Source organism: Synechococcus sp. HIMB2401 (assembly GCF_042883245.1).
GTDB lineage: Bacteria > Cyanobacteriota > Cyanobacteriia > PCC-6307 > Cyanobiaceae > Parasynechococcus.
Map to the genome: position 1 here is coordinate 105288 of NZ_JBDJKK010000001.1, position 53079 is coordinate 158366.

Genomic DNA, 53079 nt, shown 5'->3' on the forward strand with positions numbered 1-53079 from the left:
ATCGGCAGCTGGGCGCTCTTGGCGATGAAGCGCAGTTTTTCGATGGTCATTTCCATCGATTCCGCGATTTCCTCTTCCGTTGGCTTGCGGCCGAATTCCTGGGAGAGAACCTTGGTGGTCTTCTTGATCCTGGAGATCGTTTCGTAGAGGTGCACCGGCAGGCGGATGGTGCGGCTCTGGTCGGCGATGGCGCGTGTGATGGCCTGGCGAATCCACCAGGTGGCGTAGGTGGAGAACTTGTAGCCCTTTTCGTGGTCGAACTTCTCGGCTGCACGAATCAGGCCAAGGCTTCCTTCCTGAATCAGGTCTTGGAAGCTCAGGCCCCGATTCATGTACTTCTTGGCAATCGAGACCACCAGGCGCAAGTTGGATTGCACCATCTTTTCCTTGGCCCGTCGGCCCAGCATCAAGCGCCGGCGGAAGCGGATGAGCGGCATTTCCACCAAGGCCGCCCACTCTTTGTTGTCAGGTTCCCGGCCGTTGTCGCTTTCAAATTGAGCGGCCAGATCCTCGAGATAGAGAAGATCGGCGATTTTGCGGGCCAGTTCGATCTCTTCGTCGGGACGCAGCAGGCGGATCCGACCGATTTCCTGCAGATAAACCCGGATGGAGTCTTCGGTGTAAACGCCTTTGGGGCCGATCTTGATGCTGGCCAGGGCTTTGGCCTTGGCTTCCTTCTCAGCAGCTGCGGTTTTGGCTTTCTCCTCTGCGGTTGGCTTCGCTGCCGCTGCTTTGGTTTTTGATGCCTTGGCTGTTGAAGATTTAGTCGCGGTCTTCTCGGTGGTGGCTGCCTTCTTGGTTGTGGTGGCCTTTTTCGTTGTGGTTTTGGCTTTGGTGGTTTTCGCTGCAGCCTTTTTGGTGGTTCCCGAGGCCTTGGCTTGATCTGCAGCGGCGAGCAGTTCGTCGGCTGCGGCGCTCAGGTCCTTGGCGCTCGCCTTGCTGGTTCGTCGGCGTGCAGGGGTTTTCTTGGCCTCTTTTTCGTCGGAACTCTTGGCGACTTCCTTCACCTTGCCGTCAGCATTGGCCAGAAGAACGATGTCCGGCTTGGCAGCTTTGGTGGCAGCAGGGGTCATGGTGTTAGTCGAAGTCGGATAGAGGGGAGATGCAACAGCGGCAACAACGCACCAACGGCAATGGCCGGAACATGGAACTTCCGTTCAAGCGAAAGAAAACAACACAGCTGACGCTGAGATGGAGTTCATGGGCTGATGGTGGTGTCCGCGAGTCGACGAAACGCTTGGACTGATTGTGTCTGTGCTGTCCGGGGTGGTCTCAGACCGGTCAAAGTGGCAAGGAACAAGGCCTTGACTTCAGACTCTGTGTCTTCCCTCTGGATCGAGCGCAGGGTTGGCAGAAACTCTCCAACCTGTCCACGTTAATGAAGTCTTCCGAAGTTTGCAAGGTCCTGTCGCATTCGCGGCGATGCGTTGAGGTCTGGCTGGAGGCTGGGCGGGAAGGACGCTCCTTCAGTTACGCCGCAGATCCCAGCATGGGATTGATGCCGGGAGATCTGGTGCGGGTGCGCCTCCGGGGTCGAGCCATGCATGGACTGGTGGTGGCGGAGCGGGAGTGGGCTGAGCAGGATCCTCTGGAGCTGCAACCGGTGGAATCGCTCCTGCAGCGAGCTGCTGTCGATTCGGATTGGTACAGCTGGCTGGAGCGGGTGGCGGACCGTTGCCATCTCAGTGTCTTCCGCACCTTGAAGGCGGCTTTGCCATCGGGCTGGATTGGTCAGGCCGGCCAGCGTTCCCTGGCCGGCGGGCGTCAGATGTGGTGGATCCAGGCCCAGGTCCCCCCTGTTGCAGCGAACCCACCCACCCCTCGCCAGCGGGAGCTTCTGGGCTGGTTGGAGGGCCAGGGCGAAGGTGCTTGGCAACGGGACCTGGTGGCCAGTGGGTTTGGGGCGCAATTGCTGCCGCCGCTGATCCAGCAGGGCTACCTGGTGCGTGAGCAGCGTCGTTGTGAGGACAAGGGTTCCTCAGCTGGTTCTGGCCCCCAGGAGCTTCCCCAGGCCTTGACGGCTGAGCAGCAGGACGTGGTGAAGGCCTACCAACAGCTATCCCTGGGGAGAGGACTGCTGCTCTGGGGAATCACCGGCTCCGGCAAAACCGAGGTGTACCTCCAACTGGCTGCCCAGGAGCTGGAGCGGGGCCGGCACGTGCTGCTGCTCACACCCGAGATCGGATTGATCCCCCAACTCGTTGACCGTTGCCGCAAACGCTTCGGCTCGCGCGTCGTGGAGTACCACAGCGGTTGTGGTGACGCCGAACGGGTTCGAACCTGGCGCCGCTGTCTTGCTGCCGAACAGCCGTTGGTGGTGGTGGGAACCCGCTCCGCGGTGTTCGTGCCGTTGAAGCCGCTGGGGCTGGTCGTTCTGGATGAGGAGCACGACAGCTCTTACAAGCAAGACGCACCCATGCCCTGCTATCACGCCAGGGACCTGGCTTTGGACCGGGTTGTGATGCAACAGGCACGGCTTGTGCTGGGCAGCGCCACGCCGTCGCTCGAGAGCTGGATTCAAACGGGGCCCGAAGGTGCCTTGACCCTTGTGCGCCTGACCCAGCGAATTTCCCGGCAGTCCCTACCGCCTGTGCATGTGATCGACATGCGCCATGAGCTGGCCGAAGGACACAAGCGTCTGGTCAGTCGCGCCTTGATGGCTCGTCTTGCGGCGCTGCCGGAGCAGGGCGAACAGGCTGTGGTTTTGGTGCCTCGTCGGGGATATAGCCCCTTTTTGAGCTGCCGCAGTTGCGGCGAGGTGGTGATGTGCCCCCACTGCGATGTGGCGCTCACCGTTCACCGCAGCAAGGCCGGACGTCAGTGGCTGCGTTGCCACTGGTGTGACCATCGTGAAGACCTGGAGAACCGTTGCAGTCACTGTGGTTCCACGGCCTTCAAGCCATTTGGGGCCGGGACGCAGAAGGTGTTGGAACTGCTCTCTCAGGAGCTCGAAGGCCTTCGTTTGCTCCGCTTTGACCGCGATTCCACCGGGGGGCGGGATGGCCATCGACGCCTGTTGGACCGTTTCGCTGCCGGAGAGGCCGACGTCTTGATCGGCACGCAGATGCTGGCCAAGGGCATGGATCTGCCGCGGGTCACCCTGGCGGCAGTGCTCGCGGCGGATGGGCTTCTGCACCGCCCCGATCTCCGCGCAGGAGAGCAGGCCCTGCAGTTGCTGTTGCAGTTGGCGGGCCGTGCCGGGAGAGGTGAGCGACCGGGGCAGGTGTTGGTGCAGACCTACACCCCAGAGCATCCGGTGATTCAACACCTGGTGGATGGTCGCTATGAAGCGTTCCTCTCCCAGGAGGTGGCGCTCCGTAAGGAAGCGGGTCTGGTGCCCTTCAGTCGCGCTTGTCTGCTACGACTGTCTGGAGATTCCCCCAGCAAAACAGCAACGGCGGCAGCGGTGCTGGCGGAGCGGATCCGGCCGATTTGTCAGCTCCAGAGCTGGTGGTTGTTGGGTCCGGCCCCGGCGCCTGTGGCCCGGGTTGCTGGCCGAAGCCGATGGCAGCTGTTGCTTCACGGTCCGGCGGGCTCCCCGCTTCCGCTGCCTCCGGGACAGGCCCTCTGGGATGGCTTGCCCAAGGGTGTGGCGCTCACTGTGGATCCCGACCCGCAGCAGCTTTGATCAGGAGGGCAGTTCAGGGAAGCCAAAGCCCAGCTTCCGACGCACCACCTGCAGCACCATGCTGCTGATCAGCAGCATCAGGATCACCACTCCCCCCAGGCCAAGCGGATTCCAGCGCCAGCCCTGCCAGCTGACTTCGGTGGTGGTGCCGGAAAGAGCCGTGCGCTCCACCTGCCCTTGGTTCAGGCTCAGATGAACGTCGAGCCCGGGGATCTCGGGCAGATCGCTGAGATCCACCATCAGCTGCACGTGCTGCTGCACCCCTAGCAGCCAGTTGCGTTCTTCGAGCTTGAGCGTCGGTGGCGGGAGTGAGACTCCAGCCGCGCGACCAGCCACGGCAACCACGGCCGCCATCTGTTGCGCCAGCTCGTGCGATGAGGCAACACGGCTGCTGATCTGTTGACGTCCTGGGCTTGTTTGTTCGATCTTCAGCCAGGGCACTTCCTGTTGCAGGTCTCGCTCGAATTGCTCTTGCCAGGGCAGCGGGCGTTGCTGGGTGCTCCGCACGTCCCAGGTGAGGGCCAGTCGATCCGGGCCGCGAAGGTCGAGATCAGCCTCGATGCGGACGCAACCACTCAGCAACAGCGTGATCCCCAGCAGAACCGCCATCACCAGCACGGCGAAACCAGCCGCCGGTGAACGCGTCGGCCCCGTGGGTGGTGGTGGCGGGGGTTCGGGACGCCGCGACCGCCGCCGCCGCATGGTGGAGGTCTGCCCGCTGCCAGAGCCATTCAGCTCCAGTTGCGGCATGCGCATCGACCAGCGTTCTGGACGATCCAGGCTTGGGGCTTCAAGAACCCCGAGCAGTTGTTTGGCCTGCTGGCGCAACTTGGCATCGCGGCAGCGACTCAGCAGCCTGCAGGTGGCGATGGCTTGCTCGTCCTGCCCCTGGCCCATCCAGGCGGTGATCATCAGGAGCCGAATGCCCGGCCCCTCCGGGCTGTTGAGCGGGTGTTGCTCCGCCAGGGGAAGAAGCAGCTCCAGGCCCTGGCCGTAGTCCCCTCGCTCCAGGGCTGCCTCCGCTTCAGAGAGGTCCAGTGCTGCGTCCTGCTCGCTCACCCTCTAGCCGCGTCCCACCACCATGGTGCCGATGCCGGCGTCGGTGAAGACTTCGAGCAGGAGGGCATGGGGAACCCGGCCATCAATGATGTGGGCGGCTGACACGCCCTGGGCCAGGGCGCGGATGCAACATTCCGTTTTGGGCGTCATGCCCCCTGCGACCACGCCGTCCTCGATCAGCTGTCGCGCCTCTGAGAGGCGCAGTTTGCGGATCAGCGAGTCGGGGTCATCGCGATCTTCAAGGATGCCGGGGGTGTCGGTCAGCAGGATCAGTTTTTCGGCTTCCAGGGCCGCCGCCAGCTCTCCCGCCACCGTGTCGGCATTGATGTTGTGGGCTCGCCCGTCATCGGGGGTTGCGGCAACGCTGGAAATGACGGGTACATAACCCTTCTCCAGCAGCGGTTCGAGCACATCGGGATTGACGCGGGCAACATCCCCCACCAGCCCATGGCTGCCATTCCCCCAGGGGCGTGCCTCCACAAGACTTCCGTCACTTCCGCTCAAACCAACCGCACGGGTGCCGAGCTGATTGAGGCCATTCACGATCTGCTTGTTGACGCGGCCCACCAGCACCATCTCCACCACGTCCATGGTGTCGGCGTCGGTGACACGCAATCCGTCGCGGAATTCGGCGGGGATTTCCAGACGTTGAAGCCACTGGTTGATTTCGGGCCCGCCGCCGTGAACCACCACGGGTTGGACGCCGACGCAGGCCAGCAGAGCCAGGTCGCGAAATACAGCCGCCCGCAGCTCGGCATGGGCCATGGCGGCCCCGCCGTACTTGATCACGATGCGCCGACCGGCGAAGCGCTGGATGTAGGGGAGGGCTTCGCTGAGCACCGACACCCTGAGGGCGTCATCGTTGTTCTGGGTGGATTGGGCCATGGCTTAGGCCTCACCCGCTGGCAGCAGAACAACGTCCAGCCGTTGTTCATCCAGTTCCTTGAGTTCCGCTCGCATCCCCTTGGCGAAGAAACGCCCCAGCCGCTCCTGCCGCTCTTGCCAGCGTTCGAGGGGAACGGCTCCCAGCAGGAAACGCATCCGTAGGCCATAGCCGCTGTCGGAATGCAGCTCTTCGATCTCTTCCAACTGCGGTGGGGTGTCTTCATCCCAGAGTTTGAGCGCTTCCAGCGACGACTCCAGGTGGGCCTTCTGGCCGTAGCGCCAGCGCGTCACATCGCCGAGCAATTTGCCCAGTTCTGGGGCTGCAGCTTCACGTTCCTTTTGAAACGTCTTGACCGGTGTCACCCGGATGGCGGGTGGGAGCTCCGACGATTTCAGGGCCAGCCCCCCCAACAAGATCGGGATTCCGTAGAAAATCGTGGGCAGGCTGAGGTTGGCGCTTCCGGTGGCGTAAGCGGTGGCACCGACCACGGTCAGCACGCCTCCGGCGATGGTTACGAGGCTGCCGGGGGAGAAGAAATCCTTCATGAAGGCCTTGGCTTGATCGTCATTTTGACCTCTAGGCCATCAGGATGGAGATCCACTACCCCGAGCCAGATGCCAGATCCATCGTCGACCGGGATCGATGATCTGCTCCAGCAGCTCGACCGTGATCGCAGCTGGTTGCTGCAGCAGATCGATGGGGGCCGCTGGCCCGAGCTGCGGCTGGATCTTGCCGCCCTTGAACGGGAGCTCGGGCAACTGATCACCCGAGCTTCAGAGCTGCAGGACGAAGAGGGCCGTTAAGCGGCGACGACCCGCGATTGTCCTCTGATTCAGAAGGGGATGTCGTCGGTGTCGGGAACCAGGGGCGCCGCATTCCAGCTGGCCGGTTCGGGCTCTTTTGCCACCTTGGTCGGTGCAGCAGCGGCGGCCTGGCGGCTGGGGGCCGGGGCTGAGGGGTTGCCGGAAGGAGCTGCACCCGTGGCTGCCGCGCCGATCGGATGAAGCCGAGCCAGGGTGAATTCAGCCCGTTTTTCCTTCATGCCATCGCCCCGGGGCATGGTGTTCATCCGCAGCCGGCCTTCTATCAGCAGCCGCTGCCCGGTCTGCACACGGTTCTGCAGCTCCTGGGCCAGGTTGCCCCAGCCCACCACTTTCAATTCACCTGGCGGATCACCCTCCCGAAGGGGGTCAAAGCGCACGGCCATCTCCGCAATGGGAGTCTGGTTGTCCTGGGTGTATCGAACCGTCGGTGCGTCGATCACCTCAACTTCGAGCACGCAATGGTTCATGGCTTGAGCTGGTGTCGGCGCACATCCTGATGCAAGGCCCCGCGAATGACCAGCGTCGTGTCCTGCTGCTGGCTGGAACCGGTGATGGGCCGCGCTTGGTGAAGGAGCTCTCCCGCCGCCATTGGCGTGTGAGCGTGAGTGTGGTGACGGCAACTGCAGCGAAGGCCTACGCGGGATTGCCGGTGGAGCGCATCTCAATTGGTGCTCTGCAGGGCGTTGGTGTGATCAAGGCAGCCCTGCATCAGGCCGGCCCTTTCCGTTGGGTGGTGGATGCCACGCATCCCTTTGCGGCTCGAATCAGCCATGACCTGGTCACGGCCTGTGCAGATCTCGGCCAACCGCTGCTGCGTTATGAGCGTCGCCTTGAACCGCTGGGAGCGGCCTCTCTCCTGGCTAATGCCGATGCATTGGCGGCCCAACGGCTCCAGGGCCAACGCCTGCTGCTGGCCATTGGAGGCCGTCATCTTCCGGCCTTAACTGCTGCTGTGTGCCGCGCCGGCGCCATCCCCTATGGCCGTGCGCTTCCATCCCCCGATGGAGTGCGCGCCGCCTTGCGGGCAGGTCTGCCCCCGGATCACCTGGCCGTGGTGCGCCCTCTGCAAGGGGAGGTGCCGGGGGCGATCGAGCGGTCTCTTTGCCGTCGCTGGGGCATTGGCGTGGTGCTCTGCCGCCAGTCCGGTGGTGTGACGGAACAGCTCTGGCATCAACTCACCACAGATCTGGGGCTGAGATTGCTGCTGTTGCGGCGTCCCTTCCCCCCCGACGGGATGGAATGCGTCGAGGATGTCAGCAGCCTGATGGATCGGCTTAAGCGTGATTGAAGCGAGTGGGCTCGTGCTGGCCCTCACCACGGAAGCGAACGCTGAGCGCGCCCAACAGCTGGCAGAGGCCTTGCTGGAGCGCCATCTCGTGGCCTGTGTGTCCATCCACCCCGTTCAGTCGTTCTATCGCTGGGAGGGGTCGCTGCAGACGTCCCATGAGGTCCAGCTGCTGATGAAGACCTCCGCTCAGCATGTGGACGCGCTGCGCTTGGCCGTCTTCGAGCTGCACAGCTACGACACGCCCGAGTGGTTGTGCTGGCCGGTGACGGCATCACCGGCCTATGGGGCCTGGGCCATCGCTGAGCTCAGTTCAGATGCGTCTCCGCCAGCTGCTTGAGGGAGACCTGGGAGCGAGCCCCCAGTTGGGTCACAATCTGGCCGGCGCAGAGGGCTCCGAGCTCACCACAGCGCTCCAGTGACTCGCCCTGGGTGAAGCCATGCAGAAATCCCCCGGCATAGAGGTCGCCTGCTCCTGTGGTGTCCACTAGATCTCCCAGGCCGAAGATGCCCATATCCCAGCGCTGGTCTCCACTCAGCACGACGGACCCCTGGGCACCACGGGTGATCGCAATCACTGAGCAGCAGCCGCGCACCCGCTCGAGGGCCTGGTCGAAATCGTCGGTCTCGTAGAGCGACTGAATTTCAACGTCATTGGCGAACAGCACATCGACGTGGCCATTCACCAGCTCGAGAAAACTCGCTCTGTGCCGATCCACACAGAAGCCGTCTGAGAGAGAAAGAGCCACCTTTCCGCCTGCTTCACGGCAGGCTTCGGCTGCGGCGATGAAGGCCCGTTTGGCGGCTGGACTGTCCCAGAGGTAGCCCTCCAGGTAAAGCACCTTGGCCTGTTTGACCATGGAGAGGTCGAGATCCTCGGGCTCCAGTTGGGTGGACGCCCCCAGGAAGGTGCACATGGTGCGCTCGGCATCGGGCGTGACGTAAATCAGGCAGCGCGCCGTTGTGGCTCCACTGGTGGCTGCTGGGGTCTCAAAGCGTGCCCCAACGGCCCTGATGTCATGGCTGAAAATGCTGCCGAGCTGGTCATCCCGGACGCGGCCGATGAAACCAGCGCGTCCGCCGAGCTGCGCGATGCCCACCATCGTGTTGGCGACCGATCCACCGGAGGTCTCGAGGCCCGTTCCACTGGCCTTGTAGAGAGCTTCGGCCTGTTGTTCATCGATCAGCGCCATGCCCCCTTTCTGGAGGCCGTGTTCAGCGATGAAACCGTCGTCCGTCTGCACCAGAACGTCAACGATGGCGTTGCCGATGCCAACGACATCGAGACTGCAGTCGCTGGGGAAACGGGTCTCTGATGACATCGGGGCGTGGAAAGCAGCCCCGAAGTATGAACGTCAGCGGCTCAGGCGCTCAACAGGGCTCGTTTGGGGCCATGGATCGGATCTTCGACAACGATGGTCTGATCACGGCTGGCCCCCAGGGAGACAATGGCGATCGGCACTTCCATCAGATCAGCGAGGAAGCGCAGGTAATCCATGGCTGGCTTGGGGAGATCCTCAAGGCTGCGGCATTCTTCGGTGGAGCACTGCCAGCCAGGCAGTGTTTCGAAGATGGGTTTGCACTGGGCGAAGTCATCGGCGCTGCTGGGGAAGTGCTCGATTCGCTCGCCGTTGAGTTCATAGGCCACGCAGACCTGAATTTCGTCCAGTTCGTCCAGTACATCCAGCTTGGTCACGGCCAGACAGTCCAAGCCGTTGACCTGCACGGCGTAGCGACCGATCACGCCGTCAAACCAGCCACAGCGCCTCTGGCGGCCCGTGGTGGTACCGAATTCGCCACCCCGCTCCGTGAGCTGGTCATTCAGGCTTCCGCTCAGCTCGGTGGGGAAGGGGCCTTCACCCACGCGGGTGGTGTAGGCCTTGGCAACGCCGATGACGCGGTCAATCAGGGTTGGGCCCACGCCTGCACCGATGCAGGCCCCGCCGGAAACGGGGTTGGAGGATGTGACGTAGGGGTAGGTGCCGTGGTCGAGGTCCAGCAGCGTGCCCTGGGCACCTTCGAACAGGATGTTCTTGCGATCTCGCGCTGCCTGATGAATCGTCTGGGTGCACTCCACCACGTGGGGGGCGAGGCGCTTGCCGTATCCCAGATATTCCTGGATGACGTCTTCGGCGTTCAGGGGTTCAACGCCGTAAATGGTCCGAAGAAGTTCATTCTTCTCCTGCAGTGGGCCTTCAAGGCGATCCCTCAGCCGCTGTTCGTCCAGCAGGTCGATCACACGGATGCCACTGCGCTGCGACTTGTCGGCGTAGGTGGGACCGATTCCACGGCCTGTGGTTCCGATCCGTCGTGCTCCCCGCTGCTTCTCCATGGCCTGGTCGAGCAGGCGGTGGTAGGGCATCGTCACGTGGGCTGTGGATGCCAGGCGAAGCCCTGAAATATCAATGTCGTTGGCGATGAGCATGTCCAGCTCACCGAGCATCACCTTGGGATCCACCACCGTGCCGGATCCGATCAGACAGATCGTGTCGGGATAGAGGATTCCAGAGGGAATCAGGTGCAGCTTGAGCACACGATCGTCAACAACGATCGTGTGGCCTGCATTCACACCACCCTGATAGCGAACCACCACATCGGCGGAGCGGCTCAGGAGATCGGTGATCTTTCCTTTTCCCTCGTCACCCCACTGCGCTCCGATGACGACAACGTTGGCCAAGAACACGGCGGCCCGAAGCCGCAGATCTGCACAATCCGCGAGTATCTCAGATCTCGGGTGGCCTCGTCAAAACCCAGCTGGTTTCGGGGGGCTCAGCTGCCCCGGACCACTGATTTCTCAGCCTTGTTGAGTTCCTTGGCGATGCGGTCATGCAGCGCTTCCGGCAGGGGGCGATTGGCGTAGGAGGCGTAATGACCAGCCAGCGAATTCAGCGCGGTCTGCATCGTGGTGAAAGAGCTGAGTCCGTTCACACGGGGCTGAGGCCGATAACGGGACATGTAGTCGTTGATCAGGGCCCGGGCGTCGGCCTCAGCTTCGGCGTGGGTGGGATCGTCCTGAGGCAGGTCGATCACCGTCAGCAGAGTGCGGGAGACCGCCACGGTGTCCTCCACGTAGTCGCCGCTCAGACGAGCTTCAGCGTCCCCACTGCAGGCCGTCAGGAGGAGGCACAACCCGAGGCCAAGGGCTACGGCGGCCCGGCTTAGGGGGCGAAGCAGGCGTGTCAGTGCGGAGAGCATGAAACCCTTCAGTGTGATTCGACTTTAGGGGTGGAGTGCCTTGATCAGGCAGTTCACAGCCTCAGCGTGGGGAAGCTTTTGCACACCGCGGCTGCTGCGGCACACCAGTTCAACGGTGCCTTCGCTGGCGTCGCGTCCCACCACGATCCGCCAAGGTATGCCGATCAAATCGGCGTCTTTGAACTTGACGCCGGCGCGTTCTTTGCGGTCGTCGATCAGCACATCCACCCCAGCGTTCTGAAGTTCCGAGTACAGCGCTTCCCCCAGCTGGGCCTGGGTCTCGTCCTGGATGTTGGCCACGACCACGATCGCCTCGAAGGGGGCGATGGCCGTCGGCCAGCAGATGCCGCTGTCATCGTGATGCTGCTCGACGGCAGCCTGCGCCAATCGCGAAACGCCGATGCCGTAGCAACCCATCCAGAACGGTTCGGTCTTGCCGTTTTCGTTGGTGAAACGGCTCTCCATGGCCTCAGAATATTTTCGGCCCAACTGAAAAATGTGGCCGACTTCGATGCCTCTTTTTTCCGTCAGGCGTGATTCCGGGTTGTGTTGGCAGACGTCGCCGGCTCGAGCATTACGCAGATCCAGGCTGGTTGGCTTCTGACCGATGGCGGTCCAGCTGGTGTTGAAACGGTGCAGATCGGGCGTGTTGGCACCACAGATGAAGCTGCTGAGTTCGCTCGCGGTTTCATCCGCCAGGCGCAGAAATGTTGGCTCCCAGGTCTTGGCTCCCTTCAGAACGTCATCGGAGAGGTCGGGCCCGATCGATCCAAAGGGGAGCGGATCAATCTGCTGACGGTTGTTGTCCTCTGGTGTGATCGGGCGGCAATCGAGAACACCCTTGTTGAGGGTTCGGCTGACCGCGTTCACGACCTTGGTGGGATTGAGCTCCTGGTCACCACGGAGGCTCACCAACAGCGGTTGGAGGGTCTCATCGTCCAGGGTCGCCACCAACAGCAGCACCTTCACCACCTGGCTCGGATCCCAGCCTTTGGCGTCGCAGAGGCTTTCGATGCTGCCCAAGCCAGGGGTTGGAATCGATTCCTCCGGGCCGTCGGGAAGAGGAGTTGCGGCGGATGGGATCGAAACAGCCTTTTCTTGGTTGGCGGCGTATTGGCCGTCATCGCTGATCAGGATCAGGTCTTCCCCGGCATCCGCCGTCACCATGAACTCCTGGGAGGCGGCGCCGCCGATCGCGCCGCTATCGGCATCGACAGGGACGGCATCCAGGCCACAACGTTCAAAGATGCGGCGGTAGGCCTGATCCATCACGCCATAGGTCTCGCGAAGATCCGCTTCGCTGGCATGGAAGGAGTACGCGTCCTTCATGATGAATTCGCGGCCTCGCATCAGTCCAAAGCGAGGACGGATCTCGTCGCGAAATTTGGTCTGGATTTGATAGAGGTTGACCGGGAGCTGCCGGTAGGACCTCAGCAGCTCCCCTGCCAGGCTGGTGATCACCTCTTCATGGGTAGGACCAAGTCCCAGTTCTCTGCCCTGGCGGTCTTCGAGGTGGAACATGATCCCCTCGCCAGCGGTGTAGCCCTGCCAACGCCCGCTCTTCTGCCAGAGCTCAGCAGGGTGCAGCTGCGGCAGCAGGGTTTCCTGGGCGCCGGCGCGGTTCATCTCCTCGCGCACCACGGTGGTGATCTTTTGCAGCACCCTCCACATCAAGGGGAGGTAGGCGTAGATCCCTGATCCCACGCGACGGATATACCCGGCCCTGAGAAGCAACTGATGCGAGGTGATCTCCGCTTCGGCGGGAACATCCCGAAGCGTCACCAGCAGCAGGCGGGAGACGCGCATCAATCGCAACAAAATGGGATTTGGAAGTTATCACCGCTTCGGAGGCATGCCGATCGCGGAAGTGTCTGTTTTGCTGGAATTCCCCTGGGCGCCCTGAGTCTCGACTGCTACCGTCCAGCTCAATCCAGCCTGTCCTAGGCCCGTCTCATGTTTCCTCGGTCCGTTGAATCTGTGGCGACAAGCGTTCAACAAGCGACCGAACTTTCCATGGATCCGGCCCATGCGTCAGCTCAAGCCGAGGCCCTGGTGGGGATCGACGATGTTCAGAAATCCCTGAACCGCTCCCGCGCTTCGGTGTATCGCTACACCAACACAGACCCACGCAACCTCAACCCTCCGTTCAACCCCCGCAAGCTGAACCCGGAGTACCGCAGCGATCAGAAAGATCCGCTGATGTTCCACCCCAATGAGGTGGCGCGCTTCGCCAAAGATGTTCTTCGCATCAAAGAAGTAACTGTTGAGGTGCTGAACTCTCCATCAACGGCGACGCAGCAAATCCTGGGATCGATCCTTGAGGAGCTTCGGCTGATCCGTACCCATCTCGAGGCGAGTGGGGCATCCCCTTCTGATCTGAGCGCACTACGCGACCAGCAGGACCGGCCCGCTGCTTAATGAACGGTGCGTCCTGCTTTTTGCAGTGACAGAATGAGTTCAACAATGTTGTGATCGGAAGAGGGAGCTTTTCAAGCCCCCCGTTTTATGGCCTCAGATGTTCCCCACCCGTCTCACGACGACGCCATCGCGTCTTCGGAGGCGGATGAGCCGTTCAGTCGTCGCGCCTCGTTGACGGCCATCAAAGGACTGCTGATTGCTGTTGTCAGTTTCAGTGCTCCCCTTGTGGCTGTGATCACGGACCGAACCTTTCCTTCTCCGCGACTGATCCCCACCGCCTCGGATCGGCATGGATCTCCATCAGCTTCCCCCGTCACCTTCGCCAGGCTTGGTGAATCTCATCGTTGAGATTCCGGCAGGAAGCAGAAACAAATACGAGTACTCCGCCGAAGCCGGCGTGATGGTTCTGGATCGGGTGATGCACTCCTCGGTGCGTTACCCCTTTGATTACGGCTTCATCCCCAACACGCTGGCGGAGGATGGATCTCCACTCGACGCCATGGTGATCATGGCTGAACCCACGTTCGCTGGTTGCCTGATTAAGGCTCGCCCCATCGGCGTTTTGGACCTCCTCGACAAGGATGTTTATGACGGGAAGATTCTCTGTGTCCCGGACGCAGACCCCCGTCAGGACGAGATCCGTAGCATTCGTCAGATCGCTGCCTCCCAGCTTGAGGATGTCGCGGAATTCTTCAGGACTTACCGCACGTTGCAGGGCAGCGTCGTATCGATTGATGGATGGCGCGACCTCGATGCGGTTCAGCCATTGCTTGATTCCTGCATCAATGCAGCCGATTGATCTCAGGCAAGAGCCCCTTGATCAGGCCGGATGCTTGTAAGTTGGTTCGCACTGAGATTTGCGGAAACCGTGCCCACCATCCGATTCGAGCAGGAAGGCCAGCAGGTTGGCTGCATCGAGGGCGCAAATCTGCGTAAGGCTGCACTTGATGCGGGCGTCAATCCCTATAAGAGCCTCAATAACCTCAACAACTGCAGTGGCGTTGGTCAGTGCGGCACCTGCGTGATGGAGGTGGTTGAAGGGCAAGCCAACCTGTCCCCCCGCAGCGATGTTGAAGAGGTCTATCTGGCCGATCGTCCTGCCAACTTCCGCTTGAGCTGCCGTACCACAGTGTTTGGTGATGTCACCGTTCGCACCCGCCCCGCTGAAGGTGTGGGCCGCGGCTCCAACAGCCTCGTTGGTGCGATCAAATCCCTGTTCGGCCGCTGAGCCTTGGCCGGAACCCTTCAGGTTTACAGCTACAACCGCTGCAGCACCTGTCGAAAGGCATTGGCCTGGCTCACTGAGCGAGGCATTGCCCATGAGGTGCACGACATCACCCTGACTCCACCGTCGAAGGAGATGTTGGTGGCCGCTCACCAATCCCTCGGTGACAGGAAACTGCTTTTCAATACCAGCGGCCAGAGCTATCGCGCCATGGGCGCGGCAGCAGTGAAGGCTCTGTCGGATGACGAGGCTCTCGAGGCTTTGGCTGCTGATGGAAAGTTGATTAAACGACCGTTCGTGGAGGTGAATTCCTCCACTTACCTCACCGGCTTCAAGCCTGATCTTTGGAAGTCGGCCTTCCAGGGTTGAAGTTCAAGCCATCCAATTCGCTGATCAGGGCGTCCACATCGCCTTGGTCGCGGATCTGACGGAAGCTTGAGCGTTTGATCTCTTCCAGGAGGGCGACCAGCAGATCCTGGCTGCGGCTGAGCACAGGCCCCTGTTCCAGGGTGTGGGCCAGCTCCTCCCAGAGCCGATCCAAGGCTTCGGATCCAAGCGATTCCAGAACAGGGTCCCGCTGACCGATGCGGTTTCCGGCTCCCTTGGACAGGTCGAGCACGGAGGTCACCATGCTTTCTGCCAGCTGGCGGCTGAATTCCGATTCGGCGTTTTGCAGTCCAGGCAGTCGCCGCAGGGCATCCGGCACCACGTTTCGGTCCAAGCTCTGCTGCACCAGATGGCTGATCACGGCTTGCAGTTGCGGTCGCATGGCCGGGCCAATGCGGGTGAGCAGAAGGGGAAGCCACAACCGCAGCAGCTCGATCACCTCCCACTCATCGTTCAGATCACTGCTCTGGTAGCTGCAGAGTCCGCGAACCCTCTCCGGCAGCTGTGGTGATCGAATCAGTTGCTGCAGAGCATCGACCACCCTGACGGCGATCACTTCAAACAGCTCCACAGCCAACAGGGCCACCACGCCGCGGCTGATAACGGCACGCAGCGGTTCGAGTTGCAGGAGGCCCGCTCCGCAAAGCCGTTCTGTGACCGGAACCACCCGGAGCCAGCGCGCAAACGGCAGCAGCAGGGGCAGGTCGATCCAGCGGCGTAATAGGGCATCGCGCCAGCGGATCGCTGGATAGCGCTGTTTCAGGCGCCAGGCACGCAGAAGAATGTCGAGCAGAAACAGCAGTTGAAATGGCGTGTCGATGCGCCAGCTCAAATCGCTGGGGCGCCCGTTTTCATCGATGCTTCGCCAGTAGTTGCTCTCCACCAGCGGCAGGATCTGCTGGCTCCAGAACTGACGCTCCTGGCTCCAGGGGGAGCGTTCCAGATGTTCGGGGCTCAGGAGAAGGTTGGCGGAGTCACGGGCTGATTCCAGGCCGGTGCGAGCGCGCAGTCGGTTCTTGAATTTTTCAAGGGCGCCGGCTTGGCCTGAACTGATGAACGGATTGCTGTCCATCAGCGCTGTGGTGAGCACCACCTGGTGCTGCAGCAGATCGTTGCTTTCCGCCGTGCGCGGGCCGTTTTGCTGCAGGGCCCGGTCCAGGGCGGTGAAGGCCTTGAGGTAAGCCTCGGTGTCGCGATGGGGTTCGATGCCCTTGAGGGGATCCAGCCACGGAGTGATGTCCGGCAGCCAGGGCAGGGGAACCACCAGGGGAAGCGATGGCACCGGATAAAGATTGCGTTGCAGCCAGAAGTTGCGCAGGGGGATGTAGGTGAGGTCGATGGCGACCCAGGTGAGATTGACTGCGGCAATGACAGCAATGGCCTGGTCCCACCGGCGCCAGCTGAACAGGCCGTGTTGGGGCTTGAGGGCTTGCCAGCGTGGACGGATCATGGGGCCTGCAGGCTCCCCCTATCGTGGGTCGAAAGATTGAGCCTGCCCACATTGAACGCGGAGAGAGAACCTTCCGATGTGAAGGGCAGAGTCAGCGCGATCTGGGAGTTCTGGGCCCCTTTTCTGTTCACGGTTTCGCTTTATCTCCTGCTCCGGCAGTTCGCCTTTGAAGCCCGCTACATCCCTTCGGGGTCGATGCTGCCAGGGCTTCAGGTTGGCGACAAGTTGATCGTCGAGAAGCTGTCCTACCGCTCCCGACCTCCTCAGCGGGGGGAGATCGTTGTGTTCAATTCCCCCAGTGCCTTTGATTCCGTTTGGAAATTGGAGGGGGGGCAACCCAATCCACTGAAGTGCGGCTTCGTCACCTTCCCGGGCATCAGCTGGGTTGTGGATCGTGTGCTGTTGCAGCGTTATCCCGAATGTGAGGCCTGGATCAAGCGGGTGGTGGGTGTTCCTGGTGATGTCGTGGAGGTGAACAGCCGTGGTGCCGTGAGCATCAACGGCACGGCCTTCAACGAGCCCTACGTCACCAACTTCTGCTCCGATCGCGACAGAATGATTGGCTGCAAGGGCCTCTATGCCGTGGTCCCCGAAGGCAACGTTGTTGTTCTGGGCGACAACCGCCGCAACAGCCAGGACGCCCGTCGTTGGCCAGGCGGCCCATTTTTGCCAGACGATCAGATCATTGGCCGTGCCGTCTTCCGCTTCTGGCCCCCTTCGCGCATCGGTTCGCTCAGCAATTGAGGCCACAGGCCACAACGCGTCCCTGAAGCTCGCGGCCCAGCCAGGGAATGTTGGCGGCACGCGGTGCGCCGGGAGTGTTGCTGCTGATGCTCCAGCGTTGATCGGGATCGAACAGCAGCCAGCGCCGGCTGCCCTGCTCAAGCTGTTCAGGCGGCTGGTCGATCAGAGCCGAAGGCCCAAAGCTGAGGGCCTGCCAAAGATCTTCCGTGGTCCAGCGGCCCGGTCGCACCAGGGCATTCCACAGGGCAGCAAGCACCACATGGTGGCCGCTGAGGCCTGCGGGGCGCTGGTCGCCCGGCAACAGCATGTCCTCAGCATCCAGAGGAACAGCATGCACAGAAACGGCAGTGATCGTTCGCTGCTGAACGGCCTGGATCAACTGCTCGCGATCGTCCGGGCCACCGAGGGAGGGGCAGACGCGCCAGCCCGGATCGCTGCTGGCCAGCATGCTGCGGTCGGTGAGGAGATGCCACCAGCTCACGCTGCTCAGGGGCGGGAACTCGCAGCCTGAAAGCTGCTGCACCGCTGCTGCTGTGGAGAGGTTCATCAGCCGCAGCTGTCGTTCCGGATGGCGTTGATGCAGCAGCAGCAACTGGCTGAGGGGAACGGTCTCGCTGGTGATTGGATCCGCTGGCCACCCGGCTCGCAGCGTCTCCACGCCTTCCCGCACCAGCCCCTCCCCCTGCAGCGCGGGATCCCGGGGTGCCACGAGCACTGGGCATCCCCCCATCTCTCCGAGCAGCAGTCCCCGTTCCAGCAACGGGGTTGGAACCACGGCGTCATCATCCGCCAGTCCGATGGCACCGTGTTCGAGAAGATCGCCGTGGGGGGCGAGTTCATCCGCTTTGCCGCCGCGGCTGAAGCCTCCCCAAAGGTGCAGACGAACCGTTGCTGTTTGATCCTGCTCGAGGCTGAATCCCTGGAGCCGCTCCGGACAATCGCGCCAGCTGCTGCTGCGGGGAAGCAGGCCAATCTGGCCATAGCCCCCTGCGGCGGCACAGTGGCGCAGGCTCACGGCTGTTTCTTGATCCCCACTGAAGGGGGTCTCAAGGATCGAATGGGGATCCACCAGGCAGGGGGCGACCAGTTGATCCGGTGCTGGGCTGGCCTTGATGCCCAGGCCCAGGGCCTGCTGCCGGGCCTCGTTGTCAAAGCCGACGAGCACCCCCTGGTGGATCAGGACTGCACCGAGCTGCACTGAATGTCCGGGGCCACGCAGGACGCGCACCGGATCCAGCAGCAAGGTGTCGTTCATGACGTCAGAGAGCGCCTGCTGCCGTGCGGTCAATCACGCTTCCGAAGTGGGAGGTGAGGTTGAGGCAGGTCACCACTGCAGGCTGGCCTGGATCGGCGGCGATGTCGACCACCGTGACACCACCGTTGCCTTGTTTGACGGCCCAGATGTCGGCCGGGGTAAGCCCCAACAGGTCGCAGAGGATCGTTTTGTTGACGGCGTCGTGGGCTACCACCAGCACCGTTTCCTCAGGCTTCAGCTCGCCAGCGATCTCTCCCCAGCTCCGGACGGAACGGGCCCATACGTCCTGAATGGTTTCCCCTTCAGGCATCTGAACGGTTTCCGGAGCCCGTTTCCAGGTGTCCAGCAGCTCCGACCAGTCCTCTCGGATTTCGGATTCGAGCTTGCCTTCCCAGACTCCGTGTCCGATCTCCACCAGTCCGTCGATCTGGGTCAGGGGCACATCGGGATGCGCCTCGAGAATGATCTGGGCCGTTTCGGTTGGACGCGACAGCTTGCTGCTCCAGGCCCGATCGATGGGGATGTCTTTGAGGAAATCGCGGGCGGCCGCGGCTTGACGGCGACCGTTCTCATTCAGCGGAATATCGATCTGCCCTTGGAAGCGCCCGGCTTTGTTCCAGTCGGTTTCGCCGTGGCGCACCAAAATCAGCCTGGCGTTTTTACCCTTCTCCGGCAGCGGTTGCAGGTGCGTGGTGCTGTTCAGGCATTCGATCTGCACCTGGGGGCCGTTGTCTCCTGGCCGGATGTTGAAGACTGAAAGGGAGGTGTTGTCGACGCGGAGACGCCGGAAGCCGTGGTCGGGTTCCCCCAGCAACACCAGCATCAGGCAGCGCAGGATGGCGTTGTGGGCCACCACCAGCACCGTGTCGTTGCCGGTGGCGGGATGGTGCTCCAACAGCGTGCTGATGAAGCCCCGCGCCTGTTCCATCAGTTCAGGCAGTGGCTTGTAGCTCGAACCATCACGGCGCTGGAGCTCCAGCTCCATGGGCCGCTGCTTCCAGATCTTGTAGGCCTCCGTTGAGCCTTGCATCAGCTCGTCGATGGTCTGGCCGGACCAGGGCTCAAGATCCACTTCCAGCAGTCCGTTATCAAAGACGGGATCTGGGGTCTGGCCGCCTTGGGTCTCCAGCAGGCTCGCCGTCGTCGCAGCCGCCCGCTGCAAAGGAGAGCTGTAGACGGCCTGGATGCTCACGTCCTGAAGCGAGCGGCCCAGGGCCCGGGCCTGCTCATGCCCCTCCTCGCTGAGGTTCGAGAGATCATCGCGGCCCTGGATCCGCCGTTCCTTGTTGAAACTGCTGAGACCGTGGCGGACCAAAAGAAGACGAAGGGGCACGGTTCAGCGTCAGGGCGCGGCCATCGTATGGAAGCGGCCTTTCGGGGGGACAATCGTGGGCAGTTGAAGCCCGCTGGTGCCCAGTTCCCCACAACCGGTTTCCCCGCGCTGGAAGGGACTTCTGGCGGCCTTGTCCCTCGCTTTGGCTGGTTTCATCTGGTTGTCGGGCTTGATGGACAGCCTCTCGCGACCTTCGGTGGCACCGGCCCTGAGCCTTCAGCAGCAGGAGCTGACGCTTCTTGCTGAACCAGCGGTGCCGCCCCCGTTGCGGGGCGCTCTCCTGGGGGAGTCGCCGCGGGATGCGCTGCTCAAGGCCCTGGAGGGCATCAGCCCAGAGGAGCGCAATGAGCGGCAGCAACAGATGCTTCTGTTGTTGAAGGGCCAAGGTTCCGCATCAGCGGAGCTCGATCGCCAAGGCGACGACCCGTTGCTCCAGCAGCTGCATTGCGAAGCGGGCGCCTCTGACCCGACGCTCTGTATCGATGCTGCAGCCGCGGGGCAAGCGGCGTTCCGTTTGGCCGTTAGCACGGTGCTGCCCCTGGTGACAGCCCTGCTCGGTGGACTGTTGCTGCTTGGTCAGGCCTGGCGTCTGCTGCGAGGTCGGCTGATGGCCTGGCCCGATGTTCAGGGGCCGGAGCTGACCCTGGTTGATATGGCCCTGCTGGTGGCCGGTGGCTTTGTGGTGATCAGTGCCGTTGGCGTTCCGCTGGTGGCGTTTCCCTTGGTGGGTGCACTGACGGCGGGGCTGGGCAGCCCTCGTCGTGAAGCCGTCAGTGTGGTGATCAACTACGGCGTGATGGCCCTGCCGAGCCTGCTGATCCTGTGGCGGCAACTGCGCTCGTTGCCCATGGAAAGGGCGCCGCTGGGGGGGTGGATGCAGTGGCGCGTGCGTCCGCTGCTTTCAGCTCTGCGGGATGCCCTGGCGGGCTGGTTGATGGTGACGCCGGTGGTGATGCTCACGGGGTGGTTGCTCGTGCGCCTGGTCGGTGATCCCGGGGGCAGCAATCCGCTGTTGGAGTTGGTGCTCGGCAGCCGTGATCCGCTTGCCCTGGCCTTGCTTGCGCTCACTGCGGTTGTGCTGGCTCCGCTGTTTGAGGAGACGATTTTCCGCGGTTCCTTGCTGCCGGTGTTGGCGATGCGACTCGGTCCCCTCCCGGGGGTCCTGCTCAGTGGCCTGTTGTTTGCCATGGCCCACATCAGTGTTGGCGAGTTGGCGCCGCTTACGGTGTTGGGGATTGGGCTTGGTTTGGTGCGGCTGCGCAGCGGACGCCTGTGGCCCTCGGTGCTGATGCATGGGCTCTGGAACGCCGTGACGTTCCTGAACCTGCTGCTGCTCTGAACCTTGCCCCGCCTTTCTGCAGGTGGTTCACTGGCCTATTCGCCTGTGATCCCGGTGGTTGCCGCTCCGGAACAGCGTGCATCGACCACAGCTTTCGAGCTGATTCAAGGGTCACTGTCCTCCGGACGCATTGCACGACGCTCGCCTCTTCTTGGGGGGCTCCATCGCCTTATGGACGGCACGCTGCTGGGGTTGATTGCGGCGGTTGCCGTTCTTGCTGGTCTCACGCTGCACTGGCAGCATCGCTGGACTGTGGCCTTTCGCCTGCTGGAGGCAACCCGAACCCAGGCGCACCGGTTGACCGAATCAACCGCTGTGATGGAACAGCATCTGTTGCTGCGGTCTCACCAGCCCAACCGCCTGGTGCCAACGCAGGTGGCCAATCTGGTGCATCTTGATCGCCCTGATCTGGGCGCGTTGCAAGCGTCCGCCTCCTCTCCCATGGCATCGCTCCAGGCCCTGGGGAATCAGCCCATCCGGGCGGGCTACTGATGACGCGGGTGTCAGGGCGTCGACCCATTCGTTCGCGCCGCTCCCGCGCGCGGGTCGTTCCCCTGACCCAGGTTCCCCCCAAGCGGCTCTGGATCATCTTCTGGATCCTGGCGGCAGGCTTGCTGGGGCTGGTGGGTCGCATGGCCTGGCTGCAGTTGGTGCAAGCCCCCGACCTGGAGCAGCGTGCCCGTCAGCTGCAAACCCAGCGCACCCAACCCTTGGGGCAACGCCGTCCGATCGTCGATCGCACCGGCCGTTTGGTCGCGATGGATGAAAAGCGGTTCCGGCTCTGGGCCCATCCCCGCTACTTCAACATGCCGGGAGATGCCCCCAACCTTGTTCGCCCTGCCGAAGATGTGGCGGCGGTGTTGGCCGATCCCTTGGCTCGTCCTGCGCCTGCGCTGCTGAGGGCCATGGGAACCCAGGCCTCGGGGATCAAATTGGCTGAGGAGCTGGATCCGGAAACGGCCGATCGCATCCGCGGCCTTGGAATCAGCGGCCTGGATCTGGAGGCCTATCCCCAGCGGGTGTACCCCCAGGCGTCGTTGTTCGCGAACGTGGTGGGCTTTCTCAATGCGGAGCGGCAACCTCAAGCGGGTCTTGAGCAGAGTCGTAATGGTGATCTGGCTCGCCATGAGCAAACCCGATACCTCCGCCGCGGCGCTGATGGCACGCCATTGCCGGCCAACCTCGCCCCGGGAGCCTTCTATGGCGATGATTTACGCCTGCAGCTGACGCTGGATTCCAGGCTCCAGCAGGTGGCCCTCAAAGCTCTTGCTGAGCAGGTTGCCAAGTGGAAAGCCCAGAAGGGCGCCGCAATCGTGATGGATGCCACCAACGGTGAGTTGTTGGTGTTGGCATCGACACCCACCTATGACCCCAACCGCTACTGGGACTTCCCCACGGGGCGGTTTCGTGAATGGTCCGTTCAGGATCTCTATGAACCAGGCTCAACGTTCAAGCCGATCAACCTGGCCCTAGCCCTTCAGGACGGTGCCATTCAGGCCACGGATCGGGTGAATGATGTGGGCAAGTTGATGGTTGGTGGTTGGCCAATCAACAACCACGACAAAAAAGCCCATGGTTTGGTGGATTTCGCCACCGTGCTGCAGGTGTCAAGCAACGTCGGCATGGTCCAAGCCATGCGCCGTCTCGACGACGACGCCTACTGGAACTGGATGGAGCGTCTTGGCATCAATCAGCGTCCTGACACCGACCTGCCCGGAGCGGTGGCTGGTCAGCTCAAGAGCAAGAAGCAGTTCACCAGTCAGCCGATTGAGCCGGCGACGACGGCCTTTGGTCAGGGGTTTTCGCTCACACCGCTCAAGCTGGTGCAGCTCCACGGGATGCTGGCCAACGGTGGCAAGTTGATCAGTCCCCACATCACCCGTGGCTTCCGCTCGGGTGATGCCCTGGCTCTGGCGGCGGCACCCAGTGGTCAGCAGTTGCTGAACCCGGAGGTCACCCGCACGGTGCTCCAGTGGATGGAATCTGTGGTGGATCAGGGCAGTGGCAAGGGTGTGAAAACGCCCGGCTACCGAATTGGTGGCAAAACAGGAACGGCGCAGAAGGCCCTGAATGGGATCTATCTCCCAGGAGCCAAGATCTGCAGCTTTGTGGCGACCTTGCCGATTGAGGATCCCCGTTATGTGGTGTTTGTGGTGGTGGATGAGCCCCAAGGTGAACACGCCTATGGCTCCACCGTGGCCGTTCCTGTCGCCAAACAGATCATTGATGCCTTGCTGGTTGTGGAGCGCATCGCCCCCTCAAAACCTGCTGAATTGAACAAGCTTTTGAACAGCTGACGCATCAAAAAGCGCGGCTACTTTACGGGTATTGAGCCGTCGTACATCATGGCCAGCCTGCTCGATCAGCTTTCACAAATGACCGTGGTCGTTGCCGACACGGGTGATCTGGAGGCGATCCGCAAGTTCACCCCTCGGGATGCGACAACCAACCCGTCGTTGATCCTGGCTGCTGCACAGATTCCGGCCTATCAGAGCCTGATTGATGAGGCTTTGCGGTCATCGCGCAAGTTGATGGGCAGTGATGCAGCGGTGGAAGACGTGGTGCGGGAAGCGCTCGATGAGATCAGTGTGATCTTCGGCAAGGAGATCCTGAAGATTGTTCCCCGTCGTGTGTCAACGGAGGTGGATGCTCGCCTGAGTTTTGACACCGACGCCACGATTGAAAAAGGGCGCAAGCTGATTCGTCTGTACAACGATGCCGGCATCAGCAACGATCGGGTTCTGATCAAAATTGCCTCCACCTGGGAAGGCATCAAAGCTGCCGAGGTGCTGGAGAAAGAGGGGATTCACTGCAACCTCACGCTCCTGTTTGGTTTCGGTCAGGCCGTTGCCTGTGCTGAAGCCGGCGTCACTCTGATCTCCCCCTTCGTGGGGCGCATCCTGGATTGGTACAAGGCTGAAACCGGGCGCGACTCTTACCCCGGACCTGAGGATCCGGGTGTGATTTCGGTGACCAAGATCTTCAACTACTACAAGACCCACGGCTACGGCACGGAGGTGATGGGGGCGAGCTTCCGCAACATCGATGAGATCACGGAGTTGGCTGGTTGTGATCTGCTCACGATTTCACCGAAGTTGTTGGATCAGCTCCGTGAGACTGATGCTGTGCTGACCCAGAAATTGGATGCCACCCATCCCACCAATGGCGAAGCCAAGATCCACGTCGATCGCGCCAGTTTTGATGCACTGATGCAGGACGATCGGATGGCCAGCGACAAACTCACCGAGGGCATTAAAGGCTTCAGCAAAGCCATTGAAACGCTGGAGCATCAACTGGCTCATCGGCTGGCTGAACTGGAGGGTGGATCCGCCTTCCGCCACGCTGTTTCCGAGATCTTCATGCTCAACGACATGAATGGTGATGGCTCGATCACCCGTGACGAATGGCTCGGAAGTGATGCCATCTTTGATGCCCTGGATCAGGACCACGACGGTCTGATCTCCCAGGAGGACGTTCGCCAAGGCTTTGGCGCAGCTCTGACTCTGACCTCTGTCTGAGTCGCGCTGGTTCCATGCATGCCCTCGACACCATGCGTGCTTTGGCCAGTAAGGCCGAAGTGATTCATCTCAACCAGGGTGACGTGCTGTTTCGTGCCGGCGAAACCGGCACCTGCATGTACGGCCTGCTGGAGGGATCGGTGCGGCTCACCTGGATCGATTCAGCAGGCCATGAGGGACATGAAGACATCCCTGTGGGTCATGTGTTCGGCGCAGGGGCCTTGGTGATGGAGGACCATGAGCGTCTGAGCACCGCCACGGCCACCAGTGATTGCCGTTTGATTGCCATGAACCGCGACAAGTTCCTGTTTGCGGTTCAGGAGACGCCGATGTTTGCGGTGCAACTTCTCGCATCGATTGATGCCCGTCTGCGGGACATCAAGTTGGCCGACGGATGATCGCGGGCGGGTCGATGCGGCGAAAGGGCGAGAATGTTATTGATTCGGCTCAGCCGCCGACCGGTAGGCGGCGGGCACGAGCACCAGAAACAGCAGCCACCAGGCCAGCACGCTCAGGGCCAGGGGAAGGCTGATCCAAAGGCGGTGCAGCAGCACCCAGGACCCGCCGACCATCAGCACGCCCGTGGAGATGATTGACCAGGGCTGGCACCATAAGGGTTTCAGCGACCAGAACGGTGGCTGTTCTGAGAGTGTCTGTCCCTGAGGCTTCCGCTCCGGCGGCTCAGCGGAGGGCGTCGAGTTCACCGGCGGCTTGCATGGCGGCGAGATCGTCGTAGCCACCAATCACCGATCCGTCGATGAACACCTGGGGGAAGGTGGTCATCCCACTGCGCTGCTGCACGGCCAGGAAGGCTGCGTCGTCGTTGATGGTGGTGACGGTGTGGGGCAGATCCAGGGTTCTCAGGATGCGCAGGGCGCGGCTGCACCAGGGGCATCCCGGCAGCACGGCGATTTCGATCCTTGGAGCTGCTGCTGCCGTCTGACGCGCGGGGCGGCCTTCGCGTTGCTCCAGCACGCCAATCAGCAGATCAACGCCCTTCTGCACGATCGTGCCGGGCTCCAGGTGGCCTCCCCACACCTGACAGGCCCCATCCGAGAGGCTCAGGTGCAGGTGCACGCCCTCAGGGGAAAAGGTTCCATTGAGGGTGATCACCTCAAGATCGCCCTCCAGCACGGTGGGCTCCGCCTGGCCGGGGCACTGGAACGACGCCTTGGTCAGGTTGCCGACCACGCCGAGAACAAATCCGCTGATGCCGTCCCGCTGGGCCAGTTCTTCGAGGCTGAGGCGCAGATCACTGCCGGGAGCAAGCTTCAGCGGCAGGGGTTGCATGGCGCCTCAAAAAGTGTGTCCAAGATTACGCAATCTTGTCTAGCACGATATCGTTTACTAAATGTGAGCATATTTTCACGAAATCGTGTCTCTCCTTCAGGATCTGGTTCAGGAGTTGCAGCAGCGGATCGAGGGCCAGGCCGCGGCTCCCAGCACGGCTGCGGTGGCGGATGCTGCCGGCTCCGAGCGCATCAACGTCACTCTGCCCCGCGGGGTGATGGATGACCTCAAGCGTCATGCCCTCGCTGAAGGGCGCAGTTGCGGCAATCTGGCCGCCTATCTTTTGGAGGAGGCCCTGCGTCGTCATCGCCCTCTGGGCTGAGTGGGCTGAGGCTTCCGTTTCAATCCAGCAGCCGGTTGGCAATGGCGGCAACCTTCCCCTGCCGTTGCAATTTGAGGATGGAGACGTTCATGGGCGTGCGCAGGGGGCTGTCCGGTTTGATCACAAAGCCGTAGGTCTCTTCCGACAGGGTGAAGGAGGCGAGGCGCAGGGCGAGGTCGGGATTGTTTTTGAGGTGGTAGCGAATGGCCGGTCGATCAAAGATCAAGGCATCGGCTTTCTGATCCACCAAAAGTTGAACGGCGCTGTTGAGGTTGGCCGCGCTAACGATCCGCATGTCGCCGCGTTGGGCCAGCTCCATGCCACTGGTGCCCTCCACCACAGCAACCCGACGTCCGTTCAGTTGTGCAGGAACGCTGATGGCCGTTTCGGTGGCACCGGAGAGGAACAGGGTGAACGCCGAGGCAAGGCTGGCGGTGAGAGACGACACCGCGATCAGGGAGATCACCATCCAGGCGCTGGTGATGCCTCGGCCGGTTCGTGTGATCGGCGCCTTGTCGCCGTAGCCCACCGTGGTCAAGGTCACCAGGGCGAACCACATGCCGCTGCTGATGCCCGGTAGCCAGTTCCGCGGAAACTGCTCACTGTTGCGGTTGCGTTCCGCCAGCCAGATCAGGCTGCCCACCACCAGCAGAACGCTGATCAGCACCAGCACCGAGGAGATCACCGCCCAGCCGAAGAACACCTGAACGCGGCTCAGGATCGAGGGCGGACGCATCGGCAGTAACACCCCGGATTTGCCCAGGTAGTAGGGCTGGGTGAAGTCAATGCCCGGCATGGCCAGGCGGCGTGAGGTGATGCTGATCGGGCCCACCAGCACGTCGATTTCACCGTCATCCACCGCCTCAATCCCGGCTTTGGGGGATGACTGCTCCACCAGCTCGTAGCTGAGGTTGTTGTCTTCGGCGACGCGGCGCCAGATGTTGAGGCTGATGCCGCTGAGCTGATCGCCGTTCTTGATCACGAAGGGGGCCGATCCACTGATCCCCACCTTCAGTTGATTGGACTGCAGGGGAAGTGCGCTGCCGAAGCAGGCCAGCGCGAGGACGACGGACCAGCGCCGGACCCCTCGCATCAACGCTGTTCCAGACGACGCACGATCACGGCCATTGCCGCCAGGGAACCCGCCAGCGCGATCAGCAGGGCAATGGTCATGGGAACGTCAGGACAACGATGGTGCGCTCAGGTTGGCATCCCTCGCCCCAAGCAGCCAGTCGGCCACTTCCATCCTCAGGGCGTAGGCACATTCGAAACGGCCTTCCTCTTCCAGCAGGCTCAAACGTTGTTCGAGCGTGCGCAGGGTTGAACTCGCGACCTGGTGGAGGCCATTGCTCCGCGCCACAATGAGTCTTCTGGAGGCCCCCGAAGCTTGCGGCACAACGTCAGCCACCCAATGCAGCCAGCGCTACAGATCTGCGATCTACACCGTTCATGAGCGCATTGGAGTGGTCCTGGGGCGACAGCCCACTCACGTTTCTGCCCCAGCGGGCCCTGTGGCGGGCTGAGGGGCGGGAGCTGTTTGTTGCCGACCTGCATCTCGGCAAGGCCGAAGTGTTCCAGGCCCACGGCATCCCCATGCCCAGCGATGGGGATCAAGGCACCCTGAATCCGCTGCTGGAGCTCTGCCATGCCAGGTCACCGCAGCGCCTGTTCGTGCTGGGTGATCTGGTGCATGCCCGGATCGGCATCACCGCTTCCCTGCGCGAAACCCTGCTGGCGCTGCCCGATCTCTGTGGTTGTCCGGTGGTGCTGATCGGTGGCAACCATGACCAGGACAGCTGGATTGAAGGCTTACCCCAGCAGCCTTCTCAGCGTCTGGGCCATCTCTGGCTGAGCCACATGCCCGAACGGGTGCCGGAGCCGGGGTTGTTGAACGTGTGCGGTCACCTGCACCCCACCACCCGGATTCGCAGCCGTTCCGATCAGTTGCGTTTGCCCTGCTTCGCCTTTGATCCGGATGGGCCGCGTCTGGTGATTCCTTCCTTCGGGCAGTTGACGGGAGGCCATGACTGCAGCGAGCGTTACCAGCAATGGCTGGTGGCCGAAGGCTCCATCGTTCCTTGGTTCGACCCAACCCCCAACAACCGAGAGCGAAGGGTCGCGTGACTCAGCCTGCTGCGACGCGGCCCAGACCCCGACCCAAGCGCAGGATCCGTCTGCGCAAGCGCTGGCTCTTGCTGGCCATGCCGTTTGTGGTGTTCGGCGGCCTGATCGCCTTGGCGCCTGTGGCTCCTGAGCGCTCCGAGCTGCAGGAGCAAGCTGTTCGTTCGGCCCAGCAGCGCGGTCGGGATGCCAAGCCGTTCCGATATATCCCCGATGATGAGGTCTACGCGTTGGATCTCGACCCACGGCGGGTGCGCTTCGGGCTGTTGGAGGGTTGGGATCGCGAACAGGACGCCTACCAGGACAGCGCTGCCCTGGCCTACGTGTCCGGACCGATGTACGAGCGCCATGTGAACGACGATGGCCGCGAGATCACGGTCCCCTTGGGGGATCTGAAATTCGGCAAGCAGGTCTGGCGCGGTCGTAACCGTTCGGCTTCACGCCAACGGGCCTTCGTCGGCATCCGCTACGACGGCAGCATTGATTTCGGCTACGGGGAGCTCACCGATGAGCGCAGCCGCACCTACGACACCTTCATCGGCGGCCTGCACAGCCTCTACAACGACATCGAGGCTCCGCCGGAGAGCTATAAGGGGGCCTACAGCATCAGCATGGGCCAGCGCATCCGCTACTACCTGCCGCGGATCCGCATGGTGATGGGCCTGCGTCAGGACGGCCACATGGAGGTGCTGATGAGCCGTGATGGCCTCACCCTCGAGCAGACCAAAGACCTCGCCCGTCGCCGGGGCTATCTGGCGGCCTACATGCCCGACCATGCCTCGAAGAGTCGTTTGATCATCCCTGGGGTTAAGGGCTTCACCGAAGAAGACGCCAACTGGATCAGCGGCGGTGCCACCAGCTTTGTGCATGTGCCCTACCTGCTGCGGTTGAGCCCCCGCCAGATCCCCCTGCAGGGCAATCTGATCGCGGCGCTGACGCCCAAGCTGGCGCTGGATAAAGGTTGCGATGGCCCGCTCGACTGTGTGTCGTCCTTCGGCAATCACCTCGCCGATCGCGCCCTGGCGGGCTTGAACCGGGTGATGGAACAGGGCGTGGAACCCCTGGCCCGGATGATCTGGGGGCCCGCTAACAACCTCACCAAGCCGGGTTTGCCCGCGGATGCCGACGACCGCAGCGTCGATCTGGACCGTGCGCCCCTCAGGGAACCCCCGATCACGGCGGATCCTTTGGTGTTGCGCGAGCCGTCCGCTGTGATCCGGGAGCCTGAGCCGGCTGAACTCGGTTCCGATGACAGCTCAGATGCCAGCTCCGATGACAGCTGGACAGAGCCACAGCTGTTTGTGCCGTTGCCCCCCGATCTGCCGCCGCCGATTGTGCTCGATGAGCCGATTCTCAACCCCGCCGAGGTTCTGTTGGATGAGCCAACCCCATCGGTGATGTCGCCGCCAGCTTTGCCGCCCCTGCCGCCGGTGCCCGTGCCGCCTGTTCAGAATTGAGCTTAGACGCCGTTTGGTCCTGGTGGTCGATCCCCAGCACGCAACGTCGGGTGTTGGTGGCCCATCTCGCTCAGCCGCCGACGCGCGCTGAGCAGCGGACCTTGAGCGACAGCCTCACCTGCCGGTTGTTCGCCGATGCAGGCCAGATGGTTGCTGCGGATGACATCGGCCGCACGATCTACGGCAAGCCGCAGCTGCGCAATTCCCCGCTGCACCACAGCATTTCCAACACCGGATCCCTCAGCATCGGCGTGGTGGGGCCGGCTCCGATTGGCATTGATGTGGAAGCGCTGGACCGGCCGTTGCGTGTGGCCTCTGATCTCCTGACGCGGCGCATGTTTGCCTCGGCCGCTGAAGCGACGGACTGCCTGGAGCATTGGACGCTGATTCAGGCCTGGACGGCGAAGGAGGCTGTGTTGAAGGCAGCGGGTCTGGGGCTGGGCGGCGGACTCGCCAACGTGACCATCGCTTCGGACGGGGCCGCGGCATGGCTGCATGGTTCGCCTTATTCCCTCCGCCTCTGGACCCAGGAGGGCTTCAGCGTTGCGGTCGCTGAGGGCATCCGTGGCTAGAGGAAGGGATGGAGCATCGAGCAACAGCGTGAGATCTCTTTTGCAGCAACGTCTCGCCAAGGCCAACAACTTTCAGAAGGCTTTGATTACGTCTCTGCTCGCCTGGGTGGCCCTGGGGGTGTGGAGCTACCTGATCGTCGTGCCGATCCTTTCGGCTGTGGCGTTCCTCTGGCTCGGGGTGACGGGCTGGCTGGTGTGGCGGATCTGGCGCAAACCCGTGGGCTGAACCAGGGAATTGCGGTTCAGCAACTTAGAGTTCCGGCCGGTTTTGGTTCGCGTTCGGTGGAATTCACGGTGGTGATTCTGAGTGAGCAGGTTGGCTCCTACCCAAAAATCAACTGGACGGAATGGAAAGATCGCAACCGCAAGCAGATGAAGAGTCAGGGCGATGTGTGGTCGATGGCAACATTGTCTGGGGCCACAATCTGGGATTGTTTGGACAACAACAAGATCGACCGGCTCCACCTTGTGCAGTGGAAGCCTGCTGACGACACGATGTATCAAGTGAGCCTGCCGCGCCGCTGAGATTGCACTGACAATCAACGGTTCTTTTATATGAAATCAATAGCAAAAAGCACCTGTTCGATTCGAGCAGGTGCTTTTTGATGATGCTGAGGATCAGCCTTTTGTGTTTTAAAGAAGGAAGAGGAAGATCACCGTGAACATGGAACCCAGCAGGAAGATCGAGTCCTCCTTGCGGTTGATGTCAAAGGGCTCGTGGGGCTCTGGGATCATGGGAAGGGTTGTTGAAGCCGGCAAGCTAAAGGGCTCGGCTCTCCCACGGTGGTTTGATGCTGTTTCAATCGCGCCAATCCGTGAGCCGAGCTCCATTCCATCGCGCACTCGATAACACCTCTTGGAGTTGATCAACCGCAAGCTGCTTTGCATCATTCCAGTCCTGGTCTGAGAGTCTGATCAGATATTCGTGCTGAATACCTGAGCCTCTTTGCCTTGATGTGATGATCGAAACGTCGTCGTAGGTGATGGGGAAGGGGTTGCCAGCTGGTGCTCCAAGGGCAGCCTCTGAGGCGAACAACAGAAAATCGAAAATCACGGGGTTGAAATATTCTTCGCTTGCGTTCAGGTCTCCACGATCCAGCATTTGTTCTCTGGTTTGTGGTGTGTAGGTCACAAATGAAAAGCAGCATGGATCACCGGTGGCTTGCAGGTAGAGCCCTTTGAACCGACGGTTGCTCATCAATCAGCCTGCCGCCAGATGGAAGAGTTCGGATCCCAGACGGGTTTGGCGTAGGTGCCCTTCAATTGTTGTTGAGGCTGATCGATGCCCAGCTGGCCATGGCATTGGCTTGCAAATTCAATCGAGTTTTTGTGGAACTCCTTCCAGGGAACCAAGGTTTTGCCATTCCAGATGGGCGGTAAACCTGTTTCTTTGAGCAGCTGATCAAAGGCGTCAAAGTGGCTTTGCAGTTGCTCGTCCGTGAGCACAGCCTCTGGCCGCGGCACCTTTAGAGCCTGTTTGAAGGGAGCGCTCTCCATGCATGCTTCAAAGCTCTTTGTGAGTTCCGCTTGATGGCTCCAGGCTTTCTGTTGGACCACTCCAAAGACAACGAGGCCAATCAGCAATAGGCCAATCCCGATGATCGCGCTGAGATGACCAGCCGGCTCTCTGGTGTTGTCCATCGGTTCGCGCTCCCTCGCCAAGCCTAAGAAGGCGTTTCTTCTCCGCGGCCCACCACCGACGGGTTCACCCGAGCAGACTGAAACTCCTTGTTCTGCATGCGGATGCGAGTGCTGCTCACGGCTCTCCTCTCACTCGTTGCTTGCGCTCTGGTGTTGGCGATTGGGGCGAAGAGCACCGAGCGTTTCACGACCCACATCGGTTCGCGGCTGCCCCCAGCAGAGCTGGGTTGCGTCCGGTCAGGGTACGTTCAAACCGATGAGGGGCGCCGGCTGAAGGTTTTCAAGTGTCCGGTCTGATCAGCCGTTGGCCGGCTTGGTCAACTTGTAGAGGTTCAAGGCGAAGAGGGCCATTCCGAAGCTGCCGAAAGCGATGAGCAGGTCTTGCGTGGTGAAGGTCACGGCTCTCGTTGCAAATCTTTGTTGACTAATGTAACGGAGGCGCAGGGATGCGTCGTCAAGTCGTTCCGAGGGGCTGTGGGCGGTCCTCTTTTTTTATGACCTACCCCTTTGGTGTCATCAAGACAGACCTCGAAAAAGCCTTCCGGCTTCCCGACGCTCCACCGCTTGAGCAGCCTCAGAAGCCTGACGCTGCCGAGCTGAGCGAGTCAGAACGGTCGACGGTTTTGTTTGAGCACCCCGGCGTCTGAGGCGTCCATACTCATGGCCCAGTAGGGGATCGACCTATGGCGGTGCTTGGGCGTCAGGCCATTCTTCAGGCGATTGACGATGGCCTGATCGCGATCACGCCCTTCAACGCCGATCATGTTGGGCCGGCATCGGTGGATCTCACCCTCGGTTCCACGTTCCGCGTGTTCCGCAAGGTGCATGAAGTGATCGAGGTTCGCGATCACACCGACTACCGCGAATGCACCGACAAACTGGAGATCCCTGAAGGCGGGCACATCCTGATCATGCCGGGGGAGACCGTGCTGGGGATCACCCGTGAACGGGTCAGGCTTGGCCCAGGCCTTTGCGGTTGGCTTGAGGGCCGCAGCCGCTTTGCTCGCCTGGGGCTGATGGTGCACATCAGTGCACCGTTCATGGGGCCTGGGATCGACAGTCAGCAGGTGCTGGAAATGAGCAACTTTGGTCCGGCTCCACTGGCGGTGGTGCCGGGCACGCTGATCTGTCAGTTCATCTTTCAGCGCATGGATGGTGAAGAGCACTATGCCGGCCGCTTCGCTGGGCAGAGCCAGAGCAGTTTTTAGGAGGGTTGCCTTTCGTGGTCCTGATTGCCTCCTTTGAGAGGAATTAAGTAACTCAACGTTGGTATCGAGCCGTCAAATCACTGCACCGCAGCGGGTTTACAAAACTCATCGGAGATGTACATCCTCCGCAATGTCTGCCCTTCCGATTCTCTTTAGGTTTGTCCTGTTGGCGTTCGTCGGAGCAACCGTTGCATCTGTGGCTAACTCCAAAAAAGACTTTGCCTTGCTCGCTGGTGTTTTCCTGTTGGGTCTCGGAGCCTTAGAAGCAGTCCTTGCTTTCTTTGGTGTCTAAGCCTGGCGACGAGCCTTGCTTTGGCAAGCGAAGCCACGCCCTTGGAAGCTGGCTTCGCCGCTCCTTGCAGGAGTAAATCAACAGGAGAACCATGACGGCATTGGGCGCGATTCCCTGGTGACTTCAGCCTGGGCGAATCAGGTGCTTACTGAATGGAATGAATGGTGCTGGCCCAAAAAAGGGGAACAGGTGTTGATTGTTCCCCGGTGGGAGTTTTCGGACTTGAATCTCGAAGATCGGCTTGGTCAACTCAGAGGTCTTCTTCGGCTTCTCCTTTGATCTGACAATCACTTGTTGGGTAAGCCACGCAAAGCAGGGCAAATCCTTTGGCGATTTGTTCGTCGTCCAAAAAGCTCTGATCCGACTGATCCAGAGAGCCACTCGAGAGCTTGCCTGCGCAGGTGGAGCAGGCGCCAGCTCGGCATGAATAGGGCAGATCCGCACCCGCTTCTTCAGCGGCATCAAGGATGTACTGATCGTCGGCACAGGCAAAGCTCGAGGAGCCTTCCGATGTGGTGATCGTGATTTGATACGAAGCCATTGGTTTCAATCAACGCATGCATCAATCAAAAATCAAATTGGATGCCTTTGCTGATGCATTCAAGGAAGACTTCGGGATCGATGTAGCAAGTCATACCGGATTGATTCCGATGTTCTTGATCACTAATTTTGCAGGTCAGGTTGATTGCTGTTGAGGGTGTTTTGATTTAATCGCTCAACTCAGAAAACCCCGGTTGCACTCAAGCAAATCAGGGTTGTGGCGAGCAGCACCCAGCCCACCAGCTGAAGCCATTGCGTGAGTGGCGTTCCCATGGCTTATCAGTCGAGTGGGTCGTCCCAAAGGGGTGGTTCATCAAATTCTTCCAACAGCGAGTTGGCTTCCCATTCCTTGCCAGCCAGCAGCAATTGAATCACTTGATTCCAGAGGAATCGTGTCAGGCGTTTTGCCTCTTTACCCTGATGCCCGGTCTCGAACTTGATTGGAGGCACATCACCTGTGTCGTCGTGAAATCGTGAGATGAGCGACACATGATTGGGCGCATCAACTGCTCCGTCGTAACTCTCCTGGTTCGATGCTTGACGTATCAACTGACTCTGTTTGTTCGCACACGTTGAAAGCCAAACAAGGCCTCGCCATGGGCAACCCGGCGGCGCATGCTTGAGCCATGCAAGCCAAAACATCGGAAGGCTTAGAGGTTCTCGCGGCTGTTGTTGTCACCGCCGGCCTGGTGGCGGGCAACCTCGTGTTGTTTTCGCCGTTGCGCGTGGACAACCGCGTGCCGCCTGCTCCGGTATCGCAACCAGCGGAACGCCCTTAGCGCTTGAACACGCCGTTGCAGTCGCCTGGAGCAGGTTTCACAAAGCAGTGCCCCTCAACAGACCAGTACCCCAGAGCTGGAAAAGCCAGGCTTTGGGCCCGGGCTTCGGCGTTAACGGCTTTAACGCCTCGGGCCTGGATCAGCACGTTGCCCTCGCCATCCACCAGATCAAGGAAATCCATTTCCTCGGTCTCGGCCGTGGGGTTGGCGTAGCCATGCAGGGGAACAACCACCAGCACACAGGCCATGAGTAAGGAGCGCAGCATCGGCCTGGAAAGGGGGAACGAAGGATGAGTTGAATCAGCCGTCTTGATGGGAGGCGAGGGCACGCACCACGTCTCCCCGGGTGATCACGCCGACGGGACATTGCTTGCCGTCCAGCACGAACAGGCGTTGCGTGCCCCGTTCATGCAGCTGGGATGCCGCCTTGGGCAGCGCTAACGCTGTATCGCAGCTGTGGGAGTCCTTGCGCATCAGATCGCTCACCTTGGTGCCGAGCACCTGGTGCACCTGCTTGTCCCAGTTCAAGGGATTGCGCAGGTAGATCACGCTATCCAACAGCATCACGTAGGGGCCTGCATCAATACCGCTCTCCCGCACCATCAGATCCTGCTCCGTAAGCTCGCCGATCAGTCGACCCTCTGCATTCACCACCGGCAAACCACTCACATGGTGGTCGCTGATCATCTGCACGGCCTGCTGCAACGGGGTGTCGGGCGTGACCGTCAGAACCGGCTGGGTCATCACATCAGCCACCGTCAGCTGCAGGACCATGATCAAGGTTCAGCTCCTCACATTCTGAGCGTTGGTTCTGTCTTTGCGTTCGATTGCCAACGGGCTCACCGTGGCGCGAGCCGTTGCCGGTTTCCCGCTGATCCTTGCCCTGCAGTTCGGCTGGCAGGGCTGGGCCTGGTGGTTGCTGCTGCTGGCCGGGCTCAGTGATGCGGCCGATGGTTGGCTGGCCCGGCGCGCCGGGGGTGGCAGCAGCTGGGGCGCCCGCCTCGACCCCCTCACCGACAAGGTGCTGATCGCGGCACCGTTGCTCTGGCTGGCGTCGTCCGCTGTGCTTCCGCTCTGGGCGGTCTGGTTGTTGCTGGCCCGTGAATTGCTGATCTCGGGCTGGCGCTCCCAGGCCAGTGATGGCGGGCCGGCTTCGCTGTCAGGCAAAGCCAAGACGATCCTCCAGTTCCTAAGCCTGTTGCTGATGCTCTGGCCCTCCGGCTGGATCGCTGCTGCCGGGCTTCAGAGCCTGGGCTGGTGGCTGTTCTGGCCCTCCCTCGCCCTGGCTCTGAGCTCAGCTTTGGGCTACATCACGCCCCGATCAGCGCCTCGTCAGAACTGAAGTCTGGCGCTGAGGTTGGGTTCAGGGCGTAGTCGTTGGCGTAGCTGTCGGCCAGGCCCTTGGCCAGGTCGAAGCTGGGTTGCCAGGCCAGTTCGCGTTCCACCCGGGTGATGTCGGTGAGGAAGTGATTGAGCCGCAGCGGGAAGGCCTTGCGGGCCTTGGGATCTAGATCGCTGGGGTTGAAGCTGCGCAGCTCGAGGCCATCGGGATCGCGGCCGCAGGCCACGGCGGCGGCGCGGATCAGGCCCCGGAAGCTGATGCCCTGCTTGCCGGAGCAGTTGTAGATGCGATTGGCGGCAGCATCCACCTCGATGCAACGGGCCATCGCCTCCGCCAGATCCTCCACGTGGCCCAGTTGGGTGATCGTGCTGCCGTCACCGGGCAGCGGAATTGGGCGGTTGTGAACGATGCGATCGAAGAACCAGCGTTCCACCGGGTTGTAGTTGCCCGGGCCATAGATGTAGGTGGGCCGGAAGCTGGTGAAGGGGATGCCTTCCTTGCGCAGCCAGGCTTCGGTGTCGGCCTTGCCGGCGTGACGGCTCTGCGGATCGGTGGGGCTGGATTCATCCAGGGGCCACTGCTCCGAATCGGCGTACACCCCGGCTGAACTCACATACACAAAGCGATGGCTGGGGGCCCCGGTGATGGCCACCACCCGGCTGCTGTCCTCCTGCTTGCGTCCGGAGCTGTCGACGATCACATCGAAGCTGCGGCCCTGCAGCGCGCTGAGACCTTCATCGCTGCTGCGATCGCCACACAGGTGTTCCACGCCGGCGGGTACGGGGTTCTTGCCGCGGGTGAACAGGGTGAGTGCATGGCCCTGGGCCTGCAGGCGGGCCACCAGGGGCCGGCCCACGAAGCGGGTTCCCCCCATCACCAGGATCTTCATGCACTTGGGCCCGAAAAGCGCAGCCATTGAAGCGTGGCGCTGCAGGATGGAGGGTCTCTGGTCCGACCCCGATGGAGATCATTCCCGCCATTGATTTGCTCGATGGAGCCTGCGTCCGGCTTCACCAGGGGGATTACGACCAGGTGACCCGATTCAGTGAGGATCCTGTGGCGCAGGCCCTCAGCTGGCAGAGCCAGGGGGCAACCCGTTTGCACCTGGTGGATCTCGATGGCGCCAAACGGGGTGAGCCGATCAATGACGCAGCTGTGCGGGCCATCACCGCCGCCCTCGACATCCCTGTTCAGCTCGGGGGTGGTGTGCGCTCGCTCGAGCGCGCCGAAGAGTTGATCGCCTGTGGCCTGGATCGGGTCATCCTCGGCACGGTGGCGATTGAAAAGCCGGAGTTGGTTCAGGAGTTGGCCCAACGCCATCCCGGCCGAATCGTGGTGGGCATTGATGCCAACGATGGCCGGGTGGCCACCCGGGGCTGGATCGAGCAGAGCGATGTTCTGGCCACCGATCTGGCTAAGCAGTTCAGTGCCGCCGGCATCGCGGCGATCATCACCACCGACATCGCCACCGATGGCACCCTCGCCGGCCCCAACCTGGAGGCCCTGCGAACCATGGCGCAGTGCAGCGCCGTTCCGGTGATCGCCTCCGGCGGCATCGGCTGCATGGGCGACCTCCTCTCGCTCCTGCCCCTGGAGCCCCTTGGTGTGACTGGGGTGATCGTTGGCCGAGCCCTCTACGACGGCCGTGTCGACCTGGCGGAGGCCATCGCCGCGTTGGGCGAGGCAAGGCTTCAAGACGTCACCGCCGTGGCGGCAGACATCGCCTGAGCTGGCCTAGGGCTTTATGGTTAAAGGAGCAGGCACCTTCTGTGGTAAGAGCAGCCGCTGGCAAGAGCAGCACGCCGTCCCCCGCGGGCAGCTTGCAGGAGGTGTTTGAGCAGTGCCGGCGGCTGGGGATGCGTCTCAGCCGTCAGCGGCGCATGGTGCTCGATCTGCTCTGGAGCGAGAAGAGCCACCTCAGTGCCCGCGACATCTTTGAACAACTGAATCTGAGGGGCCGCAGCATCGGCCATACCTCGGTGTATCAGAACCTCGAAGCCCTGCAGTCGGCTGGGGTGATCGAGTGTCTCGACCGCGCCAGTGGTCGCCTCTATGGCTACCGCAGCGATCCCCACAGCCATCTCACCTGTCTGGACAGCGGTTCGATCGAAGACATCGACGTTGTTCTCCCCGACGACCTGTTGCGTCAGATCGAACAGCGCACCGGCTTTCGCATCGAGTCGTACACCCTGCAATTGAACGGCCGGCGCACCCTGGAGAACTGAGCAGAAGCTCGTTACCTTAAGCCCAACTGTTTCGGGTTCCACTCTTGGTCTCCCCTTCGCCGGTGCGGATGTTGCTGCTCGCTCCGGATCTGCTCGGGGAGTCGCTGGCGTTGAAACTCACCTGCGCCCGGGAGGAATGGGAGGTGATGCTTCGCCCTGAGCGCCTGACGGGTGCCCCGGCGTTGGTGATCTGGTCGATCGACACCGTGGCCTCATTGGCGTCGCTTCAGCAGGAGTTGTTCGCCCTGCAGGAGCGTTGGCAGCCAGCCCCGGTTCTGCTGCTGCTGCCCAGCGAACTACGCCTGTCGCGGGAGCAGCTGCTGGAGCTGCCAGCGGCCGGCCTGCTGCAGAACGTCGATGCCCAGGGCCTGCAGAACGCCATCGAAACCCTGCTGCAGGGCGGCAGGGACATTCGCCTGGAGGCTGCGCCGGAGACGCCAAGCCAGCAGCAGACCATGGGTCTGGGCCAGTGGTTGCTGGTGAGTGGCCTGCAGCAGGTGAGCCGCGAGCTGCAACGGGTGGAGGCCCTGCTCAATCCGCCCCCGGAGCAGCCCTTGCTGTTCCTGCTGCTGCAGGGGCGCCGCCGTGAATTGCGCTTCGCCAAGGGCTTGCTGCTCTGGCTCTGGGGGCCACTGCAGATGGGCCTCGAGCATGCAGAACCCCTGGGCCCCTCTGTCTCCAGAGCTGGATCAGCCACCACCACGGCGATCAGCCTGCGCGAGCGCAACGCCGTTGCCGTTTGGGATGCCATCCGCGACCGCATCGATGCATCGGTTCAGGCTGGATTGACCAATTCCACCGGACGTTTGCTGGCGATTGAGGGTCTGCACCCGGATCGCCGCCGGGAGTTGCTGCTGGCCCTGTTGCAACAGCTTGATCAGGTCTTGCAGCGCCTGCGCAGCCGCCAGGACGGCACGGCGATCGCTCAGGCCTGGGATTCATTGCAGCCCGAGTTGCGACAGCAGGCCCTCACTGCCCTGGCCGGCAGTTACGTCCAGATCCCCTGCGATGGCGAGCTGCAGCCGGTGGTGGCTTCGCTGCTCAACCGTGCTGATCTCACCGGCGCCGACGGCGAGCTGCCCGATCCAACCGGAATGCTGGCGCCGCTGGTGGCCGATCAACCGATGCTGGTGAACGGCCTGCTGCTGCCGGCCGATGACCCCAGGGCCTTCCTGCAACTGGAAACCCTGGTGAGCAACTGGCTGGTGAGAACGGCGGAACTGATTGGTGCCGAATTGCTCGATGCCTGTGGTGACTGGCCGGAGCTGCGCCGTTACCTGCTGCGGGATCCCCTCCTGGCGACCCGGGAACTCGACCGGCTCAGGAACCGCTTGAACACCCAGCTGCGCTGGGCGGATTGGGTGGAGCGCCCCATTCAGCTCTACGAAAGCCAGCGCACCCTGTTTCAGTTGCGCTCCGGTCGCATCGAACCGCTGCTGCTGACGGAGCCCCGCGACAAGGAGCTCAATCAGCTGGGTTGGTGGCAGCGGCAGGTGGCCTTGCTCCTGGAAGCCCGGGATGCCCTCGCACCCCAGGTGCAGGCCCTAGTGCGCCGCATCGGCGACCTTGCCGTGATCCTGCTCACCCAGGTGCTTGGGCGCGCTATCGGTCTGGTGGGGCGGGGCATTGCCCAGGGCATGGGACGCAGCTTCGGCCGCGGTTAGGCCCCTGGGTCCACAATGGCGATCCGCTGCTTCGGCTTGATGCTTGCTTTGGTGCGCTGTCTGATCACCGTTTCGATCGCGCTGCTGCTCCATGTCGCACCAGCCGCCGCTGTGTTGAACAGCGACAGCTACGACGGCAACATCTATGCCCTCTACGCCGGCAATGGCTCGTTGGTGCCTCCCGCCAGCACCTTGGAGGAGTCCCTCGCTGAGGGGCGCACAGCCGTGATCGTCTACTACCTGGATGACAGCGCCGTGAGCAAACGCTTCGCTCCGGTGGTGTCGGAACTGCAACGGCTTTGGGGCCGCAGCATCGATCTGCTGCCGCTTTCCACCGATCCTCTGCAGGGCCGTGAATCCCTGGGTGCGGGTGATCCAGCCACCTATTGGTCGGGAACCATTCCGCAGGTGGTGGTGATCGGCACCGATGGCCGGGTGGTGCTCGACCAGAACGGTCAGGTTCCTCTGGCGGCGATCAACGACGCCATCAGCGCCTCCACCGGTCTTCCCGCTCCTGATCTGGGACGCATTGACCAGGAAGGCAGCTTCAACGAAGTGAACATCGAAGTCACCGCCAACTGAGACGCCCACCGCCGTGGCGCCTACGCTGCCGGCCAGTTGTCCCGGTCGCTGAGCCGGATCCGCTGTGTCGCTGCTGCTTGCTCCGCTCGGCTTAGGACTTGCTGTGGCCTGGCTGGAGCTCCGCCATCGCCTCAGACCCGCCTCACCGTTGCGGATGACCCCGCGCGACTGGCGGGTTGATGATCTGGGCGGGCGGCTTCGTGTCGAGGGTGTGCTGGAGATCAGCAACCCTCATCCCCGCATGGAGATTTTTGTGCCGGAGCTGCGGGTCGAGCCCGTGCTGCTGGGGTCCTCTGATCCCGCCGGCCTGGAGGTGAAAACGCGGATCATTGCCGACCATCCCGACGAGGAGACCCGCGCAGACGGCTACTGGGCGGCCTACATCGTCAAAGGACGCAAAACCACGCGTGCCCGGGTCTCGATCGAGATCACCGGCCCGACCCCATCGGCTCGGGTCGACAGCCTCTGGGTGGATGCCCACTGGGTGAATTACGGACCCTTCGGTCGCCTGCAGCGCCGTCAGGGCGTGCTGGTGCCCTTGAGCCGTCCTCAACCCCTGCAGCCCGATCAAGCCCACTTCCGCCAGGGGGAAGGCTGCCGCGTCTTGCCGCTGCGCACCCACCTGCTCGGCCCCCTGGACGACGCCATCGACGTCCTGCGCACCTACGCCGCTGATCTGGTGCAGCCCGGCGACATCCTCACCATCGGCGAGACCCCCGTGGCTGTGATCCAGGGTCGCTACCGCCATCCCAGTGAGGTGGAACCCGGCATGGTGGCGCGCCTGGCCTGCCGTGTGTTTCATCCCACCAGCAGCCTGGCCACGGCCTGCGGCATGCAGACCTTGATCGATCTGGTGGGGCCCACCCGGGTGCTGGCCGCCTGGCTGGGGGGGCTGCTGATGAAGCTGGTGGGCATCCCCGGTGGCTTCTATCGCCTCGCCGGGGACCAGGCCCGCTTGATCGACGACATCACCGGCACCACACCGCCCTATGACCAGACCATTGTTCTGGGGCCATCCCGGGCTGAGCAGTTCTGTCGTGATGCCTCGACCGAACTCGCGGTCGACGTTGCCATCGTCGATGTCAACGACCTCGGCCGTGTGAAGGTGCTGGCCTCCAGCCCCGGCTGTGATGAGGGCTTGCTGGGCCGGGCCCTGCGTCCCAATCCTGCTGGCAACGCCAATGAGCGCACCCCCCTGGTGTTGGTGCGGCCAGGCCTGGAATGAGCGATACATTGTGAGCAGTTGGGGTCGGAGGGTGTCCGGTGACAGAACCCAAGACCACCTCCATCCGCATTGAGCCCCTTAACCCAGCTCACCTGGCCCAGTGGGTTCAGGATGCGCCGATCGATCAGCTCTCACGTTTTCAGGGTTTTCTGATCGGTGAATGGCTCTCCAGAGTCGAGCAACGCTTTCCCGATCTGCTCCCCAGCCGTTCGCCCCGTTGCCTGATGGCCCTCGCGGGGGATCGCCCGGTGGCCAGTGTGGTGGCCCGGCCGTTCAACCGCCGCGGCAGCTGCTGGATCCTTCATCTGCCGGAGCTGCTGGGCCCGCTGGACGATCACAGCCAGCGCACCATTCAGCAGTCCCTGCTTCAGCAGGCTCTGCAGTCCTGGACGGCCCAGATCTGCAGCTGGGTGATCCGCTGCCCGGCCACCGATGCCGATGCCATTGCCCTGCTGCGGGAGCTGGGCTTTCAACCGCTTCGTCCGTATCAGTGCTGGTGTCCACCAGGGGCTGGGGTTGATTCAAATGGCACCGATCAGTTGCCAGGGGGTCTGCGCTGGGCGGCCTTGAACCGCCGCACCGCCCAGTTGCTCTGGCCGATCGAGCAGGGCGGCAGCCACAGCCATCTGCGTCAGATCACCGACCGCCATTGGCTGGATCTGCTGGACCGCAACGGCCCCGGCTGCGGCGTGCTGATGGCTGGAGATGCTGTGTTGGCGGGCTGCATCCGCCTTCCCGATGCGGGAGAGGCAGGGTTACTGGAACTGATGCGCGATGTCGCCTGGGATCCCCGGCTGGATCAGGTCCTTCCCCAGGTTTTGAACGGGATCCTTCAGCGCGGCCGCCCCCGCGGGCTGCTCACGGCCTTTGACGATGCCCCCCTCAGCCGGATCCTGGAGGCGGAGGGCTGGACCCGCGGCGACGAGCAGCTGCTGCTCGGACGCAGCATGTGGCGGCGTCAGTCACCCCAGCGCAACCTGCAGCTGACCCGATCGCTCGATCAGGTGCTGGGCCGATTGCGGCCCCAGGGCACACCCTTGCCCACACCAAGCCTGGGTGATCGGCACTGATGCGGCCGCGTCCCTGTTCGATCCTCAGCCTCGATGTGGGCCGGCGGCGCATCGGCCTGGCCGGCTGCGATGCCCTGGGCATCAGTGTCACGCCCCTCGCTGCCCTGCGTCGTGGTCGCTTTGATGCGGATCTGGTCGTTCTGCGGGCCCACTGCCGTGAACGGTCGGTGCAGGGGCTTGTGGTGGGTTTGCCTCTGGATGCCGCGGGCCAGCCCACGGCCCAGGCGGAGCATTGCCAGCGTTACGGCCTGCGCCTGGCTGCCGCCCTCGATCTGCCCCTGGCCTGGGTGAATGAACACAGCAGCACCTGGGCGGCCGGTGAACAGTTCGGGCTGACGGGCGATCGCAGCGGACGTCTGGACAGTGCAGCTGCTGCCCTGCTGCTGGAGCAATGGCTGGCGGAGGGTCCGGAGCTCAAACCGGCCCAACAGAGTGCGTCAAGGTCGGGCGCCGGGGCGGGCGATGGTGGATCCTGAGCCCAGTCAGAGCCGCGTCGATGTCTGAGTCGGGCCCCGGTAAGAGCAGCGATCACCCCACCCTGCTGGTCCGCGACCGCGAGGGCCATGACCTGCTGTGCTTCCTCGAGCATCTGATCCCCATCGAGGGGCAGGACTACGCCCTGCTCTCGCCGGTCGACACACCGGTGTCGCTGTTTCGGCTCAATGACGATGCAGAGCCGGTGCCGATTACGGAAGTTGCCAGCAGCGAGCCGATTCTCTCGGTGGCTGATGTGGTGCTCCAGGAGCACGACCTGGTTCTGGTGCGATCGGCGATCACCCTCACCGTCAGTGGTGAACTGGAGGAGCCGGATCAGGACGAGCTCGACGAGCTAGAAGAGGACGACGACGTTGATGAGGACGCCGAGACCTTTGAGCTGCTGGTGAGCTTCATGGTCGACGCGGAGGAATACGGCCTCTACATCCCCCTTGATCCGTTCCTGGTGTTAGTGCGGATGGTGGATGGCCAGGCGGTGCTGCTGAGCGACGATGAGCTCGACCGCGTTCAACCCCTGATTGAGGCGGAACTGGAGGAGCGTGAATGGCCGGATTGACGGCACAGCACTGGTTGACCCCCGATTGGGATCCCCACCTCACCATTGCCCAGCTTTCGCTGCCTCACCTCACGGCCCACGGCCTGAAGGCTGCCGTGATCGACGTTGACCGCACCCTTCTGCCCGGTCGTGACGTGACCCTGCCAGGGCCGGTGCGCGACTGGCTGGTGGATGCCGGCCGCCGCCTGCAATTGCATCTGTTCAGCAACAACCCCTCCCGCGATCGGATTGCTGCCGTGGCTGATCAGCTGCAGGTCAGCTTCACCTTTGGTGCCGGCAAGCCCCGCCGTGGCGCCCTGCGCAGCGTGGTTCGTGATCTCGCGCTGCCCCCGGAGGCGATCGCGATGATCGGCGACCGCCTGTTCACGGATGTGCTCTGCGGCAACCGGATGGGGCTTTACACGGTGTTGGTTCGACCGGTTCGAGACGACGGCAAGCCCTGCCGCTATGACCGGGTGCAGCGGTTTGAACGCGCCATGGCCCGCGTGATGGGGGCGCCTTCAGCATGACCCTGTGGGTCGTGAAAATCGGCACCAGCCTGCTTCGGGGGGAGACCGCCACCACGATTGATGGCTACGCCCGCTGCTTCGCAGGGGCCATGGACCGCGGTGACCAGGTGGTGCTGGTCACCAGTGGTGCCGTCGGCCTGGGCTGCCAGAAGTTGGCCCTCACCAACCGACCCGACACGGTGGTGGCCCTGCAGGCGGCTGCAGCCATCGGCCAGGGCGCGCTGATGGCGCTGTACGAACGGGCCATGGAACGTCATGGTCGTTCCGTGGCGCAGGTGCTGTTGACCCGCTCCGACCTGGCCGATCGCCGTCGGTATCAGAACGCTTCGGGCACCTTGCGGCAGCTGCTGAGCTGGGGGGTGCTGCCAGTGATCAATGAGAACGATGCCCTTTCGCCGGCGGAGTTGCGCTTCGGCGACAACGACACCCTCTCGGCGTTGGTGGCCGCCGCCGTTGAAGCCCAGCAACTGATCCTGCTCACGGATGTTGATCGCCTCTATTCCTCGGATCCGCGGGTGGATGCCAACGCCGAACCGATCTCGGATGTTCGCCACCCTCGGGAGCTGGAATCCTTGGAACAGGGGGCCGGCGACGGGGGGCGCTGGGGCACCGGCGGCATGACCACGAAGTTGTCGGCAGCCCGCATCGCCACCGCCAGTGGCATCACCGTTCAGCTCGCCGATGGCCGCGACCCCGCGCGTCTCGAGGCTTTGCTGTTGGGCGAACGGGGGGGAACGGTGTTCCATCCCCACCCCGAACCCCTGGGCAACCGACGCAGTTGGCTGGCCCACGTGCTTCGGCCTGAGGGTGAACTGCAGCTGGATGCGGGGGCCTGTGCAGCGCTGCAGCACCGTGGTGCGTCCCTGCTGCTGGTGGGTGTGACGGCGGTGCGGGGTGAGTTCGCCGCCAATCAACCCGTTCAGTTGCTGGACCCCGATGGAGAGGACCTGGGCCGTGGCCTCTGTTCGATGGACAGCGACCAGCTGCGGGCCGCGATGAATGACCCATCGCCGGGGGAGTCCTCCCCGGTGGTGGTGCATCGCGATGGTCTGGTGCTTCGCAGCCGTTAACCACGTCTACGATCCGCCGGACTGCCCTGGCCTCCATGCGTTTCAGCACCCTGATCAAGGTTCTGCAGACCGGTGATGCAGGTCTGCGCTGGAGCCAGCCGGGCTTGGACCCATGGCTTGAGGGTGCCGCTTCACTCGATCAGGCCTCAGCCGCGCAGCTCAGCTTTCTGGAGAAGGGCAACGCCCTCACCGCGGCCTTGGGCGCCAGCGGCGTGGGTGCCCTGTTGCTGCCCGACCAACAGGATCTGATTGATCTGGCTTCGCAGCGTGGCATCGCCTTTGCGGTCTTCGCGGATCCGCGTCTGGCCTTTGCTGAAGCCCTCGATCAGTTGCATCCCCGCCGCCGGCCCTTGGCGGAGATTCACCCTTCGGCGGTGATCGATGAACGGGCTGTGGTGGGCCCCGGTACAGCGGTGGGCCCGCGGGTCTGCATCGGGGAGGGAAGCCGTCTTGGTGCCGACTGCATCGTTCACCCCGGGGTGGTGATCTACGACAACGTGGTGGTGGGTGATGGCTGCGAGCTGCACGCCAATGCCGTGCTCCACCCCGGCAGCCGTCTCGGGCGTGGCTGTGTGGTGAACTCCAATGCCGTTGTCGGCTCTGAGGGATTCGGCTTCGTGCCGACTGCCAAGGGTTGGCGAAAAATGCCGCAAACCGGCCAGGTGGTTCTCGAAGACGGCGTTGAGGTGGGTAGCGGCACCACCATTGATCGCCCTTCCGTTGGCGAGACCCGCATTGGTGCCGGCACCAAGATCGACAACCTTGTGCAGATCGGCCACGGCGTCACCACTGGCCGTGGCTGTGCCTTCGCCTCCCAGGTTGGCATCGCCGGTGGCGCCCACATCGGCCAGGGGGTCATCCTGGCGGGCCAGGTGGGGGTCGCCAATCGTGTTGTCGTGGGCGATCGCGTCATCGCTAGCTCCAAGACCGGCATTCACGCTGATGTGGCCCCCGGAGAGGTGGTGAGTGGTTTTCCCGCGATTCCGAATCGCCTCTGGCTGCGATGTGCCTCCACCTTCAGCAAGCTGCCGGAGATGGCCAAGACCCTGCGGGAGCTCAAGCGGGACACCCCTCAGTAACCTCAGCGGTCGACCTGCCGCACCGCACCGTCATGGCTCAGCACCGCGTTGTTCTCCTGCCCGGTGATGGCATCGGCCCCGAGATCACCGCTGTCGCCCGCCAGCTGCTGGAGGTGGTGAGCCAGCGCCATGGCTTTTCGTTGAGCTTTGAGGAGCAGCCCATTGGCGGCAGCGCCATTGATGCCACCGGTGAGCCGCTGCCAGCCAGCACCCTCGAAGCCTGCAAGGCAGCCGATGCGGTGTTGCTGGCCGCCATCGGCAGCCCCCGCTTCGACAGCCTTCCCCGCGAGAAACGGCCGGAAACCGGCCTGCTCGGCCTGCGCGCCGGCATGGAGCTGTTCGCCAATCTGCGGCCGGTGAAGATTGTTCCGGCCCTCATTGATGCCAGCAGCCTCAAGCGTGAGGTGATCGAGGGGGTGGACCTGATGGTGGTGCGGGAACTCACCGGGGGGATCTACTTCGGTCAGCCCAAGGGACGCATTGAGACCGAGGGGGACGAGCGCGGCTTCAACACCATGACCTACTCCGCCTCGGAGGTGGATCGGATCGCAAAGGTGGCCTTTGAGATAGCCCAGGAGCGGCGGGGCCGGCTCTGCTCGGTGGACAAGGCGAATGTGCTCGATGTGAGCCAGCTTTGGCGGGATCGTGTTGATGCCATGGCGCCCAGCTATGGCGCTGTGGAGGTGAGCCACATGTATGTGGACAACGCGGCGATGCAGCTGGTGCGTGATCCTCGCCAGTTCGATGTGCTGCTCACCGGCAACCTCTTCGGCGACATCCTCAGCGACGAGGCGGCGATGCTCACCGGCTCCATCGGCATGCTGCCCTCAGCCTCCCTCGGCAGTAAGGGCCCTGGTTTGTTTGAGCCTGTGCACGGTTCAGCTCCCGACATCGCCGGTCAGGACAAGGCCAATCCCATGGCCATGGTGCTGTCGGCCGCAATGATGCTGCGCATCGGCCTCAAACAGGCCGCGGCTGCCGATGATCTTGAGGCCGCTGTGGATGCCGTTCTGGCCGGTGGCTTCCGCACGGGTGATCTCATGGCAGAAGGCTGCACCCAGCTGGGTTGTCGCGCCATGGGTGAGCAATTGCTCAAAGCTCTGTAAGCCAGAGATTGGTGCAATCGGGCCCTGATCTGGCAGGATCGCCGGGTCCATAGTCCCTGCGTCGATGTCGAAGCGTCATCCGGTTGTCGCTGTTACCGGTTCTTCCGGAGCTGGAACCAGCACCGTCAAGCGCGCCTTCGAGCACATCTTTGCGAGGGAAGGCATTACCCCTGCAGTGGTGGAAGGCGACAGCTACCACCGCTACGAGCGGATGCCCATGAAACAGGCCATGGCGGATGCCCTGGCCAAGGGTGAGAACTTCTCCCACTTCGGCCCTGAGGCCAACCTCTTCGACAAGCTCGAGGAACTTTTCCGCACCTACGGCGAAACCGGTGCTGGTCAGAAGCGCTATTACCTCCACAGCGTTGAAGAAGCGGCTGAACACAACGCCCGTCTTGGCGTCAACCTCGAGCCGGGTCAGTTCACGCCTTGGGAAGACATCCCGACTGGCACTGACGTGCTGTTCTACGAAGGCCTCCATGGCGGTGTGAAGGGCGAGGGCTACGACGTGGCCGCCCTGGCCGACCTCCTGGTGGGTGTGGTGCCGATCACCAACCTTGAGTGGATTCAGAAGATTCACCGCGACAACGCTGAGCGTGGTTATTCCGCTGAAGCGATCGTTGACACGATCCTGCGCCGGATGCCTGATTACATCAATCACATCTGCCCGCAGTTCAGCCAGACCGACATCAACTTCCAGCGTGTTCCCACCGTGGACACCTCCAACCCCTTCATCTGCCGGAACATTCCTACCCCGGATGAAAGCTTCGTGATCATCCACTTCCGTAAGGGTGCTCGTGAGAAGTGGGGGATCGACTTCGGTTACCTGCTGAACATGATCCACGATTCCTTCATGTCCAGCCCCACCAGCATCGTGGTGAACGGCGGCAAGATGGGCTTCGCCATGGAACTGATCCTCACTCCGATCATTCACCGCATGATCGAAGAGAAGAACAAGCTCAGCTGATCGCTTCTCCTACCAACAATCGTCTCTACAATGGGTCCATCTGAGTGATCAGGTGGGCTCTATTTCTTTGTCAACGCCCTCCTTTGAAATCCGCGGAGCATCGGGGGCGCCCTCGTCTCCCCGCTGGGATCGCATTGACAGCCGCTCGCTGATCGCCAAGGCCCGTCGTATTTATTTCACCTATCTCTCCTGCACCCCTGCGGGGCAGGAGCCTCTCGGTGTGGTGGTGGATCCGCAGGAACCCGACGGCCGCGTGGTCTTCGAGACCCCTGTTCTTCTGCCGGACGAAGAGTTCATTGCCATCGATCTGATCCGAGGGCGCACGAGCCGTGGTCGGACCCGATGGAAGGGTTGATCCTGGCTTGGACCGGCCTGCTGGGCGCCTGCGTCGGCAGCTTCACCAACGTGGTGGCCTGGCGCTTGCCCCGCCAGGAATCGGTGGTCTTTCCCGGCAGCCATTGCCCCAAATGCGGCCATGCCACCTGCTGGCATGACAATCTCCCGGTGCTCGGTTGGCTGCTGCTGAGGGGCCGCTGCCGCGACTGTGATGCAGCGATCAGCTGGCGTTACTCCGCCGTGGAGGCCCTGCGTGCCGGCCTCTGGATCTCGGCGCTGTTTGTGTGGCCTAGTGCTGGTGGGGGGTGGTGCTGGGCCTGCTCGTCAGCACGGCTGCTGGCATTCCTGTTCTGGCCAGCCATTTGATCGCTGCGGTGCTGGCCCTGCTGCTGTTGGAAGGTCTCAGCGCCCTGGCCGAACGGTTGTTGGGACAGCCTGCGCTGGGCCTGGGCGATGCCAAGTTGGCGGCGCTAGGTGGGGCATGGCTGGGCCCCGGGGGCATCGCAGCGGCGATGGCCCTTGCGGTTGTCTCGGGAGCTTTGGTCGGAAGCGCCGCTCGCCTCAGTGGCCGGTTGGGCCCCAGGGAACCGTTCCCCTTTGGTCCCTTCATTGCCCTGGGCATCTGGCTGGTCTGGTTGACCGGTCCGCAGTGGTGCTGGAGCACCTGGGTGATGCTGTTGGGCGCTTGATTCCCCAGCGTCGATTCCCAGTCCGGCTTTTAATGGTGTGAGCTGACGGCCCTGTGTGTCTCTGTTCGATTGGTTTGCTGATCGCCGCAAGGGTCAGTACGTCGCCAACGTCAAGCAGGAACCCGATGAAGGCGATGGGCTGTGGAGCAAATGCCCGGAGTGTGGTCAGGTCGTTTATCTCAAAGACCTGAAACTCAACGCCAGTGTTTGCGCCAACTGCGGCCATCACCACCGGATCGACAGTGCTGAACGCATCGCACTGATTGCGGACCCCGACAGCTTCCAAGTGCTGAATGCGGATCTGTCACCGGTGGATCCCCTCGGTTTCAAAGACCGGCGCGCCTACGCCGACCGGCTGCGGGAAAGTCAGGCCTCGACGGGGCTACGGGATGGTGTCGTCACCGGGCTTTGCCGGGTGGAAGGCATCCCCATGGGCTTGGCAGCGATGGACTTCCGCTTCATGGGGGGATCGATGGGCTCGGTGGTCGGGGAGAAAATCACCCGTCTGATCGAGGAGTCCACCGCCCGCAAGCTGCCGCTGCTGATCGTTTGTGCCTCCGGCGGTGCCCGGATGCAGGAGGGGATGCTCAGCCTGATGCAGATGGCGAAGATCTCCGGAGCGTTGGAACGCCACCGCGAAGCCGAGCTGCTCTACATGCCCTTGCTCACCCACCCCACCACGGGGGGTGTGACCGCCAGTTTCGCCATGCTGGGCGACCTGATCCTGGCGGAACCGAAAGCGTTGATTGGTTTTGCTGGGCGCCGGGTGATCGAGCAAACCCTGCGGGAGAAGCTGCCCGACAATTTCCAGACGGCTGAATATCTGCAGGAGCACGGCTTCGTGGACACGATCGTTCCCCGCACCCAGCTGCGCTCCACCCTGGCCAATCTTCTGCGCCTGCACGGCTGCAAACCGATGGAGCTCACCAGCGCATGATCCGAGCTGGTTGTGTTCTGATCCTGGCCTTGGTTTGTTGGGTCGCCCCCGTTCTGGCGGGCCCCGTGGAATGGATTGAGGTGCCTGCCACCGACGCGGGCCAGCAGTGGTGGGATCGCGGCAGTGTGCGGATCGATCGGGATGGATACCGAACCGTGCTCAGCCGGTTCACCCCAGCGGCCACTGAAGATGGAGATCAGCCCTCCGGTGAGCTCTATGTGATGCAGCTGGACTGCTCCCAGGAGCTGTATCGCGACAAACAGGTGAATGGTTTGCCGCGTTTTCGTGCCCAGTGGCAGCCTGCCGGCGATGACGGGCTGATCACCTCCGTGATTGAGGCTGTCTGCACCGAACCCCTCTCCAGCTGAGATGTCCCCACAACCCCTTGGTGTTGCCGTCGCCGGTCTCGGCTTCGGGGAGAAGGTGCACCTGCCGGCCCTTGCGGCTGCGACTGATCTCGAGGCAGTGGCGCTTTGGCACCCTCGCCAGGAGCGCTTGGATGCCGCCACAGCCGCCCATGGCTTGAAGGGATTCAGTGACTGGGATGCCCTGCTGGCCGATCCCGCGGTGGACGCGGTGATCATCGCCACCCCACCGGCACCTCGCTTTGACCTGGCCCGCCGGGCCCTGGAGGCGGGCAAGCATCTGCTGCTGGAAAAGCCCATCGCGCTGAATGCCGATCAAGCCCGCGAGCTGCAACGGCTGGCCCTGGCAAGGGGGCTCTCTGTAGCTGTGGACTACGAATACCGGGCTGTTCCCCTGTTCATGCAGGCTGCACGCCTTCTGCAGGCCGGTGCCGTCGGCACGCCCTGGCTGGTGAAGCTCGACTGGTTGATGGGCAGTCGTGCCGATCCCCAGCGCGGCTGGAACTGGTATGCCCAGGCGGATCAGGGCGGCGGCGTGATCGGAGCCCTCGGAACCCATGCCATGGATATGCTTGCCTGGCTGATCGGTCCCCTGGGGGCCGTCCAGGCCCTGAACAGCGTTTCGATCAAGCAACGCCCCCACCCCGATGGTGGTCTGGCCGCTGTGGATGCCCCCGATGTGTCGCTGCTGCAGACCGTGGCCCATTGGCAGGGAAGGCAGGACCTGCTGGTGCCGGCTCAGGTCAGCCTCAGTTCCGTGTCGCGCAATGGTCGCGGGTTCTGCCTGGATGTGGTGGGGTCCTCGGGATCGCTGCTGCTCAGCAGCACCAACCAGAAGGACTACGTCCATGGCTTTGAGCTCCAGCACGCCCCGCTCGGTGAGCCCTTCCGCGCCGTGGAAGCCGATGCCGATTTCGCCTTCCCTGAAACCTGGTCGGATGGCCGCATCGCCCCTGTGGCCAGGGTGCTGGGCTGGTGGGCCGAGAGCATTCGCCGTGGGCAACCGATGCTTCCTGGACTGGCCGAGGGCGTGGCCAGTCGTGTGGCCTGCGATCAAGCAGCAGGCGGCACATTGGATCTTGCGTAACACGCGGTAAAATTGCCGGCGATTCGTCTTTGACGACCCCAACCCTCCGAGGATTTATCCATGGCGCTCGTTCCGCTTCGGCTCCTGCTCGACCACGCCGCTGAGAACGGCTACGGCATTCCTGCGTTCAACGTGAACAATCTGGAGCAGGTCCAGGCCATCATGGAAGCGGCTGACGAGACCGACAGCCCTGTGATCCTCCAGGCCTCCCGCGGCGCCCGCAGCTACGCCGGTGAGATCTTCCTGCGTCACCTGATCCTGGCCGCAACCGAGACCTATCCCCACATCCCCGTGGTGATGCACCAGGACCACGGCAACGCCCCTGACACCTGCTACTCCGCTGCCATCAACGGTTTCACCTCCGTGATGATGGACGGTTCCCTGGAAGCCGACGCCAAGACTCCCGCCAGCTACGACTACAACGTCAACGTCACCAAGCAGGTGGTGGATTTCGCCCACTCCGTGGGTGTGAGCGTTGAGGGTGAGCTGGGTTGCCTGGGCTCCCTGGAAACCGGCAAGGGTGAAGCCGAAGACGGCCACGGTTTCGAAGGCGAGCTGTCCAAGGACATGCTGCTCACCGATCCCGCTGAGGCTGCCGACTTCGTTGCCAAGACCAAGTGCGACGCCCTGGCCATCGCCATCGGCACCAGCCACGGCGCTTACAAGTTCACCCGCAAGCCCACGGGTGAGGTGCTGGCCATCAGCCGCATCGCTGAAATTCACAAAGCCATCCCCAACACCCACCTGGTGATGCACGGCTCCTCCTCCGTTCCCCAGGAATGGCTGGAGATGATCAACAAGCACGGTGGTGCCATCCCCGAGACCTATGGCGTTCCCGTCGAGGAAATCCAGGAAGGCATCCGCAACGGTGTTCGCAAGGTGAACATCGACACCGACAATCGTCTCGCCTTCACTGCTGCTGTGCGTGAAGCGGCCATGGCCGATCCTTCCAACTTCGACCCCCGCCACTTCAACAAGCCGGCTCGCAAGTACATGAAGCAGGTCTG

The 53079-nt window shown here is 62.6% G+C and carries 65 protein-coding genes and 1 pseudogene (2 of these 66 running past the window's edge); 43 read left to right on the forward strand and 23 right to left on the reverse strand.

Annotated features, from left to right (window positions below; all coding sequences use genetic code 11):
- Positions 1–1073, reverse strand: partial view of an RNA polymerase sigma factor RpoD gene (gene rpoD / locus AAXE93_RS00675; protein ID WP_390127284.1) — the 5' portion only. The gene continues 322 nt to the left of window position 1, outside the view; 1073 of the gene's 1395 nt are visible here — the first part of the coding sequence; its start codon is at positions 1071–1073; the stop codon falls past the left edge of the window.
- 305 nt (positions 1074–1378) lie between these two features.
- Here rpoD and priA point away from each other — a divergent pair, with 305 nt between their 5' ends.
- The gene (priA, locus tag AAXE93_RS00680; protein WP_390127286.1) at positions 1379–3628 is read left to right on the forward strand and encodes a primosomal protein N'; all 2250 of its coding nucleotides are present in this window, start codon (positions 1379–1381) and stop codon (positions 3626–3628) included.
- Here the strand turns inward: priA and AAXE93_RS00685 are convergent, their stop codons facing one another.
- From AAXE93_RS00685 to AAXE93_RS00695, 3 genes are read right to left on the reverse strand one after another with little or no spacing between them, the layout of a single operon-like run.
- Entirely contained in the window at positions 3629–4687 is a 1059-nt protein-coding gene (locus AAXE93_RS00685) for a DUF3153 domain-containing protein (RefSeq protein WP_390127288.1), read from the reverse strand.
- Between the two features lie 3 nt (positions 4688–4690).
- Positions 4691–5572: an acetylglutamate kinase gene (gene argB, locus AAXE93_RS00690; protein ID WP_114987976.1), complete on the reverse strand. Its 882-nt coding sequence runs from the start codon at positions 5570–5572 to the stop codon at positions 4691–4693.
- 3 nt (positions 5573–5575) lie between these two features.
- Positions 5576–6118 carry a DUF2854 domain-containing protein gene (locus AAXE93_RS00695; RefSeq protein WP_115132127.1) on the reverse strand — a complete coding sequence of 181 codons (543 nt, stop codon included), beginning with the start codon at positions 6116–6118 and terminating at the stop codon, positions 5576–5578.
- A gap of 69 nt (positions 6119–6187) precedes the next feature.
- On the opposite strand from AAXE93_RS00695, the gene AAXE93_RS00700 reads away from it, so the two are divergent.
- Positions 6188–6376 (forward strand): hypothetical protein, encoded by a 189-nt coding sequence (locus tag AAXE93_RS00700; protein WP_390127291.1) that lies wholly within the window; start codon positions 6188–6190, stop codon positions 6374–6376.
- A 29-nt stretch (positions 6377–6405) separates the two neighbouring features.
- Here the strand turns inward: AAXE93_RS00700 and AAXE93_RS00705 are convergent, their stop codons facing one another.
- Positions 6406–6864 (reverse strand): single-stranded DNA-binding protein, encoded by a 459-nt coding sequence (locus AAXE93_RS00705; protein WP_390127293.1) that lies wholly within the window; start codon positions 6862–6864, stop codon positions 6406–6408.
- A gap of 29 nt (positions 6865–6893) precedes the next feature.
- On the opposite strand from AAXE93_RS00705, the gene AAXE93_RS00710 reads away from it, so the two are divergent.
- Together AAXE93_RS00710 and cutA are read left to right on the forward strand one after the other, a co-directional pair.
- On the forward strand, positions 6894–7685 hold the full coding sequence (locus AAXE93_RS00710) for a precorrin-6A/cobalt-precorrin-6A reductase (protein WP_390128619.1): 792 nt from the start codon (positions 6894–6896) through the stop codon (positions 7683–7685).
- Positions 7678–8022, forward strand: coding sequence for a divalent-cation tolerance protein CutA (gene cutA, locus AAXE93_RS00715; RefSeq protein ID WP_390127295.1), 345 nt, complete (start codon positions 7678–7680; stop codon positions 8020–8022). The genes AAXE93_RS00710 and cutA overlap by 8 nt, the downstream gene beginning before the upstream one ends.
- Here cutA and AAXE93_RS00720 read toward each other — a convergent pair.
- From AAXE93_RS00720 to AAXE93_RS00735, 4 genes are all read right to left on the reverse strand, one after another.
- Positions 7991–9004 (reverse strand): adenosine kinase, encoded by a 1014-nt coding sequence (locus AAXE93_RS00720; protein ID WP_390127297.1) that lies wholly within the window; start codon positions 9002–9004, stop codon positions 7991–7993. The genes cutA and AAXE93_RS00720 overlap by 32 nt on opposite strands.
- Positions 9005–9045: 41 nt before the next feature.
- Positions 9046–10365, reverse strand: a complete 1320-nt coding sequence (locus AAXE93_RS00725; RefSeq protein WP_390127299.1) for an adenylosuccinate synthase — start codon at positions 10363–10365, stop codon at positions 9046–9048.
- Positions 10366–10451: 86 nt separating this feature from the next.
- Positions 10452–10877, reverse strand: a complete 426-nt coding sequence (psb27, locus tag AAXE93_RS00730; RefSeq protein ID WP_011363694.1) for a photosystem II protein Psb27 — start codon at positions 10875–10877, stop codon at positions 10452–10454.
- A 24-nt stretch (positions 10878–10901) separates the two neighbouring features.
- Positions 10902–12683, reverse strand: coding sequence for a proline--tRNA ligase (locus tag AAXE93_RS00735; RefSeq protein WP_390127302.1), 1782 nt, complete (start codon positions 12681–12683; stop codon positions 10902–10904).
- A 207-nt stretch (positions 12684–12890) separates the two neighbouring features.
- Between AAXE93_RS00735 and AAXE93_RS00740 the strand changes: the two genes are divergently transcribed.
- The 5 genes from AAXE93_RS00740 (at position 12891) to AAXE93_RS00760 (ending at position 14889) form a co-directional block, all read left to right on the forward strand.
- Positions 12891–13295: a resolvase gene (locus AAXE93_RS00740; protein WP_390127304.1), complete on the forward strand. Its 405-nt coding sequence runs from the start codon at positions 12891–12893 to the stop codon at positions 13293–13295.
- An 87-nt stretch (positions 13296–13382) separates the two neighbouring features.
- Positions 13383–13643: a hypothetical protein gene (locus tag AAXE93_RS00745; protein ID WP_186497305.1), complete on the forward strand. Its 261-nt coding sequence runs from the start codon at positions 13383–13385 to the stop codon at positions 13641–13643.
- A complete protein-coding gene (locus tag AAXE93_RS00750) occupies positions 13585–14094 on the forward strand; it encodes an inorganic diphosphatase (RefSeq protein ID WP_390127305.1) in 510 nt (169 codons plus the stop codon). Before AAXE93_RS00745 ends, AAXE93_RS00750 begins: the two co-directional genes overlap by 59 nt.
- Positions 14095–14163: 69 nt before the next feature.
- Positions 14164–14523 (forward strand): 2Fe-2S iron-sulfur cluster-binding protein, encoded by a 360-nt coding sequence (locus AAXE93_RS00755; RefSeq protein ID WP_114987966.1) that lies wholly within the window; start codon positions 14164–14166, stop codon positions 14521–14523.
- 3 nt (positions 14524–14526) lie between these two features.
- Positions 14527–14889, forward strand: a complete 363-nt coding sequence (locus AAXE93_RS00760) for an arsenate reductase family protein (protein WP_390127307.1) — start codon at positions 14527–14529, stop codon at positions 14887–14889.
- On the opposite strand, the gene AAXE93_RS00765 is transcribed toward AAXE93_RS00760, so the two are convergent.
- Positions 14852–16357, reverse strand: a complete 1506-nt coding sequence (locus AAXE93_RS00765) for a hypothetical protein (RefSeq protein ID WP_390127309.1) — start codon at positions 16355–16357, stop codon at positions 14852–14854. The genes AAXE93_RS00760 and AAXE93_RS00765 overlap by 38 nt on opposite strands.
- A 78-nt stretch (positions 16358–16435) precedes the next feature.
- On the opposite strand from AAXE93_RS00765, the gene lepB reads away from it, so the two are divergent.
- On the forward strand, positions 16436–17101 hold the full coding sequence (gene lepB, locus AAXE93_RS00770) for a signal peptidase I (RefSeq protein ID WP_390128622.1): 666 nt from the start codon (positions 16436–16438) through the stop codon (positions 17099–17101).
- Here the strand turns inward: lepB and AAXE93_RS00775 are convergent.
- Together AAXE93_RS00775 and AAXE93_RS00780 are read right to left on the reverse strand one after the other, a co-directional pair.
- Complete coding sequence (locus AAXE93_RS00775) at positions 17091–18356, reverse strand: dihydroorotase (RefSeq protein WP_390127311.1); 1266 nt, start codon at positions 18354–18356, stop codon at positions 17091–17093. The two genes, lepB and AAXE93_RS00775, sit on opposite strands and share 11 nt — an antisense overlap.
- A 4-nt stretch (positions 18357–18360) precedes the next feature.
- Positions 18361–19689, reverse strand: coding sequence for a histidine phosphatase family protein (locus tag AAXE93_RS00780; RefSeq protein ID WP_390127313.1), 1329 nt, complete (start codon positions 19687–19689; stop codon positions 18361–18363).
- A 76-nt stretch (positions 19690–19765) separates the two neighbouring features.
- Between AAXE93_RS00780 and AAXE93_RS00785 the strand changes: the two genes are divergently transcribed.
- From AAXE93_RS00785 to AAXE93_RS00805, 5 genes are read left to right on the forward strand one after another with little or no spacing between them, the layout of a single operon-like run.
- A complete protein-coding gene (locus tag AAXE93_RS00785; protein WP_390127315.1) occupies positions 19766–21028 on the forward strand; it encodes a CPBP family intramembrane glutamic endopeptidase in 1263 nt (420 codons plus the stop codon).
- 3 nt (positions 21029–21031) lie between these two features.
- Positions 21032–21520, forward strand: a complete 489-nt coding sequence (locus AAXE93_RS00790) for a hypothetical protein (RefSeq protein ID WP_390127317.1) — start codon at positions 21032–21034, stop codon at positions 21518–21520.
- Positions 21520–23325, forward strand: coding sequence for a peptidoglycan D,D-transpeptidase FtsI family protein (locus AAXE93_RS00795; RefSeq protein WP_390127319.1), 1806 nt, complete (start codon positions 21520–21522; stop codon positions 23323–23325). The genes AAXE93_RS00790 and AAXE93_RS00795 overlap by 1 nt, the downstream gene beginning before the upstream one ends.
- Positions 23326–23373: 48 nt before the next feature.
- Positions 23374–24546 (forward strand): transaldolase, encoded by a 1173-nt coding sequence (locus AAXE93_RS00800; RefSeq protein WP_390127321.1) that lies wholly within the window; start codon positions 23374–23376, stop codon positions 24544–24546.
- A 14-nt stretch (positions 24547–24560) separates the two neighbouring features.
- Complete coding sequence (locus AAXE93_RS00805) at positions 24561–24944, forward strand: cyclic nucleotide-binding domain-containing protein (protein WP_390127323.1); 384 nt, start codon at positions 24561–24563, stop codon at positions 24942–24944.
- Positions 24945–24980: 36 nt separating this feature from the next.
- Here the strand turns inward: AAXE93_RS00805 and AAXE93_RS00810 are convergent, their stop codons facing one another.
- Together AAXE93_RS00810 and AAXE93_RS00815 are read right to left on the reverse strand one after the other, a co-directional pair.
- A complete protein-coding gene (locus tag AAXE93_RS00810; protein ID WP_390127325.1) occupies positions 24981–25286 on the reverse strand; it encodes a DUF6737 family protein in 306 nt (101 codons plus the stop codon).
- Entirely contained in the window at positions 25228–25836 is a 609-nt protein-coding gene (locus AAXE93_RS00815; RefSeq protein WP_390127327.1) for a PCC domain-containing protein, read from the reverse strand. The genes AAXE93_RS00810 and AAXE93_RS00815 overlap by 59 nt, the downstream gene beginning before the upstream one ends.
- Positions 25837–25921: 85 nt before the next feature.
- Between AAXE93_RS00815 and AAXE93_RS00820 the strand changes: the two genes are divergently transcribed.
- Positions 25922–26158, forward strand: a complete 237-nt coding sequence (locus tag AAXE93_RS00820) for a CopG family transcriptional regulator (RefSeq protein WP_115009451.1) — start codon at positions 25922–25924, stop codon at positions 26156–26158.
- 19 nt (positions 26159–26177) lie between these two features.
- On the opposite strand, the gene AAXE93_RS00825 is transcribed toward AAXE93_RS00820, so the two are convergent.
- Both AAXE93_RS00825 and AAXE93_RS00830 read right to left on the reverse strand, forming a co-directional pair.
- On the reverse strand, positions 26178–27251 hold the full coding sequence (locus AAXE93_RS00825) for a transporter substrate-binding domain-containing protein (protein ID WP_390127330.1): 1074 nt from the start codon (positions 27249–27251) through the stop codon (positions 26178–26180).
- 87 nt (positions 27252–27338) lie between these two features.
- Positions 27339–27518: a hypothetical protein gene (locus tag AAXE93_RS00830; protein WP_115161728.1), complete on the reverse strand. Its 180-nt coding sequence runs from the start codon at positions 27516–27518 to the stop codon at positions 27339–27341.
- 89 nt (positions 27519–27607) lie between these two features.
- On the opposite strand from AAXE93_RS00830, the gene pdeM reads away from it, so the two are divergent.
- The 5 genes from pdeM (at position 27608) to AAXE93_RS00855 (ending at position 30833) form a co-directional block, all read left to right on the forward strand.
- Positions 27608–28282 carry a ligase-associated DNA damage response endonuclease PdeM gene (gene pdeM, locus AAXE93_RS00835; RefSeq protein ID WP_390127332.1) on the forward strand — a complete coding sequence of 225 codons (675 nt, stop codon included), beginning with the start codon at positions 27608–27610 and terminating at the stop codon, positions 28280–28282.
- Between the two features lie 77 nt (positions 28283–28359).
- Positions 28360–29736 (forward strand): hypothetical protein, encoded by a 1377-nt coding sequence (locus AAXE93_RS00840; RefSeq protein ID WP_390128624.1) that lies wholly within the window; start codon positions 28360–28362, stop codon positions 29734–29736.
- Positions 29733–30308 carry a 4'-phosphopantetheinyl transferase family protein gene (locus tag AAXE93_RS00845; protein ID WP_390127334.1) on the forward strand — a complete coding sequence of 192 codons (576 nt, stop codon included), beginning with the start codon at positions 29733–29735 and terminating at the stop codon, positions 30306–30308. The genes AAXE93_RS00840 and AAXE93_RS00845 overlap by 4 nt, the downstream gene beginning before the upstream one ends.
- 28 nt (positions 30309–30336) lie before the next feature.
- Positions 30337–30534 carry a hypothetical protein gene (locus AAXE93_RS00850; protein ID WP_115132105.1) on the forward strand — a complete coding sequence of 66 codons (198 nt, stop codon included), beginning with the start codon at positions 30337–30339 and terminating at the stop codon, positions 30532–30534.
- Positions 30504–30833, forward strand: a complete 330-nt coding sequence (locus AAXE93_RS00855; protein ID WP_390127337.1) for a hypothetical protein — start codon at positions 30504–30506, stop codon at positions 30831–30833. The genes AAXE93_RS00850 and AAXE93_RS00855 overlap by 31 nt, the downstream gene beginning before the upstream one ends.
- A 274-nt stretch (positions 30834–31107) precedes the next feature.
- On the opposite strand, the gene AAXE93_RS00860 is transcribed toward AAXE93_RS00855, so the two are convergent.
- Positions 31108–31506 (reverse strand): hypothetical protein, encoded by a 399-nt coding sequence (locus AAXE93_RS00860; RefSeq protein WP_390127339.1) that lies wholly within the window; start codon positions 31504–31506, stop codon positions 31108–31110.
- Positions 31506–31949 (reverse strand): hypothetical protein, encoded by a 444-nt coding sequence (locus AAXE93_RS00865; RefSeq protein ID WP_390127340.1) that lies wholly within the window; start codon positions 31947–31949, stop codon positions 31506–31508. Before AAXE93_RS00865 ends, AAXE93_RS00860 begins: the two co-directional genes overlap by 1 nt.
- Positions 31950–32632: 683 nt before the next feature.
- Between AAXE93_RS00865 and dcd the strand changes: the two genes are divergently transcribed.
- Positions 32633–33157, forward strand: a complete 525-nt coding sequence (gene dcd, locus AAXE93_RS00870; RefSeq protein WP_115132100.1) for a dCTP deaminase — start codon at positions 32633–32635, stop codon at positions 33155–33157.
- A gap of 542 nt (positions 33158–33699) precedes the next feature.
- Here the strand turns inward: dcd and AAXE93_RS00875 are convergent.
- Both AAXE93_RS00875 and AAXE93_RS00880 read right to left on the reverse strand, forming a co-directional pair.
- The gene (locus AAXE93_RS00875; RefSeq protein ID WP_025362165.1) at positions 33700–33990 is read right to left on the reverse strand and encodes a 2Fe-2S iron-sulfur cluster-binding protein; all 291 of its coding nucleotides are present in this window, start codon (positions 33988–33990) and stop codon (positions 33700–33702) included.
- Between the two features lie 278 nt (positions 33991–34268).
- Positions 34269–34478, reverse strand: a complete 210-nt coding sequence (locus AAXE93_RS00880; protein ID WP_390127343.1) for a hypothetical protein — start codon at positions 34476–34478, stop codon at positions 34269–34271.
- Positions 34479–34615: 137 nt separating this feature from the next.
- Here AAXE93_RS00880 and AAXE93_RS00885 point away from each other — a divergent pair, with 137 nt between their 5' ends.
- Entirely contained in the window at positions 34616–34768 is a 153-nt protein-coding gene (locus AAXE93_RS00885; RefSeq protein ID WP_390127345.1) for a hypothetical protein, read from the forward strand.
- Here AAXE93_RS00885 and AAXE93_RS00890 read toward each other — a convergent pair.
- Together AAXE93_RS00890 and AAXE93_RS00895 are read right to left on the reverse strand one after the other, a co-directional pair.
- A complete protein-coding gene (locus tag AAXE93_RS00890) occupies positions 34765–35034 on the reverse strand; it encodes a hypothetical protein (protein WP_390127347.1) in 270 nt (89 codons plus the stop codon). The two genes, AAXE93_RS00885 and AAXE93_RS00890, sit on opposite strands and share 4 nt — an antisense overlap.
- Positions 35035–35068: 34 nt before the next feature.
- Positions 35069–35542, reverse strand: a complete 474-nt coding sequence (locus AAXE93_RS00895; RefSeq protein ID WP_390127349.1) for a CBS domain-containing protein — start codon at positions 35540–35542, stop codon at positions 35069–35071.
- A gap of 31 nt (positions 35543–35573) precedes the next feature.
- Between AAXE93_RS00895 and AAXE93_RS00900 the strand changes: the two genes are divergently transcribed.
- Positions 35574–36110, forward strand: a complete 537-nt coding sequence (locus AAXE93_RS00900) for a CDP-alcohol phosphatidyltransferase family protein (RefSeq protein WP_390127351.1) — start codon at positions 35574–35576, stop codon at positions 36108–36110.
- Here the strand turns inward: AAXE93_RS00900 and AAXE93_RS00905 are convergent.
- Positions 36079–36999, reverse strand: coding sequence for an NAD-dependent epimerase/dehydratase family protein (locus AAXE93_RS00905; protein ID WP_390127353.1), 921 nt, complete (start codon positions 36997–36999; stop codon positions 36079–36081). The two genes, AAXE93_RS00900 and AAXE93_RS00905, sit on opposite strands and share 32 nt — an antisense overlap.
- Positions 37000–37070: 71 nt before the next feature.
- Between AAXE93_RS00905 and hisA the strand changes: the two genes are divergently transcribed.
- The 19 genes and pseudogenes from hisA to fba all read left to right on the forward strand — a co-directional run.
- The gene (hisA, locus tag AAXE93_RS00910) at positions 37071–37838 is read left to right on the forward strand and encodes a 1-(5-phosphoribosyl)-5-[(5-phosphoribosylamino)methylideneamino]imidazole-4-carboxamide isomerase (RefSeq protein ID WP_390127355.1); all 768 of its coding nucleotides are present in this window, start codon (positions 37071–37073) and stop codon (positions 37836–37838) included.
- A 128-nt stretch (positions 37839–37966) separates the two neighbouring features.
- Positions 37967–38335 (forward strand): Fur family transcriptional regulator, encoded by a 369-nt coding sequence (locus AAXE93_RS00915; protein ID WP_226424454.1) that lies wholly within the window; start codon positions 37967–37969, stop codon positions 38333–38335.
- 68 nt (positions 38336–38403) lie between these two features.
- On the forward strand, positions 38404–39999 hold the full coding sequence (locus AAXE93_RS00920; RefSeq protein WP_390127357.1) for a DUF3685 domain-containing protein: 1596 nt from the start codon (positions 38404–38406) through the stop codon (positions 39997–39999).
- Between the two features lie 15 nt (positions 40000–40014).
- Positions 40015–40581: a thylakoid membrane photosystem I accumulation factor gene (locus AAXE93_RS00925; RefSeq protein ID WP_115009433.1), complete on the forward strand. Its 567-nt coding sequence runs from the start codon at positions 40015–40017 to the stop codon at positions 40579–40581.
- 64 nt (positions 40582–40645) lie between these two features.
- On the forward strand, positions 40646–41806 hold the full coding sequence (locus tag AAXE93_RS00930) for a F420-0:Gamma-glutamyl ligase (RefSeq protein ID WP_390127359.1): 1161 nt from the start codon (positions 40646–40648) through the stop codon (positions 41804–41806).
- A gap of 38 nt (positions 41807–41844) precedes the next feature.
- The gene (locus AAXE93_RS00935) at positions 41845–42876 is read left to right on the forward strand and encodes a hypothetical protein (RefSeq protein WP_390127361.1); all 1032 of its coding nucleotides are present in this window, start codon (positions 41845–41847) and stop codon (positions 42874–42876) included.
- On the forward strand, positions 42876–43352 hold the full coding sequence (gene ruvX, locus AAXE93_RS00940; protein ID WP_115132089.1) for a Holliday junction resolvase RuvX: 477 nt from the start codon (positions 42876–42878) through the stop codon (positions 43350–43352). Before AAXE93_RS00935 ends, ruvX begins: the two co-directional genes overlap by 1 nt.
- 20 nt (positions 43353–43372) lie before the next feature.
- Positions 43373–43927 carry a DUF3727 domain-containing protein gene (locus AAXE93_RS00945; RefSeq protein WP_115009429.1) on the forward strand — a complete coding sequence of 185 codons (555 nt, stop codon included), beginning with the start codon at positions 43373–43375 and terminating at the stop codon, positions 43925–43927.
- Positions 43915–44436 (forward strand): YqeG family HAD IIIA-type phosphatase, encoded by a 522-nt coding sequence (locus AAXE93_RS00950; RefSeq protein WP_390127364.1) that lies wholly within the window; start codon positions 43915–43917, stop codon positions 44434–44436. The genes AAXE93_RS00945 and AAXE93_RS00950 overlap by 13 nt, the downstream gene beginning before the upstream one ends.
- On the forward strand, positions 44433–45506 hold the full coding sequence (proB, locus tag AAXE93_RS00955; RefSeq protein WP_390127366.1) for a glutamate 5-kinase: 1074 nt from the start codon (positions 44433–44435) through the stop codon (positions 45504–45506). Before AAXE93_RS00950 ends, proB begins: the two co-directional genes overlap by 4 nt.
- 35 nt (positions 45507–45541) lie before the next feature.
- Positions 45542–46585 (forward strand): UDP-3-O-(3-hydroxymyristoyl)glucosamine N-acyltransferase, encoded by a 1044-nt coding sequence (gene lpxD / locus AAXE93_RS00960; RefSeq protein WP_390127368.1) that lies wholly within the window; start codon positions 45542–45544, stop codon positions 46583–46585.
- A gap of 32 nt (positions 46586–46617) precedes the next feature.
- Positions 46618–47691, forward strand: a complete 1074-nt coding sequence (gene leuB, locus AAXE93_RS00965) for a 3-isopropylmalate dehydrogenase (protein WP_390127370.1) — start codon at positions 46618–46620, stop codon at positions 47689–47691.
- Positions 47692–47755: 64 nt separating this feature from the next.
- The gene (locus tag AAXE93_RS00970; protein ID WP_114987927.1) at positions 47756–48658 is read left to right on the forward strand and encodes a phosphoribulokinase; all 903 of its coding nucleotides are present in this window, start codon (positions 47756–47758) and stop codon (positions 48656–48658) included.
- A gap of 67 nt (positions 48659–48725) precedes the next feature.
- Positions 48726–49013, forward strand: a complete 288-nt coding sequence (locus tag AAXE93_RS00975; RefSeq protein ID WP_390127373.1) for a hypothetical protein — start codon at positions 48726–48728, stop codon at positions 49011–49013.
- Positions 49001–49683 (forward strand): annotated as a pseudogene (locus AAXE93_RS00980) (prepilin peptidase). Before AAXE93_RS00975 ends, AAXE93_RS00980 begins: the two are co-directional and overlap by 13 nt.
- 55 nt (positions 49684–49738) lie before the next feature.
- Positions 49739–50620, forward strand: a complete 882-nt coding sequence (accD, locus tag AAXE93_RS00985) for an acetyl-CoA carboxylase, carboxyltransferase subunit beta (RefSeq protein WP_115081815.1) — start codon at positions 49739–49741, stop codon at positions 50618–50620.
- A complete protein-coding gene (locus AAXE93_RS00990; RefSeq protein WP_226411213.1) occupies positions 50617–50988 on the forward strand; it encodes a hypothetical protein in 372 nt (123 codons plus the stop codon). Before accD ends, AAXE93_RS00990 begins: the two co-directional genes overlap by 4 nt.
- Before the next feature lies 1 nt (position 50989).
- The gene (locus AAXE93_RS00995) at positions 50990–52072 is read left to right on the forward strand and encodes a Gfo/Idh/MocA family protein (protein ID WP_390127375.1); all 1083 of its coding nucleotides are present in this window, start codon (positions 50990–50992) and stop codon (positions 52070–52072) included.
- A 60-nt stretch (positions 52073–52132) separates the two neighbouring features.
- A protein-coding gene (gene fba, locus AAXE93_RS01000) for a class II fructose-bisphosphate aldolase (RefSeq protein WP_390127377.1) crosses the window boundary here: on the forward strand, positions 52133–53079 show its 5' portion. Its footprint extends 127 nt past the window's final position; only the first 947 of its 1074 coding nucleotides appear in the window; it begins with the start codon at positions 52133–52135; its stop codon lies beyond the right edge, outside the window.

Coding starts and splice junctions, on each gene's coding strand:
- priA (WP_390127286.1), top strand. CDS start 1,379: ATGAAGTCTTCCGAAGTTTGCAAGGTCCTGTCGCATTCGCGGCGATGC.
- argB (WP_114987976.1), bottom strand. CDS start 5,572: ATGGCCCAATCCACCCAGAACAACGATGACGCCCTCAGGGTGTCGGTG.
- AAXE93_RS00695 (WP_115132127.1), bottom strand. CDS start 6,118: ATGAAGGATTTCTTCTCCCCCGGCAGCCTCGTAACCATCGCCGGAGGC.
- AAXE93_RS00700 (WP_390127291.1), top strand. CDS start 6,188: ATGCCAGATCCATCGTCGACCGGGATCGATGATCTGCTCCAGCAGCTC.
- AAXE93_RS00705 (WP_390127293.1), bottom strand. CDS start 6,864: ATGAACCATTGCGTGCTCGAAGTTGAGGTGATCGACGCACCGACGGTT.
- AAXE93_RS00710 (WP_390128619.1), top strand. CDS start 6,894: ATGCAAGGCCCCGCGAATGACCAGCGTCGTGTCCTGCTGCTGGCTGGA.
- AAXE93_RS00720 (WP_390127297.1), bottom strand. CDS start 9,004: ATGTCATCAGAGACCCGTTTCCCCAGCGACTGCAGTCTCGATGTCGTT.
- psb27 (WP_011363694.1), bottom strand. CDS start 10,877: ATGCTCTCCGCACTGACACGCCTGCTTCGCCCCCTAAGCCGGGCCGCC.
- AAXE93_RS00735 (WP_390127302.1), bottom strand. CDS start 12,683: ATGCGCGTCTCCCGCCTGCTGCTGGTGACGCTTCGGGATGTTCCCGCC.
- AAXE93_RS00740 (WP_390127304.1), top strand. CDS start 12,891: ATGGATCCGGCCCATGCGTCAGCTCAAGCCGAGGCCCTGGTGGGGATC.
- AAXE93_RS00745 (WP_186497305.1), top strand. CDS start 13,383: ATGGCCTCAGATGTTCCCCACCCGTCTCACGACGACGCCATCGCGTCT.
- AAXE93_RS00750 (WP_390127305.1), top strand. CDS start 13,585: ATGGATCTCCATCAGCTTCCCCCGTCACCTTCGCCAGGCTTGGTGAAT.
- AAXE93_RS00765 (WP_390127309.1), bottom strand. CDS start 16,357: ATGATCCGTCCACGCTGGCAAGCCCTCAAGCCCCAACACGGCCTGTTC.
- AAXE93_RS00775 (WP_390127311.1), bottom strand. CDS start 18,356: ATGAACGACACCTTGCTGCTGGATCCGGTGCGCGTCCTGCGTGGCCCC.
- AAXE93_RS00795 (WP_390127319.1), top strand. CDS start 21,520: ATGACGCGGGTGTCAGGGCGTCGACCCATTCGTTCGCGCCGCTCCCGC.
- AAXE93_RS00800 (WP_390127321.1), top strand. CDS start 23,374: ATGGCCAGCCTGCTCGATCAGCTTTCACAAATGACCGTGGTCGTTGCC.
- AAXE93_RS00805 (WP_390127323.1), top strand. CDS start 24,561: ATGCATGCCCTCGACACCATGCGTGCTTTGGCCAGTAAGGCCGAAGTG.
- AAXE93_RS00815 (WP_390127327.1), bottom strand. CDS start 25,836: ATGCAACCCCTGCCGCTGAAGCTTGCTCCCGGCAGTGATCTGCGCCTC.
- AAXE93_RS00825 (WP_390127330.1), bottom strand. CDS start 27,251: ATGCGAGGGGTCCGGCGCTGGTCCGTCGTCCTCGCGCTGGCCTGCTTC.
- pdeM (WP_390127332.1), top strand. CDS start 27,608: ATGAGCGCATTGGAGTGGTCCTGGGGCGACAGCCCACTCACGTTTCTG.
- AAXE93_RS00840 (WP_390128624.1), top strand. CDS start 28,360: ATGCCGTTTGTGGTGTTCGGCGGCCTGATCGCCTTGGCGCCTGTGGCT.
- AAXE93_RS00860 (WP_390127339.1), bottom strand. CDS start 31,506: ATGAGCAACCGTCGGTTCAAAGGGCTCTACCTGCAAGCCACCGGTGAT.
- AAXE93_RS00865 (WP_390127340.1), bottom strand. CDS start 31,949: ATGGACAACACCAGAGAGCCGGCTGGTCATCTCAGCGCGATCATCGGG.
- dcd (WP_115132100.1), top strand. CDS start 32,633: ATGGCGGTGCTTGGGCGTCAGGCCATTCTTCAGGCGATTGACGATGGC.
- AAXE93_RS00875 (WP_025362165.1), bottom strand. CDS start 33,990: ATGGCTTCGTATCAAATCACGATCACCACATCGGAAGGCTCCTCGAGC.
- AAXE93_RS00885 (WP_390127345.1), top strand. CDS start 34,616: ATGCAAGCCAAAACATCGGAAGGCTTAGAGGTTCTCGCGGCTGTTGTT.
- AAXE93_RS00890 (WP_390127347.1), bottom strand. CDS start 35,034: ATGCTGCGCTCCTTACTCATGGCCTGTGTGCTGGTGGTTGTTCCCCTG.
- AAXE93_RS00895 (WP_390127349.1), bottom strand. CDS start 35,542: ATGGTCCTGCAGCTGACGGTGGCTGATGTGATGACCCAGCCGGTTCTG.
- AAXE93_RS00905 (WP_390127353.1), bottom strand. CDS start 36,999: ATGAAGATCCTGGTGATGGGGGGAACCCGCTTCGTGGGCCGGCCCCTG.
- hisA (WP_390127355.1), top strand. CDS start 37,071: ATGGAGATCATTCCCGCCATTGATTTGCTCGATGGAGCCTGCGTCCGG.
- AAXE93_RS00915 (WP_226424454.1), top strand. CDS start 37,967: ATGCGTCTCAGCCGTCAGCGGCGCATGGTGCTCGATCTGCTCTGGAGC.
- AAXE93_RS00920 (WP_390127357.1), top strand. CDS start 38,404: ATGTTGCTGCTCGCTCCGGATCTGCTCGGGGAGTCGCTGGCGTTGAAA.
- AAXE93_RS00925 (WP_115009433.1), top strand. CDS start 40,015: ATGGCGATCCGCTGCTTCGGCTTGATGCTTGCTTTGGTGCGCTGTCTG.
- ruvX (WP_115132089.1), top strand. CDS start 42,876: ATGCGGCCGCGTCCCTGTTCGATCCTCAGCCTCGATGTGGGCCGGCGG.
- AAXE93_RS00945 (WP_115009429.1), top strand. CDS start 43,373: ATGTCTGAGTCGGGCCCCGGTAAGAGCAGCGATCACCCCACCCTGCTG.
- AAXE93_RS00950 (WP_390127364.1), top strand. CDS start 43,915: ATGGCCGGATTGACGGCACAGCACTGGTTGACCCCCGATTGGGATCCC.
- proB (WP_390127366.1), top strand. CDS start 44,433: ATGACCCTGTGGGTCGTGAAAATCGGCACCAGCCTGCTTCGGGGGGAG.
- lpxD (WP_390127368.1), top strand. CDS start 45,542: ATGCGTTTCAGCACCCTGATCAAGGTTCTGCAGACCGGTGATGCAGGT.
- leuB (WP_390127370.1), top strand. CDS start 46,618: ATGGCTCAGCACCGCGTTGTTCTCCTGCCCGGTGATGGCATCGGCCCC.
- AAXE93_RS00970 (WP_114987927.1), top strand. CDS start 47,756: ATGTCGAAGCGTCATCCGGTTGTCGCTGTTACCGGTTCTTCCGGAGCT.
- AAXE93_RS00990 (WP_226411213.1), top strand. CDS start 50,617: ATGATCCGAGCTGGTTGTGTTCTGATCCTGGCCTTGGTTTGTTGGGTC.
- AAXE93_RS00995 (WP_390127375.1), top strand. CDS start 50,990: ATGTCCCCACAACCCCTTGGTGTTGCCGTCGCCGGTCTCGGCTTCGGG.